Origin of the sequence: Sphingomonas paeninsulae (assembly GCF_003660165.1) — a bacterium.
GTDB classification, from domain to species: Bacteria; Pseudomonadota; Alphaproteobacteria; order Sphingomonadales; family Sphingomonadaceae; genus Sphingomonas_O; species Sphingomonas_O paeninsulae.
Genome location: NZ_CP032829.1, coordinates 1,798,015 through 1,854,019 on the forward strand (window position 1 = coordinate 1,798,015; position 56,005 = coordinate 1,854,019).

At 58.3% G+C, this 56,005-nt stretch carries 58 protein-coding genes, 1 tRNA gene and 2 pseudogenes (2 of these 61 running past the window's edge); 42 read left to right on the forward strand and 19 right to left on the reverse strand.

The window, feature by feature from the left end; all coding sequences use genetic code 11:
- The 14 genes from D3Y57_RS14225 to D3Y57_RS14290 form a co-directional block, all read left to right on the forward strand.
- Positions 1-739: the 3' end of a marine proteobacterial sortase target protein gene (locus D3Y57_RS14225; protein ID WP_121155971.1), read on the forward strand. It extends 1,406 nt beyond the left edge of the window; the window shows 739 of its 2,145 coding nt (coding positions 1,407-2,145); its start codon lies beyond the left edge, outside the window; the stop codon is at positions 737-739.
- Positions 736-1,344: a class GN sortase gene (locus D3Y57_RS14230; protein ID WP_121153619.1), complete on the forward strand. Its 609-nt coding sequence runs from the start codon at positions 736-738 to the stop codon at positions 1,342-1,344. The genes D3Y57_RS14225 and D3Y57_RS14230 overlap by 4 nt, the downstream gene beginning before the upstream one ends.
- Positions 1,345-1,515: 171 nt before the next feature.
- Positions 1,516-2,718 (forward strand): tyrosine-type recombinase/integrase, encoded by a 1,203-nt coding sequence (locus D3Y57_RS14235; RefSeq protein ID WP_121153621.1) that lies wholly within the window; start codon positions 1,516-1,518, stop codon positions 2,716-2,718.
- Between the two features lie 22 nt (positions 2,719-2,740).
- The gene (locus D3Y57_RS14240) at positions 2,741-3,013 is read left to right on the forward strand and encodes a hypothetical protein (protein WP_162987132.1); all 273 of its coding nucleotides are present in this window, start codon (positions 2,741-2,743) and stop codon (positions 3,011-3,013) included.
- A 32-nt stretch (positions 3,014-3,045) separates the two neighbouring features.
- On the forward strand, positions 3,046-3,336 hold the full coding sequence (locus D3Y57_RS14245; RefSeq protein WP_121153625.1) for a hypothetical protein: 291 nt from the start codon (positions 3,046-3,048) through the stop codon (positions 3,334-3,336).
- A 100-nt stretch (positions 3,337-3,436) separates the two neighbouring features.
- Entirely contained in the window at positions 3,437-3,625 is a 189-nt protein-coding gene (locus tag D3Y57_RS14250) for a helix-turn-helix domain-containing protein (RefSeq protein WP_121153627.1), read from the forward strand.
- 208 nt (positions 3,626-3,833) lie between these two features.
- Positions 3,834-4,031 (forward strand): hypothetical protein, encoded by a 198-nt coding sequence (locus D3Y57_RS14255; protein ID WP_121153629.1) that lies wholly within the window; start codon positions 3,834-3,836, stop codon positions 4,029-4,031.
- Entirely contained in the window at positions 4,028-4,330 is a 303-nt protein-coding gene (locus tag D3Y57_RS14260) for a hypothetical protein (protein ID WP_239025861.1), read from the forward strand. The genes D3Y57_RS14255 and D3Y57_RS14260 overlap by 4 nt, the downstream gene beginning before the upstream one ends.
- On the forward strand, positions 4,327-4,614 hold the full coding sequence (locus D3Y57_RS14265; RefSeq protein ID WP_121153631.1) for a hypothetical protein: 288 nt from the start codon (positions 4,327-4,329) through the stop codon (positions 4,612-4,614). The genes D3Y57_RS14260 and D3Y57_RS14265 overlap by 4 nt, the downstream gene beginning before the upstream one ends.
- Complete coding sequence (locus D3Y57_RS14270; RefSeq protein WP_121153633.1) at positions 4,614-5,528, forward strand: DUF7146 domain-containing protein; 915 nt, start codon at positions 4,614-4,616, stop codon at positions 5,526-5,528. The genes D3Y57_RS14265 and D3Y57_RS14270 overlap by 1 nt, the downstream gene beginning before the upstream one ends.
- The gene (locus D3Y57_RS14275) at positions 5,525-6,841 is read left to right on the forward strand and encodes an AAA family ATPase (protein WP_121153635.1); all 1,317 of its coding nucleotides are present in this window, start codon (positions 5,525-5,527) and stop codon (positions 6,839-6,841) included. The genes D3Y57_RS14270 and D3Y57_RS14275 overlap by 4 nt, the downstream gene beginning before the upstream one ends.
- Positions 6,842-6,983: 142 nt before the next feature.
- Positions 6,984-7,889, forward strand: a complete 906-nt coding sequence (locus D3Y57_RS20235; protein WP_162987133.1) for a hypothetical protein — start codon at positions 6,984-6,986, stop codon at positions 7,887-7,889.
- Positions 7,890-8,233: 344 nt separating this feature from the next.
- Positions 8,234-8,704 carry a Panacea domain-containing protein gene (locus D3Y57_RS14285; RefSeq protein WP_121153637.1) on the forward strand — a complete coding sequence of 157 codons (471 nt, stop codon included), beginning with the start codon at positions 8,234-8,236 and terminating at the stop codon, positions 8,702-8,704.
- Positions 8,682-9,182, forward strand: a complete 501-nt coding sequence (locus tag D3Y57_RS14290) for a hypothetical protein (RefSeq protein WP_121153639.1) — start codon at positions 8,682-8,684, stop codon at positions 9,180-9,182. The genes D3Y57_RS14285 and D3Y57_RS14290 overlap by 23 nt, the downstream gene beginning before the upstream one ends.
- Before the next feature lie 77 nt (positions 9,183-9,259).
- Here D3Y57_RS14290 and D3Y57_RS14295 read toward each other — a convergent pair whose 3' ends face one another.
- The 6 genes from D3Y57_RS14295 to D3Y57_RS14325 form a co-directional block, all read right to left on the reverse strand.
- Positions 9,260-9,649, reverse strand: a complete 390-nt coding sequence (locus D3Y57_RS14295) for a hypothetical protein (protein WP_239025862.1) — start codon at positions 9,647-9,649, stop codon at positions 9,260-9,262.
- A 184-nt stretch (positions 9,650-9,833) separates the two neighbouring features.
- A complete protein-coding gene (locus tag D3Y57_RS20240) occupies positions 9,834-10,202 on the reverse strand; it encodes a hypothetical protein (protein ID WP_162987134.1) in 369 nt (122 codons plus the stop codon).
- 1 nt (position 10,203) lies between these two features.
- Positions 10,204-10,467 (reverse strand): hypothetical protein, encoded by a 264-nt coding sequence (locus tag D3Y57_RS14305; protein ID WP_121153644.1) that lies wholly within the window; start codon positions 10,465-10,467, stop codon positions 10,204-10,206.
- Positions 10,468-10,470: 3 nt separating this feature from the next.
- Entirely contained in the window at positions 10,471-11,754 is a 1,284-nt protein-coding gene (locus D3Y57_RS14310; RefSeq protein ID WP_162987135.1) for a hypothetical protein, read from the reverse strand.
- 395 nt (positions 11,755-12,149) lie between these two features.
- Positions 12,150-12,566 carry a hypothetical protein gene (locus D3Y57_RS14320; protein WP_121153648.1) on the reverse strand — a complete coding sequence of 139 codons (417 nt, stop codon included), beginning with the start codon at positions 12,564-12,566 and terminating at the stop codon, positions 12,150-12,152.
- A 69-nt stretch (positions 12,567-12,635) separates the two neighbouring features.
- The gene (locus tag D3Y57_RS14325) at positions 12,636-13,625 is read right to left on the reverse strand and encodes a PGN_0703 family putative restriction endonuclease (RefSeq protein ID WP_162987136.1); all 990 of its coding nucleotides are present in this window, start codon (positions 13,623-13,625) and stop codon (positions 12,636-12,638) included.
- Positions 13,626-13,792: 167 nt separating this feature from the next.
- Here D3Y57_RS14325 and D3Y57_RS14330 point away from each other — a divergent pair, with 167 nt between their 5' ends.
- Complete coding sequence (locus D3Y57_RS14330; protein WP_162987137.1) at positions 13,793-15,883, forward strand: DNA polymerase III subunit; 2,091 nt, start codon at positions 13,793-13,795, stop codon at positions 15,881-15,883.
- A 230-nt stretch (positions 15,884-16,113) separates the two neighbouring features.
- On the opposite strand, the gene D3Y57_RS14335 is transcribed toward D3Y57_RS14330, so the two are convergent.
- Together D3Y57_RS14335 and D3Y57_RS14340 are read right to left on the reverse strand one after the other, a co-directional pair.
- Entirely contained in the window at positions 16,114-16,392 is a 279-nt protein-coding gene (locus D3Y57_RS14335; RefSeq protein WP_121153654.1) for a hypothetical protein, read from the reverse strand.
- Positions 16,389-16,595 carry a hypothetical protein gene (locus D3Y57_RS14340; protein WP_205590064.1) on the reverse strand — a complete coding sequence of 69 codons (207 nt, stop codon included), beginning with the start codon at positions 16,593-16,595 and terminating at the stop codon, positions 16,389-16,391. The genes D3Y57_RS14335 and D3Y57_RS14340 overlap by 4 nt, the downstream gene beginning before the upstream one ends.
- Positions 16,596-16,912: 317 nt before the next feature.
- Here D3Y57_RS14340 and D3Y57_RS14345 point away from each other — a divergent pair, with 317 nt between their 5' ends.
- The 5 genes from D3Y57_RS14345 (at position 16,913) to D3Y57_RS14365 (ending at position 22,450) form a co-directional block, all read left to right on the forward strand.
- Complete coding sequence (locus tag D3Y57_RS14345) at positions 16,913-17,062, forward strand: ribbon-helix-helix protein, CopG family (RefSeq protein WP_121153656.1); 150 nt, start codon at positions 16,913-16,915, stop codon at positions 17,060-17,062.
- Positions 17,063-17,177: 115 nt separating this feature from the next.
- Positions 17,178-17,333, forward strand: coding sequence for a hypothetical protein (locus tag D3Y57_RS14350; RefSeq protein WP_162987138.1), 156 nt, complete (start codon positions 17,178-17,180; stop codon positions 17,331-17,333).
- 10 nt (positions 17,334-17,343) lie between these two features.
- Positions 17,344-18,330, forward strand: a complete 987-nt coding sequence (locus tag D3Y57_RS14355) for a hypothetical protein (protein ID WP_121153660.1) — start codon at positions 17,344-17,346, stop codon at positions 18,328-18,330.
- Between the two features lie 179 nt (positions 18,331-18,509).
- Entirely contained in the window at positions 18,510-19,379 is an 870-nt protein-coding gene (locus D3Y57_RS14360; RefSeq protein WP_121153663.1) for a hypothetical protein, read from the forward strand.
- Positions 19,376-22,450 (forward strand): hypothetical protein, encoded by a 3,075-nt coding sequence (locus D3Y57_RS14365; RefSeq protein WP_121153665.1) that lies wholly within the window; start codon positions 19,376-19,378, stop codon positions 22,448-22,450. Before D3Y57_RS14360 ends, D3Y57_RS14365 begins: the two co-directional genes overlap by 4 nt.
- Before the next feature lie 50 nt (positions 22,451-22,500).
- On the opposite strand, the gene D3Y57_RS14370 is transcribed toward D3Y57_RS14365, so the two are convergent.
- A complete protein-coding gene (locus D3Y57_RS14370) occupies positions 22,501-22,968 on the reverse strand; it encodes a hypothetical protein (protein ID WP_121153667.1) in 468 nt (155 codons plus the stop codon).
- 70 nt (positions 22,969-23,038) lie between these two features.
- Between D3Y57_RS14370 and D3Y57_RS14375 the strand changes: the two genes are divergently transcribed.
- Positions 23,039-23,728 (forward strand): SOS response-associated peptidase, encoded by a 690-nt coding sequence (locus D3Y57_RS14375; protein ID WP_205590065.1) that lies wholly within the window; start codon positions 23,039-23,041, stop codon positions 23,726-23,728.
- A gap of 411 nt (positions 23,729-24,139) precedes the next feature.
- Here D3Y57_RS14375 and D3Y57_RS20245 read toward each other — a convergent pair whose 3' ends face one another.
- Together D3Y57_RS20245 and D3Y57_RS14380 are read right to left on the reverse strand one after the other, a co-directional pair.
- A complete protein-coding gene (locus D3Y57_RS20245; protein WP_162987139.1) occupies positions 24,140-24,457 on the reverse strand; it encodes a hypothetical protein in 318 nt (105 codons plus the stop codon).
- A gap of 92 nt (positions 24,458-24,549) precedes the next feature.
- Complete coding sequence (locus tag D3Y57_RS14380) at positions 24,550-24,735, reverse strand: hypothetical protein (RefSeq protein WP_121153671.1); 186 nt, start codon at positions 24,733-24,735, stop codon at positions 24,550-24,552.
- A gap of 176 nt (positions 24,736-24,911) precedes the next feature.
- On the opposite strand from D3Y57_RS14380, the gene D3Y57_RS14385 reads away from it, so the two are divergent.
- From D3Y57_RS14385 to D3Y57_RS14395, 3 genes are all read left to right on the forward strand, one after another.
- Positions 24,912-25,124, forward strand: a complete 213-nt coding sequence (locus D3Y57_RS14385; protein ID WP_121153673.1) for a DUF6961 family protein — start codon at positions 24,912-24,914, stop codon at positions 25,122-25,124.
- 273 nt (positions 25,125-25,397) lie between these two features.
- On the forward strand, positions 25,398-25,883 hold the full coding sequence (locus tag D3Y57_RS14390; RefSeq protein WP_121153675.1) for a hypothetical protein: 486 nt from the start codon (positions 25,398-25,400) through the stop codon (positions 25,881-25,883).
- Positions 25,880-26,533 carry a hypothetical protein gene (locus D3Y57_RS14395; protein ID WP_121153678.1) on the forward strand — a complete coding sequence of 218 codons (654 nt, stop codon included), beginning with the start codon at positions 25,880-25,882 and terminating at the stop codon, positions 26,531-26,533. The genes D3Y57_RS14390 and D3Y57_RS14395 overlap by 4 nt, the downstream gene beginning before the upstream one ends.
- Positions 26,534-26,935: 402 nt before the next feature.
- Here D3Y57_RS14395 and D3Y57_RS14400 read toward each other — a convergent pair.
- Positions 26,936-27,011: transfer RNA gene (locus D3Y57_RS14400), tRNA-Ala, on the reverse strand.
- A 227-nt stretch (positions 27,012-27,238) separates the two neighbouring features.
- Between D3Y57_RS14400 and D3Y57_RS14405 the strand changes: the two genes are divergently transcribed.
- Both D3Y57_RS14405 and D3Y57_RS14410 read left to right on the forward strand, forming a co-directional pair.
- A complete protein-coding gene (locus D3Y57_RS14405) occupies positions 27,239-28,087 on the forward strand; it encodes a DUF2171 domain-containing protein (protein WP_239025863.1) in 849 nt (282 codons plus the stop codon).
- A gap of 112 nt (positions 28,088-28,199) precedes the next feature.
- Entirely contained in the window at positions 28,200-29,186 is a 987-nt protein-coding gene (locus D3Y57_RS14410; protein ID WP_121153683.1) for an NADP-dependent oxidoreductase, read from the forward strand.
- 18 nt (positions 29,187-29,204) lie between these two features.
- Here D3Y57_RS14410 and ypfJ read toward each other — a convergent pair whose 3' ends face one another.
- Positions 29,205-30,092 carry a KPN_02809 family neutral zinc metallopeptidase gene (gene ypfJ, locus D3Y57_RS14415; protein ID WP_121153685.1) on the reverse strand — a complete coding sequence of 296 codons (888 nt, stop codon included), beginning with the start codon at positions 30,090-30,092 and terminating at the stop codon, positions 29,205-29,207.
- An 85-nt stretch (positions 30,093-30,177) separates the two neighbouring features.
- Here ypfJ and D3Y57_RS14420 point away from each other — a divergent pair.
- From D3Y57_RS14420 to D3Y57_RS14435, 4 genes and pseudogenes are all read left to right on the forward strand, one after another.
- Positions 30,178-31,325, forward strand: a pseudogene (locus tag D3Y57_RS14420) (patatin-like phospholipase family protein).
- A 53-nt stretch (positions 31,326-31,378) separates the two neighbouring features.
- The gene (locus tag D3Y57_RS14425; RefSeq protein ID WP_121153687.1) at positions 31,379-33,979 is read left to right on the forward strand and encodes a M1 family metallopeptidase; all 2,601 of its coding nucleotides are present in this window, start codon (positions 31,379-31,381) and stop codon (positions 33,977-33,979) included.
- A gap of 81 nt (positions 33,980-34,060) precedes the next feature.
- A complete protein-coding gene (locus D3Y57_RS14430) occupies positions 34,061-34,846 on the forward strand; it encodes a 3-hydroxybutyrate dehydrogenase (RefSeq protein WP_121153689.1) in 786 nt (261 codons plus the stop codon).
- Between the two features lie 72 nt (positions 34,847-34,918).
- On the forward strand, positions 34,919-35,542 hold the full coding sequence (locus D3Y57_RS14435) for a DUF4893 domain-containing protein (RefSeq protein ID WP_121155983.1): 624 nt from the start codon (positions 34,919-34,921) through the stop codon (positions 35,540-35,542).
- On the opposite strand, the gene D3Y57_RS14440 is transcribed toward D3Y57_RS14435, so the two are convergent.
- A complete protein-coding gene (locus D3Y57_RS14440) occupies positions 35,488-35,904 on the reverse strand; it encodes a response regulator (RefSeq protein WP_205590066.1) in 417 nt (138 codons plus the stop codon). The two genes, D3Y57_RS14435 and D3Y57_RS14440, sit on opposite strands and share 55 nt — an antisense overlap.
- 370 nt (positions 35,905-36,274) lie before the next feature.
- Here D3Y57_RS14440 and D3Y57_RS14445 point away from each other — a divergent pair, with 370 nt between their 5' ends.
- Positions 36,275-37,657 (forward strand): helix-turn-helix domain-containing protein, encoded by a 1,383-nt coding sequence (locus tag D3Y57_RS14445; protein WP_121153693.1) that lies wholly within the window; start codon positions 36,275-36,277, stop codon positions 37,655-37,657.
- A 15-nt stretch (positions 37,658-37,672) separates the two neighbouring features.
- On the opposite strand, the gene D3Y57_RS14450 is transcribed toward D3Y57_RS14445, so the two are convergent.
- The gene (locus D3Y57_RS14450) at positions 37,673-38,728 is read right to left on the reverse strand and encodes a mannose-1-phosphate guanylyltransferase/mannose-6-phosphate isomerase (protein ID WP_121153695.1); all 1,056 of its coding nucleotides are present in this window, start codon (positions 38,726-38,728) and stop codon (positions 37,673-37,675) included.
- A gap of 122 nt (positions 38,729-38,850) precedes the next feature.
- Between D3Y57_RS14450 and D3Y57_RS14455 the strand changes: the two genes are divergently transcribed.
- From D3Y57_RS14455 to D3Y57_RS14470, 4 genes are all read left to right on the forward strand, one after another.
- Positions 38,851-40,239 carry a TIGR03013 family XrtA/PEP-CTERM system glycosyltransferase gene (locus tag D3Y57_RS14455; RefSeq protein WP_121153697.1) on the forward strand — a complete coding sequence of 463 codons (1,389 nt, stop codon included), beginning with the start codon at positions 38,851-38,853 and terminating at the stop codon, positions 40,237-40,239.
- Positions 40,239-41,663: an XrtA/PEP-CTERM system histidine kinase PrsK gene (gene prsK, locus D3Y57_RS14460; RefSeq protein WP_121153699.1), complete on the forward strand. Its 1,425-nt coding sequence runs from the start codon at positions 40,239-40,241 to the stop codon at positions 41,661-41,663. Before D3Y57_RS14455 ends, prsK begins: the two co-directional genes overlap by 1 nt.
- Entirely contained in the window at positions 41,660-43,012 is a 1,353-nt protein-coding gene (gene prsR, locus D3Y57_RS14465) for a PEP-CTERM-box response regulator transcription factor (RefSeq protein ID WP_121155985.1), read from the forward strand. The genes prsK and prsR overlap by 4 nt, the downstream gene beginning before the upstream one ends.
- A gap of 88 nt (positions 43,013-43,100) precedes the next feature.
- Positions 43,101-43,937 carry a DUF815 domain-containing protein gene (locus D3Y57_RS14470; protein WP_121153701.1) on the forward strand — a complete coding sequence of 279 codons (837 nt, stop codon included), beginning with the start codon at positions 43,101-43,103 and terminating at the stop codon, positions 43,935-43,937.
- Positions 43,938-44,015: 78 nt separating this feature from the next.
- On the opposite strand, the gene D3Y57_RS14475 is transcribed toward D3Y57_RS14470, so the two are convergent.
- Positions 44,016-45,800, reverse strand: a complete 1,785-nt coding sequence (locus D3Y57_RS14475; protein ID WP_121155987.1) for an ABC-F family ATP-binding cassette domain-containing protein — start codon at positions 45,798-45,800, stop codon at positions 44,016-44,018.
- Positions 45,801-45,963: 163 nt separating this feature from the next.
- Here D3Y57_RS14475 and D3Y57_RS14480 point away from each other — a divergent pair, with 163 nt between their 5' ends.
- From D3Y57_RS14480 to D3Y57_RS14495, 4 genes are all read left to right on the forward strand, one after another.
- Positions 45,964-46,269, forward strand: a complete 306-nt coding sequence (locus D3Y57_RS14480; RefSeq protein WP_121155989.1) for a hypothetical protein — start codon at positions 45,964-45,966, stop codon at positions 46,267-46,269.
- A gap of 16 nt (positions 46,270-46,285) precedes the next feature.
- Entirely contained in the window at positions 46,286-46,951 is a 666-nt protein-coding gene (locus D3Y57_RS14485; protein ID WP_121153703.1) for a response regulator transcription factor, read from the forward strand.
- 151 nt (positions 46,952-47,102) lie between these two features.
- Positions 47,103-48,413: a sensor histidine kinase gene (locus D3Y57_RS14490; RefSeq protein ID WP_121153705.1), complete on the forward strand. Its 1,311-nt coding sequence runs from the start codon at positions 47,103-47,105 to the stop codon at positions 48,411-48,413.
- 64 nt (positions 48,414-48,477) lie between these two features.
- Positions 48,478-50,550, forward strand: a complete 2,073-nt coding sequence (locus D3Y57_RS14495; protein ID WP_121153707.1) for a M13 family metallopeptidase — start codon at positions 48,478-48,480, stop codon at positions 50,548-50,550.
- Positions 50,551-50,585: 35 nt separating this feature from the next.
- On the opposite strand, the gene D3Y57_RS14500 is transcribed toward D3Y57_RS14495, so the two are convergent.
- Both D3Y57_RS14500 and D3Y57_RS14505 read right to left on the reverse strand, forming a co-directional pair.
- A complete protein-coding gene (locus tag D3Y57_RS14500) occupies positions 50,586-51,767 on the reverse strand; it encodes a hypothetical protein (RefSeq protein ID WP_162987140.1) in 1,182 nt (393 codons plus the stop codon).
- A gap of 125 nt (positions 51,768-51,892) precedes the next feature.
- Positions 51,893-52,171, reverse strand: a complete 279-nt coding sequence (locus D3Y57_RS14505; protein WP_121153711.1) for a chorismate mutase — start codon at positions 52,169-52,171, stop codon at positions 51,893-51,895.
- A 63-nt stretch (positions 52,172-52,234) separates the two neighbouring features.
- Here D3Y57_RS14505 and D3Y57_RS14510 point away from each other — a divergent pair, with 63 nt between their 5' ends.
- The 3 genes and pseudogenes from D3Y57_RS14510 (at position 52,235) to D3Y57_RS14520 (ending at position 55,958) form a co-directional block, all read left to right on the forward strand.
- The gene (locus D3Y57_RS14510) at positions 52,235-53,254 is read left to right on the forward strand and encodes a polyprenyl synthetase family protein (RefSeq protein WP_121153713.1); all 1,020 of its coding nucleotides are present in this window, start codon (positions 52,235-52,237) and stop codon (positions 53,252-53,254) included.
- Positions 53,250-55,656, forward strand: a pseudogene (hrpB, locus tag D3Y57_RS14515) (ATP-dependent helicase HrpB). The gene D3Y57_RS14510 and the pseudogene hrpB overlap by 5 nt, the downstream one beginning before the upstream one ends.
- Before the next feature lie 20 nt (positions 55,657-55,676).
- The gene (locus D3Y57_RS14520; protein ID WP_121155991.1) at positions 55,677-55,958 is read left to right on the forward strand and encodes an ETC complex I subunit; all 282 of its coding nucleotides are present in this window, start codon (positions 55,677-55,679) and stop codon (positions 55,956-55,958) included.
- Positions 55,959-55,983: 25 nt separating this feature from the next.
- Here the strand turns inward: D3Y57_RS14520 and D3Y57_RS14525 are convergent, their stop codons facing one another.
- A protein-coding gene (locus tag D3Y57_RS14525; RefSeq protein WP_239025864.1) for an NUDIX hydrolase crosses the window boundary here: on the reverse strand, positions 55,984-56,005 show its 3' portion. Its footprint extends 494 nt past the window's final position; only the last 22 of its 516 coding nucleotides appear in the window; its start codon lies beyond the right edge, outside the window — the gene reads right to left on this strand; the stop codon is at positions 55,984-55,986.

Consider the following 56,005-nt stretch of genomic DNA (forward strand, 5'->3'; position numbering starts at 1 on the left):
GATGGCAACAATTGGTCGCGGCGCCTTCACTCATGTCGGCAGCCCAGAGGAAGTTGCGGCAAAGATCACGCCGCTGCTCGACATGCTGCGCCACCCGGCAATGCAGAATATAACGGTTAAGGTTTCGGGCGGAACGCTCGACCTGACGCCACGCGATTTGCCCGACCTGTATTTTGGGCAGCCACTCGTTCTCGTCGGGAAAACCGATCACTGGTCGGGGACGCTGACGGTCAGTGGAACCATCGCGGGCAAGGCGTGGCAGCGCAGTGTTGTGCTGTCCGACGCCAAAACCAGTCCATCGGTTGCCAAGCTCTGGGCGCGTCGTCGCATCGACGATATCGAAGCTGACAGGACGCTCGGTAAGCTCGATACGGACAAGGCGAACGATCAGATTGCCGAGATCGGTCTCGCCAATTCTCTGGTCACCAGCCAAACGAGCCTCGTCGCAATCGACCGCACGCCGGTGCGTCCCGCCGGTGAAGGACTGGTTCGCGAGGATTTGCCCCTAAACTTGCCCGCAGGATGGGATTTCGACACGCTTTTCGGTGGAGAAAGCGGCAAGGCGGCGATGCGTAACGTCGATACGCTGGCCGCGCGCGCAGCGGAACAGGCAACCGCACTGGCGCTACCGAAAACCGCGACGGGCTTTGTCGGCGCAATCGTTAATGGGCTGGTGCTGCTCCTGTTGGGAATCGGCGGCCTGTTCTTCCTCCGTCGTCACCGGGGAGCAGCCCAATGAACTATGTCCTGACATCGAACGGCACGGTATCGTGGAGGGGCCCCGCGCGTGTCCTCTCGATTGCACTTTGCCTCGCGGGCTTCGTGCAATTTGCGACCGGCGCGATCGTGCCAGCCAAGGCAATGGTCGCGCAACTTTTGCTTGAGCGGGCCTTCGATCGCAGCGTCGCCACGCATCGTTCGCAAAAGCCCTGGCCATGGGCCGACATGGCACCAATCGCCCGGATCAGTGTGCCACGGCTCGGGGTGGATAGCATCGTGCTCGACACCGGATCAGGTCAGGCGATGGCTTTCGGGCCGACGTTGCTTCCGGGCGGCGCGCGCCTTGGCGCACCCGGCACCGCAGTCATCGCTGCGCACCGCGATACTCACTTCCGGTTCCTAGAGCACGTTCGAACTGGCGATCTAATTGCCGTTAAAAGTCTGGACGGAACGACACAAAGATATCGCGTGAATGGTGCCGAGATCGTTAGATGGGACAAGTTCGCTGTCGATACTGAAGGGGCGGCTGCCCAACTTGCCTTGTCCACCTGCTATCCATTCGGTGCGTTGGATCACGGGCCGCTGCGGTATGTTGTCCATGCGAGTCAGATTGAAAAGCGTTGAATTTCTGGTGGAGCTGAGCTCCGCATAACTGGCGTCCAGCAGCATCCGTGACCATCTGAAAACCGGCCGTTGTCGGAGACGTCGCCCGTATCAATGTCCGTGACTATCCGGGGTTATCCTGTTACAGTCCCCACACAATGTGGGGTACGGTGTGGGGTTTGACGGACGCGCGTGGGTAAACTGACAACCTTGAGCTTTAAGGCGGCAATAGCGCCGGGAACCTATCAGGATGGCGAAGGGCTGATGCTCGTCGTCAAATCTGCCAAATCCCGATCATGGCAGGTCAGAGTGCAGGTTGATGGCAAGCGCCGCGACTTTGGGCTTGGGTCCGCTGGCAAGGTGTCGCTATCGGCAGCACGGGCTAAAGCTCAGGAGCTACGGACACTCTATCAGTCTGGTGTCGATCCGGTCGCGAAGAAGCGCGCCGATAAACTAGCAAGGTTGAGCATCCCTACATTTCGCGAAGCTGCCAAGCTCGTGCACGACGAGCAAAAGGCAGGCTGGCGCAATGTGAAGCATCGTGCCGACTGGCTTTCCAGTCTCGAACGACTTGCCTTCGATCACATAGGCGATGAGCGGATTGATCTTGTTGACGTTCCAATGGTTCGTGACCTTTTGCTTCCGATCTGGCTGGAGAAGCCTGAGACCGCTCGTCGCGTTCGTCAGCGCGTGAAGGCGGTCCTCGACTGGGCTGCGGCGAAGGGCTTTCGCACATCGCTCGATTTAAGCGGATTGAACAAGGGACTACCCCGCCAACCCAAGGGCGATAATCACTTTGCAGCGATGGACTATGTGAAGGTCCCCTCGTTCATCGCCGCGGTTAAGGCTGCTCCCGAAACCACGGGTCGGCTGGCGCTCCTGTTCACGATTTACACTGCCGCGCGATCTGGTGAAGTCCGAGGTGCGACGTGGGGCGAAATCGATCTCGACGCCAAACTTTGGACTATCGCCGGTATCCGCATGAAGGCGGGTAAGGAGCATATCGTCCCATTGCCCGCACCAGCCGTGAAGATACTTAAGCATCTGGCGGAGGCGCGCAAAGGCGGGAAGGGCGAAGTCATCTTCATCGGCACGAAGGAAAGGCCGATCAGCGATATGACTATGTCCAAGGTTCTACGCGACATGTCCGAGCCATTCACCGTCCACGGCTTTCGGTCATCGTTCAAAGACTGGGCCGTCGAATCCACCGGCTTCCCTGACGCCGTGTCCGAGGCGGCTCTGGCCCATCTCGATAAAGACAGGGTCCGGGCTGCTTATCGCCGCACGGATTTTCTTAAGATGCGCGGAGACCTCATGGCGGCATGGGCAAACTTCGTTGACGGCGGGGGCGGCGTCGTGCGCGATATTACCGAACCCGCACGTCTGGCAGGATGATTTTAGATATGGGACCAAATGCGTGACACGACCTACATCGAAGTGGCTGGAAGATTTGAACTTCGTCCTTGGCCATAATGCTGACCGTGTTCGTGACGCCGGGAACCACAAGGCCAAACTGAGTGCGTTGCTAACCTACATCGATGACCTGCGCGAGATGCTGGCGAAGCTGCCTGCGTCCGACCCGTTGGCGCTCGATCCACTTAAGTTGTTGGTCGGCGAAATTGACCGTCTTCTAGCTCACCGTAAATCTGAGGTGCTCAAGCCATCGGAGGGGACAAAAGTGCCGGTCTGACGATTGCAGATCATGCCTTGCGCGCTCGGGCGATGCAGTATGTCGAATGTTATCGGGCCATTGGGCAGACTGATGCTCAAGCCTTCGGTAAGGTCGCTGCGTTGTTCAAGGCATACCCGGGACACAAAGGCCAGTTCGGCACCGCTACCGTGAAGGAATGGTGGCACGAAACGCACAAGTTCGGGCGGCTTGCCAACCAGAGAGAAGCATTAGATCAAACATGGGACGGCTTAGGCGACATCCTCAAAGAGCGTAAAACAACGGCCGCGGAGCTAGACCGCGATCTCGCCATCCTCGAAGCGCGGCGAGCAAAAGCGAACTGAAATCAGCCTTTCCGATACCGGCCTATCGGTATCCCGACCCACGCTACGGCAACTGTCTTTCAGCGACCACGGACAGCCGTGGATGCAATGGAGACAGAAGATGACTGAACCTCTAGCCTTCACAATCCCGGAAGCAGTTGCCACCTCGCGTGTATCCCGCTCCGAAATCTATGCCGCCTTGCAGCGAGGCGATCTCGAAGCAAAGAAACGCGGACGCCGCACGCTGATACTTCGTGAGGAGCTTCAACGTTTCATGTCCAGCCTGCCAGCTTATCAGGCGGCTGCGTGAGTCATGCCAGCAACAGCACGGGCCGTCGCCCCTGAGACGAAGAAGGGCCGGACCGCCACAGTCCGACCCTCCACGAATTTGCTTAGCAACAGCGTCGCCATTGATACCACTGAAGCTTTGCTATCGCAATTGCCTTGGGCGTGGCCAAAGCCGCCGTGTCTTGGCTGCTTTCCGATCCTCGTCCGTCACTATTTCGGGGAGGCTCACCATGTCGGATGAACAGCAAGATCATCGCGTAGCGGCAATGGCGATCATTACGTCCGGCGCGGCACTCCGCCCGAAAGAGGGTCAGTTCCTCGGCGGCATCGCTTTCGACGCCAATCCCCTCACGGAAAAGCAGTCAAACTGGTTGTCTATCCTGCTGGCGCGTCACGGCTTCGATGAATTGAATGGAGGCACGGCATGAACATGCATTCAGCCATATATCCCGACGCCCCGGGCCACCGCGGCATCGACACTAGTATTGAAGCCGCTGACGCTATTGCTGCGGTGGCCGGCCCCCTGCGCAGGCTCGTCTATGCCGCTATCTATGGCGCTGGCAGCGTTGGGCTCACCACCGATGAGATTGCCGTCGCCCTCGATATGCATCGATACAGCGTCCAGCCGCGCACGTCCGAACTGAAGTGCGATCACCGCATCGAGGATAGCGGGCGGCGTCGGAAGAATGCGTCGGGCTGTAACGCCATCGTCTGGGTCGTGACATGAGTGGCCGTATCCTGCCGATGCGGACGCCACATCGAGATCGACACGGCACAATCCACGTCCAAGGCGATAGCGTCGATGGATTTACCGTTAGTCACGAGTCGTCGTCGGGCAGTTCATGGGGCGAGCTCCACGGGCCGTTTCCGCTCGGCCAATCGGCGATTGCCTTCGCTTATGGCCTAAACCGCGACGAGCATGAGGGTGTCTGCAATATCTCGATTTGCGATGGCGCTGTTCGACACGCAAGTCCCGATGTTGGGCTTGTAACATTGCCGGGAGAATTCTGATGCGAATTGATCTCGACACCATACGCGCCGCACATTCGCTTACCTCAGTCGCAGGAGCCGTCGTTAAACTGAAGCGCGCAGGCAACGAGATGGCGGGCTGTTGTCCGTTTCATGCTGACAAGTCACCCAGTTTCACGATCTACAGCGGGGGGCAGCGTGGTCACTGTTTCGGCTGCGGCTGGACAGGTGATGTGCTGGACTTCGTAATGAAGCTGCACGGCGTGTCTCTCCCGGAAGCAGCCGACATGCTCACTGGTGGGAACCTGCCGGTTGTCCAGGTCGCGCCCATCGTCAGAAATCGGCCACAAAAGGACGAACGTGACACCACAGCCGAGGCGCTGGCAATCTGGAATGAGGCGGTGCCAATTACCGGCACGCCGGCAGAGGTGTATCTACGTCGCCGCAGCATCACGGTTGCCTTGCCCCCATGCCTGCGGTTCGCTTGTATTCGATACGGCTGGGGCAGTATTCTGCATCCGGCGCTTATCGCGGCCATCACCTCACCAGCTGGGGATCTGATCGGCATCCAGCGCACTTACCTGACCGAAGATGGTGGCAAGGCTCCGTTCGATAAGGTGAAGCTCTCGCTGGGTCGGGTGCGCGGTGGCGCGATCCAGCTCGGTGCGGCAACCGCCAGCATGCTCGTCACTGAGGGGCTTGAGGACGGTCTGACGCTCTTTCAGGTGTTGGGACGGTCTGTATGGGTATCGGCCGGCACGTCGATGCTGCCAGCTATAGAGTTTCCGCCGATAGTGCGGGCTGTGGTAATCGGCGCTGACGGCGATGCTCCCGGCGAGGCAGCAGCGCAGAAAGCGGCGGAAGCATACTCACTGGCCGGATGCATCGTCAGGATCATGCGCCCTGCGGCACCGCATAAAGACTTCAATGCTGAAGCTATGGCGGTGAATCTATGACCGCTATCCCATTGCACCAACGCTTCGAACAAATCGAGCAAAACGAACCATTCAGCGCGCCGAATCTCCCGGCACCGCTGAAGATCACGGCAACGCCCTATCAGTGGTGCGACCCGTCGCAGATAAAGCTCAGAGAGTGGGTCTACGGTCGATCCATCCAACGCGGGCACCTTCGCGCCGTCGTGGCACAGGGTGGAGCCGGTAAGACCATTCTGAGCGTGGGCGAGGCATTGTGCATGGCGACAGGTCGCAATCTCCTTGGACAGACAGTGCCGGGTGGCCCTAAACGCGTGTGGCTGTGGAATCTTGAGGATGATGGCGACGAACTCGCCCGCATCGTCCAAGCTGCATGTCTGCATTGGGACATTGCGCCCGAGCACATCCGCGACCGGCTCTTTATAGACAGTGCGCTCGACGGGGCTCCCCTAAAGCTGGCCAGTTCGACCAATGCGGCTGGGCTCGTGATCAACCGTCCGCTCGTCGAGGCGCTGACTGACGAAATGAAGGGCAGGGAGATCGATTACCTCCACGTCGATCCGTTCGTATCGTCCCACTCGGCGAACGAGTCCGACAATATGGAGATCGACGCCATTGCCAAGGAATGGGCGATGGTCGCCAAGAAGTCCGAGGCTGGGGTCGGGCTTGCCCATCACATCAGCAAGGCCGGGGCGGGAGAAGCGACCGCAATGCATGCCCGCGGTGCCGTCGCTCTCATCAACGCCTGCCGTTCGGTGCTGGTTCTCAACCGCATGTCGGACGAGGAAGCCAAGCGTTACGGCATTGAAGACGAGCGCCGACGCCGGTTTTTCCGTGTCTATGACGACAAGAACAACCGCGCGCCGCCCAGCGACAAGTCCGACTGGTATCAGATGGCCTCGGTGAGCCTGGGCAACGGCATCAATGACGATGGCGATAACATGGGTGTGGTCGTGCCATGGTCACCGCCTGACGCATTCGACGGTGTCACTGCTGATCACCTATATCGCGTTCAGTGCCTAGTTTCCGAGGGAACATGGCGGGCCGACGTTCAGGCATCTGCATGGGTCGGGAAGCCCGTTGCGCAGATCATGGGCCTGAGCTCAGAGGCTGATGTAAAAGCCGACCGAGCCCGCATCAACATGCTGTTGCGCACATGGATTGGCACCGGCGCGCTTGTGAAGACTGAAGGAAAGGACAGCAAAAGCATGTCGCGGACCTTCGTGGAGGTCGGTGAATGGGCTGTTCAGGGCGTTCCCCCCACCTCTCAAGGTGTGGTGAGGAAGGGTGTGGAAGGTGAGGGGCCTGCAATTCCACACCACACCTCCCCCCTTTAGGGGGAGGGGGTGGGGAAGGTAGCCCGAGGGCAAGAATCGCAGGTGTGGAAAATCGAGGTGTGGAACGTTCGCCGACGAGCCGGGTGATATTTCCTGACACGGCAAATGCCGCCTTTGACGCGGAAGCATGGAGAGATTGAAAATGACTTCAGACAAATTGAACAAGATGACCGCGGTTGCTGATCAGCGTCGCGAGCCTACCCCGGGCGAGAAAGAGGCGGCAGTGGTGGCAACCGCCCGTCGCGAAAGCCGCCTTGATCGGGTTCAGGTCGCCATGACAAACAAGGGCAGCGATCAATATCAAATAAGTTCCCCCCATTCCGATGAGGCGGGGACGCATTTCCAACTTCTCGACGCGGTAGGGACCAGCTCACCGGCCTTTGCCGATTATGCTGTCACATCTCTCGCAAATATCGCTCGCAGCCGGGGGCAAGAGGCCGTGACCGAAACGCAGATGAACGCCGCGCTGGCCATGCTCGATGGGTATAAGCCTGAAAACGAAATGGAGGCGATGCTCGTCGCGCAGGTGTTCACGTGCTTTGACGTAGGCATGGACATGGCGAGACGCGCCAAACAATCCAGTTCTCGCGAGATGATGGACTCCTGCATGACGGCCTCGACGAAGATGATGAGAACGCTGAACGCGACCGTGGATACGTTGTCAAAATTGCGGCGCGGCGGCTCTCAGACTGTGCGGGTAGAGCATGTTCATGTTTATAATGGAGGACAGGCAATTGTCGGAAATGTCGGAACCGGGGGTGGGGCCATCAGAAAAAAGGGCGGACAATCCCATGCAGCCAAAACCGTCCCGCAAGCCGCAACCGCCACGGTTTCCCTGTCAGGCTCGAACGCGGCTGGGCCATTTGTGCAAATCCCCGTCGATGCCGAATGGTCGATGCCGGATGCACGGCGGGACAAACCCCGGCGCGCCCAAAGGCAATCGAAACGCGTGGAAGCACGGCGGTCGGTCGCGGGAGACGATCGAGATGCGGCGGAAGATCGCCCGTCTGAATTGCGAGATGCGGGATCGGTTAGACTGAGAGGGTGATTGCCTCGCACCAGCAAGCCCAACCGGGGTATGCCAATTGTTGACGATGCTGAGATCGAGTGACTCAGATATTGACGGGTCCGTCAGCAGATCGCCGAGAAACGTTGCATCAGAACTGCGTTGACATAGCTCAGAACGCAAAAACATTATTTTTGGCCTTCGAGCCTAAGCTAAACGGTGTGCATCTCTAGAGGCCCATTTAGCCGCCTGAGCGGCATATCCGACATATCTCTGTCAAGCGGCTATTTGACAATCGGAGGCCGGATAACGAAATAGGTAGTTGAAGCTGGCAGGCGATTACGCGTGCCGGTTTTCCTGATTCAACTGCCAAGGAGGGCAACGCGATGACGTCATTCCCACCACTTGCAGTCGCTAACGCTGTACTCGACGAAGCTCGATCACAAGGTAAGTCGCTGACGATAATGCAGTTGCTTAAGCTGGTTTATATCGCTCATGGATGGTCGCTCGCGTTGTTGAGTGCTCCGCTGGTAAACGAGGAACCTGAGGCGTGGCAGCACGGCCCTGTGTTTCCTTCCATTTATCGTGAGTTCCGAAGGTTTGGTTCGCAGCCCATCCAGGGCAACTCAGCAGGACCATTTGGACTTCTGTCTGACTCGCAGCGCTCGATTATTCATTCGGTTGTGCAAAATTACGGGGACATGCACGCGTTCGCTCTTTCCCGCATCACCCATGAGGTGGACACACCTTGGTTCAAAACTTATCGCGGAGGAGTGGGGAGTTCGAGCGACATCCCTAACGCAGTAATTGCTGACCATTACAAAAAGCTTGCACATGACCGACGAGCCACTTCCTAACGATACGATTGGAAGCATCATTGGTGATGCAGCAGCCGGGGAGGCTTCCTCGGCTGCTTTGGCCCCTGATGATTTCAAAGCGCTCGCCGACCACGTAGAACTTCTCACAGCAGACTTCGGGCGCTGGGAATCCTATAAAGCAGCCTCGGTTGAATATATTGCGGTGTTTGCAAACGAAGTTGTTTGGCACAAGCGCATACGCTTAGCTGTGTCGATAGCTTGCGGTGTTCTTGTCGTCTTTCTCGCTGGCGTTCTTGTCGTCTCCCTTTGCCATGCTGACAGTTTCGGGGCAGACCAAGCCCACGCGCTAACAGCGATAATCGCTGCAACTGTCACGGGATGCGTGGTTGTCACAATCGCCGTAACCAGGGGAGCGTTTTCGACGCTGACTGATCGCAACGCTGGCTTACCCATGCCAGAACATATGAAAGAAATTGTCGAAGCCGCGAAAAGTATCATCGGAGGCGGACACATCTAGCCGAGATCGGGCATGGTGATCCTTTTTGTTGGCTGACATAAATAATCTCGGCAAGATAGCGGTTCCGCTTGAGCCATTCAGTTCAGCACCATCGCCTGAACGATCGCCTGCATCAGCGCCTCCGTGGGCACGGGTACGCTCACGCTGACATATCCGGGGTTATAGGCAGACCGTCGCCCATAGGTTTCGATCCACCGCCTGCCGTGATGTCGCCATGCCCGTTGCAGGGCTGGCACAGGAAGCAGAAAGCACCGCCCGCTCGGCGCATAGGCATAGGCGATGAAGTCGCAGGCCAGCGGCTTCTGTATCCAGCCAGGTATGCGGCGGCGCTCGTCGCTCCATTGCTCAAGCAGGATGTCGGGCCAGTCTTCGGCCCTGATCTTCTCGTCGATCGTATATGTGCGGCCACACGATAGGGTAAGCAGCCGATCGATGCCGCCGCGCTGCGCCCAGCCGTCCTGTTTCACAGCAACCGCCGAGGCCAATCTCGGGAAGGCTTTTCGATATAGCGGCAGCCACCAATCTGCATCTCGGTACTCGTCCGACATCGCAAGGCTATCGGCAAACCTATGCAAACGCGGCTTACCCGCTAGCCGAGGATCGCGGCTAGCGGGTGGTTTGACGGATGGGCGGCGCGCTGGCTGCGCTGCGTTAGTCGTGGGCGTTCTCTGCCCCTTTAGCGAGTTCCGAGCCTTCGCCATCCTCGGCGTCGTCTTCATCACCCGGATAGCCATCGCCGCGACCAAATAGCGCGGGGCAGTTGCCCACGTCGTCGTCTCCGGCCCAGCAACCGTCAACGTCGCCGTCCTCAGATTCTGCGTCTCCGTCCATCTCATCTAGCCGGTCGATCATGTGAGCGGTCAGTCGGGATAGGGCGGCTCGGGGAAATGAGGGCATGTTGGCCAACATCTGGCTTGTCCAACTGGGATCGTCAGCTCGCGACCAGCGCCGCGTTCGGCACCGTGACCATGACGTCTGCGGATCATTCGACGCTCGGATTGTGACATGTGCGCTGCGCATGTCAGGCCTCCATCAGAGAGAGTGAGCGAATTTCATGCTCGATGGCATCCCGCTCGACGCGAGACAGTGCGCTTATCATCGCGCGGGCTGCTGTCTGCTGTTCATCAGTAAATCCCCAGCCGGAATAGCCGAGCAGGACCCGACCGTCCGCCATGCAGCCATACCAGCCGCCTTTATCGATAAACGAAGGCATCCAATCTGTCGGGACTGGCTTTGGTTTGAATTGTTCCGCAGATTGCGGGACAATTGTTTGTGCGGAAGTCATCTTTCAAGCCTCCATGCCAGCGAGACGACGGGCATCGCTAATGATGTTGTCCCAGTCTTCAGAGTGGACTTCTCTCTGGCCCCGGCTGGTCTCTTCCATCTTAATGACGAGGGCCGCTAAGGTCGGAGCAGGGGTTTCAATCAGTGTTTCAAGTGCGGGCAAGGCAATGGCAGAGACGGCGTCCGCAGCCTCGTTGGCGTAATCGCCAACAAGAATGCTCCAAAGAGCCCATGCCTTGCGGTACTGACCCAGCGCGGCATCCCAAGCTTGTTTTTCGGAGGGTGTAGGACGAACCAAGGGCGCTTGTTCCGCCATCTGTTCTAGGTCTTCAACCGCGCTCCAGAGCATCTGATGATAGAGATCGCTGACCAGAAGCCCTTGGGCAAATCGCTCGGTCCTCGTGTCGAGCACGGCATCATCCGACCAATCCAAACCCACGATGGCACCGAATGAGCGCTTTATTTTCATAGCCACCCCCTTCGCCGTCGTCGCTTTTGCAGTCTTCAGGATTTGGTCGGCTGGGTCCGCGATCTTGAAAAAGCTCTCGTCTTCCACGTTGGGATCGGTGCTGCCGAGTTCGGCAAACGCGGCGCGATAGGCGTGAAATGCCTCGACTAGAGCCGGGTTCTCTGCGGGTGAACTTAACGCGCCCGCCTCACGCGCCGCGCTTATGAGGATTGAGGCTGCGTTGTCCGTGGAAAATGCGGCAATATCCACGGCCAGCCGTCCATCGCGCTGAGAGGGCTCGCATTCAAATAGGCCGAGAAGAACTTTGGCGGCAATGTCGCTTGTCGATCGAGCGGTAATGTTGGCGACGTTTTTGGCGGCGTTAGACAACATTAGCCCAGCGTCGTCTGTTTGATCAAAATGAGCGGTCCGCATCGCATCAGCCGCCTGTGCGAGTTCGGCCGATATTCCGGGGAATGCGTCCGGTAAGACGTAATCGTTGCCGATCTGCTGGCCCCATGTCGGGTCGCACACAGCCCCTGACCCAGCCAGCCGCTGTAAGTCAGTAAGTACCGGCGCCATCATATGCTGGTATCCGTCCTTTTGAATGACCTGCATTTTAGTCGTGATCGCGGCCAAGTCTGGCGCAGGAAATTTCAGAAGCGCCTCGATCTTCTCACCGTGGAATTCTGCTGCGGCGTCAAAGCCGTCTAAATCCTTCTCGCTGTCGATTGAATTCACGAGCTTTGTGGCAGCGCCGTAAGCAGCGAACCTCTCCGCCCATGTTTCAGCATCGTGGGTTGCGAGCGTGTTATTTGCATCTAGGATAAGGTCAGCCATTGTCGTCTCCATATGACGGGTTCGGTTAGGCCGGATGGGAAGGTCCAATCTCCCATTCCGGCCGCTAAGCTCATGCTCAACTGATACTAATGGTATCACTGGTTTTACTGGTATACAAGCGCAAACTGATGCTAAAGGTATCAGTATGCAGATGACAATCGAACAGTGCCGAGCGGCACGCGCATTACTTGGGTGGTCCACAATCGAACTGGCCACCGCGGCAAAGCTCGGGATTGCAACGGTGAAGCGGTTCGAAACCGGGCAACAGGTCCAATCTCTTTCCGTCGCTACGATGCGAGCCTCACTTGATAGCGCGGGAATTCAATTTATCGATCCCGGCGAGGTTTCACGGAAAGCTGGTGCGGGTGTCCGGCTGCGGTGATGCTGCGCGCACCTCAATAGACATCTCGCGGCAGTCGGACCGGCAGAGTATTGGCGTAATGCTGATCGCCCTTAACGCTGAAGCGGCCAGCCGGGATGTCGAACCACAGCAGGATGACGTCGATGAATTCCTGCCCGTGAAGGCGGCGATCGGCATAGATGATGAAGTGCTGGCGGCTGGGATCGTAGACCACCCGGCCTCGTGGGTACGCCTCATACTCCGATCTAGCGATGATGGTCGGCTCGCCACGGCCACGGAGCTTATTCGACCCCAGAGAGGCCAAGCTTGACCAATATTCGTAATGTCCCCGGTCGTGGGTCTTGAGCCCGGCGTATCCCGACGCCTCTGCAATCGGCGTCAAATCGTAGATCATCGTGGAGGTAAGCGGGACGTTCGAGGGGACGAACCAGAAGATGCCGACGTTGCTCATGTGGATTCTCCAATGGGAGGCTGTGTGGCGTCGCGCCCTTCGCAGGCCTTTCGGCGGACGCCACCAGCGTTATCGGGCCGAACGCATCGCGAAGTTGGCCTCGATCTCGTCGTCGATCAGAGACCAGTCGCAGTACCGCCGGTAAAGCGAGGCCGCGTAGGCTTCGTCGCCCTGTTCACCGAGCGCGGCGATGAAGGATTCCAGCGTTATCACCGCGAACCCTGCTTTGCCTTCGCTCGGCGGGGCCAGATTGGCCGCATAGCGAGCGCAGGCATCCTGAACCGGCTGGTTGAGGGCAGGAGCCACAACGATGAACCGGCCCTCGCTGTGATCGCCTCGCATGATCGTCGCCTGCGCCAGCACATGCTCGCGCATTAGCTGCTGCAAGGGTGGCCCACGCAGTTCGACGGCGGCTGGATCGATGAACAGACCCGTCGCGGGGATCAGCTCGTCATACCGGGACCGAAGCTCCTTTTGGCGTTCGCCACACGTCTCCGTGTATTTGAACTCCAGGGCGACGAACCCAGTCTCGCCAGTCTCACGCACATAGGTGATCACTGCATCCCACGCCGTTCGATCCTGCGTCAGGCTTTCAACACGACGGCCTGGCGAATGCTCGAACAGCACCGCGTCAACGGTAGCATCGGTCAGATCCGGGCAGATCGCGCCCAGCACTTTCGTCGCCAGCTTCGTGTCCAGCCGCAGCGGCCCCATGACGTTCAGGGTGAGAGGCTGTGAGGACAGGGCATTGGTCCAAAGGCGGTGCTCGTCGATCATCGAGCCGGGCTCACGATATGCGAATTCCCGCCATGCCAGCCGCGCAACGTCGGTGGACATGAAGTTGCGGCCTGCCTGACCGGCGGTGTCGCTGATCCGTGAACCAAGCTTACGGCTGGTGCCGTCATGCGCGGTGTGTGTGCCGATCGGGATTTCCGTTTCAGCCCGCCATAGGGCTTGCAAGAGCCGTGCACAGGCGCGGAAGCGATTATCGAAGCTCTCGTGGACCTTGTGGCGTCGCAGGACGGCTTCAGGAATGAGAGGAAGGTGTGTTCTGTTCAACAGGTTTCTCCGTTCAACCTGCGCTATTTGCAGGCAACGAAGATTCATTGAGTGTCCCAAAATGATGCTGCCCGAAAACTCTGTTCCGGCAGCCAAGTGTTAGAAATCGTCTTTTTTCTTTATATGTACATCCGGCAATGGTGCCGGGTCGTAGAAAGAGACCTGAGATGGCCACTCGCCAACCGTTCACCGAGAAATACCGCCCCACCCGCTTCGAAGATCTGCATGGCCAAGATAAGGTGGTTGCTATGCTTCGGCGACATGTTGAAACCAACAACCTGTCGGCACTTCTCGCTGCCGGTCCTCCTGGAACCGGTAAGACCACTGCAATGCGAGTATTCTCACAGGCATTGCAGTGCCATGCTCCCACGCCGTCGCCCTGTGGTAAATGCGCCTCATGCGTGTCGTTCAACGAGAACAAGCATCAGTATGTCCATTATGAATTCAGCGCTGCCAATCACGGAGAATTATCCACTGCAGCTATGATTGCGAGTTTCAGCGGCTTTCACATGAACCGGCGGCTCGGAATATTCGCTGACGAAGTGCAGGGATTCGGACCTAGTGCCTCAGACGCCCTTTTACAGGTTACCGAACGTCCGACGGGGGACACCTACTATTTGTTCGCAACGTCGGAGCCGGAAAAGGTGCGTCCGGCATTGCGGTCTCGCCTGCTGACGCTGGAATTCAATCTCCTCACGCCAGCCGCTTCAATGAAGGTGCTCAAGGACATTTGTCTGCGCGAAGACATAACCTACGATCTCGACGCTCTCGAAATGCTTGTATCAGCTGGAAAAGGCTCAGCGCGCGAAATCGTGAAGCTCCTGGATAACATCTCGCAGCAAGGTCACGTCAACACGTCCTTAGTTTCCGATACCCTTCTGTTCGGATGGGCGTCGGCGATTGTTGAATACTGCTACGCCCTGCTCGAAGGGGACGTAGAAGCTCAGGAATTCGCTCTAAGCAGATGGCTGGTACCCCCTCAGCAAAAGGCAACAGGTATTCGCGACTTTCTTCTGTATTTGTTTAATTTCGAAATCGCCCGTCCGGCACGCAGCGCGATCGTGAATGCAGCTTTTCACACTGTATCGGCGGAGCAGCGACGACGGATTATAGCGGGGTTCCGCCCACGCGCGTCGAGGGCGAAGATGTCTCTCGAAACATACTGGCGGTTAATGATGAAGCATTGGAATTTCGATCATGCGAGGGTGATCGACGATGCTAACCTCAGTGTACGGCTGATAATCTTTGATAACCTGATCAACGGCGATTTCGACGAACTGCCCCAGCCAAATGAAGCCAAAGTGATTGTGCCTTCGGACCGGCGCTATCGTATCCGCAGCCAGAATTTGCCGGTTACTCGGGTTGCCATTTCAAGCCACGACCCGTCTGGCGCGATGACATTTAGTCAGGCAGGGACAATCTACGACGCGGCGTCTTTTTTGCCGCAACAGTATGGAGTCCTGTTCAACGCCCGATTCCGCATAAGGCACCCCGGGCATGGTCCCGCAGCGCTGGACAGCGCCAAGAAGAGTGTTTCACAGTTCGTTCACGAGCTGGGCATCTTTTCGAGCCGCCGCGATCCAACGAATAAAGCGCACTGGATTTATGCGCATGAGCAGCCCGGCGGGATCGTCTATACCGAGGTAGTCGCGCACCTTCCGCTCGCCGCTGTTGATCTGATTGACGATTGGCTGACAGAAAGGCGGAAAGCGTGGTTTGGCGAGGATTCGCTTTACGATCGGTCTTGGGAAATCGAGGTCGCTAAGCCGGGAACCGCAAAAGCCCATGTCGCAAAGCACTGGCGGATGGTGCGCAATCTTTGGCGAACGCTTGATCAAATGAGAGGCTGGAAACTGCCGAATGGCAGGCTCGTCTCGGTGATTGCGTTGCTGGCCGTCCCAAAGGGCATATGGGCGACGTCCGACAATATGGATGGCACACGCCGCCTGGGGACATCGGGTTCCATTGGTGCGGATGTTCGCCGGGCTGCTGGGTCGCTTACGATGCCTCTATTGTCGGCGCTGGCTGATGGCGCGTGGGATTACATCGACAGCGGCTGGGAACTTCACGAGTTTCAAGATCGGAGGAACGAGATCGCTAGCCGAAAGCGCGATGAAGACATGATCTTAGCGAAATGGCCCGCATCCGATGATGCTCTACAGGACCGTCCGCGACGCGAGGCTATAACACGACTTCATGCCAGTTGGCCGCGTGATCCAAAAGACCGTCGTCGTGATTGGGAAGGTTGGTGGGGGTAAATTCGGCCATCACCAGAACCTTTGAATATAATGGATTTTTTCGGAACGCTTTGAATAACAAAACACGTTGTATTGAAGTTCAAAGCTATTCCGAAATTCACATGCTTTCTTTTGCAGTCGGTCTCATCAGAAATGTATAAACCTTCATACGGTATCGTTATCGAATGCGTATCGAAAGGGCATGTCGTGAAGTAACACAACGTCAACCCGTTTGATACGCGATCAAGCAATCACCCCCGGAGCGTTCCCGAGAAAGGCGCTTTATCTTTTTTGTCCCAGTCGAGCACAGCTGCGAGAAATTCGTTGAAGTGTTTTTTCTTCTTGGTGTCCATGTCGCTGTTCCAACTGTCAGAGTCTGGATACCGATTAAACGGCCCAACTTTGATCTGATAAGCCGACTTCCGCAGCACTATCAGTTTGTTGGACACAAGGAGGGCAATCTCACGGTCCATTTTCACACTGTCGTTCGGCTGATGCAAATCCATCGGCGGCTTCTTTTTAGTGGTCATGCGATTGCTCCAGACTGAGCGTAGCGAGGTTGAGCGGCAAGCCAGGCATTTGCTGCGTCGGCGGTGATAAGCGTTCGGCGACCAACCTTGATCGCGCACAGCGTGCCTCGGCTCAATTCGTCGTATATCTTGGTGCGGCTTGTCCGTGACCATTCGCGAAACTCGTTGATGGTCATTGCGGCAGGTGTGATCGTACTCGACATTATTTCGCCCTCGTAGTTGCGAATGCATATAGAGTTGAGGGAGTCCGTCCCGCAGGCGGAAGCGGCGCGATCGAGCGCCAAATACCCCACCGAAGATACTGGCGAGAAGCGTGCCACCAACCCCGTGTTCAATCTGGCTTCTTAGGTCGTTCGATCTGAGGGATTTGGGTTAACGAAGCCTGCGGTCAGCAAGGAGTGACCTTGGCTCTATGTATTGTCTCGCGCTTACGGATATGCTACCTTTCGAGGCATCGATGGCTGCCACTGCGTTTCGCAAGCACCTCCATCACTGACTTAACCAGTGAACCGGAGGACCTATGCGTCGCATTATCCACACCACGCCTGTAAACTTTCGCGCTGATCCCAATCTGATCGCCGCAGCGGAAGCCAAAGCCCGGCGCGAGGGCATGTCGATGTCCGAACTAATGCGGGCGGCCTTGCGCCGGGAAGTTCGGGAGGCCGCATGATGTTGCCCGCCACTCAATTTCGTCAGCTCGTAGAGGCGTCCCCGAATTACTCAGCCAGGCGGGTGTGCGACTGACGGCTGATAAACTCGTACGTGGTGTCTCCGAGTGCCACGGCTTGCCGTACACCGAAGTCGAGGCTGCGCTTTACAACCTGCCCATCAACCTCGTCGGCTTGTTTGACAGCCCACAGGGCGTCTCAACCCTTGGCGGCTTTCTCGCCGGACTTCTCGGAAGGGCCAACGACGTGCCCTACCAGATAACCACCCATTGAGGACAATCTAATGGCTCAAGCAACGAACCCGATCGGTGTACGCAGCGTCGGCTTTATCAACCCCACCGATCCGACTGGCTCTGCGATCGATGCTCAGCAGATTGAGCGTCAACAGGAATTGGCGGACGCTTTCCAGCAGCGCGCACTTACGCCAATTCAGGTACAGAGCGGCAACATCTCTTGGACGCAGGGCTTGGCGCAACTTGCTGACGCGATTGCGGGAAACCATCTCCGCCGTCAGGCTAACGCCTCGCAATGGGACGCTGGAGCCCGGGCACAGAATGCGCGGAGCCAACTCCATTATGGCGCTGGAGCGCCCCAGATTGATTCATCGACCAATCCCTATTCATCGTCGGAGCAGGGCCGTAATCTTGGGCAGAGACTCAAGGATTTTGTGTCCGGGGGCCCTCCAGTTGCATCGCATGCAGCGCTGGCGCAGGCACTGATCGCTCAACGCCAAACACCGTCCGCTGCTCCAGCCGCGGCACCGCAGAATCCAGCTTCAGACGTATCCAACTTGGCAGCGGCTCTTACCGCAAAGCCACCTCTGCCAGCGAACGTGTCGCCCGTTCAGGCAAGTGTCGCGCCTATAGCGCCGGCGCAGGTTGGTCCTCCACCAATTCCGACGAACGGCCCCGGGGGCGCTAACGATCCCACCAAACCCGTTATGGGCATCTCCATTCCCGCGCGGGCTAGTTCCCTTAAGGCGCCTGCCGACCCCTCGCAGTCTGGGGGAGCCACCGGGCAACAGATCCCAGTGTCGCCGATGAACGCGGGTGCGGGCGCAGACACTTTGCCGACGCCAGCGCAGCGACCTCGCGACCAGCTTATGCCAACCATGAGCGCAGATCAGGGAATGTACGCCGAAGCGAACGATCCTCAGGAATTTTGGAAGGGCGTGATAGCGTCGGCCCAGCCTACCGATGTCGTTAAAAACCTTGTTGCTCAAGGGCTGACGCCGGGCGCGCCAGAATTTGCCAAGGCTTTGGGGACATAAATCGGAAGGCCGGATTCATCGACCCGACGAACGTCCGTGAGGGAAGCACGATCCTGTTAAATGATGGATCGGGGGGAAGTTATTATTCTCCTCCCCATGTCCCTGCCGGTTATCAGCCCATCCACGACGCGCAGGGTAAGCTTATCGGAATTGCGCCGATCGCTGGCGGCGCTGAGGCTGTGGAGGGCAGCGAGCACTCAAAAGCAGTTGGCGCGGCTGGCGGTGATCTGACCCAGATTTACAATCCGCAAACGCGGCAAATGGAATGGGCACCCAAATCTTCGGTGTTGAGCTCCAATAACGTCCGTCCCGCGCCTACGCCGACACGTGGGCAAGTCGGGCCCGGCTCGATAACCACAGCACTCTCAGGTGGCGCGCCAGCAGGAGGCTCGGGCAAGAGTTTCGCTGCCGCGCCACCGCTAGGTGATCCTGCTGCTGCAAATACCTATGCCACCAGTCAGGCACAGGCGGCGGCGGCGATACAGGACAATGCCCGGGAAGCCCCGCAGCGGATAAACGCGCTGCGTGATATGCAGCACATCATCAACTCTGGTTTGGTCACGGGTCCTGCACAAAAGGTTATGCAGGACTTCGGTGAGAAGCACGGAATAAACTTTCTCACATCTGGACAGGGCTTTGTCTTCAATAAGGATGCGGCGCGCTACACAGCTCAGCTTGCCGGGGCCGTGGGTTTGAACGGGTCGGATGCACGGCTTGGTCTGGTTGGTAAAGCCACGCCCGGCATGCAGATGCCGAAGGCCGCGCTCGACGAAGTTCTGCCAACATACATTGGCCTAGAGATGGCAGGCATCGCTCGCGCGCAAGCGCAGCAACAATGGACCGCACAGAACGGCCCCGGCAAGACCGATGCATTCGAGAGCGAGTGGCGCAGGAATTACGATCCTCGTGTCTTTACCCAGATCGCGAAGGGTCCGCAGATGTTTCAGCAGAACGTCCAGCATCTCAATCCTCAGTCGCGTCAGTATTATCTCAGCAAGCTACAGGCGCTTCGCCGCATGGGTGTCGACATCAATGCGGTGACGCAATGAGCGGCATCGTTGACGATACCACGTTGCAGGCGGCAGCAGACCGGCATGGTATCCCCATGGCTTTGCTGCGCGCCGTTGGTACGACCGAAAGCGGACTTAACCCCGACATCGGCAATGCCCGGATCAAGCCTGCGATGGGCAACGACACGCATCGCGGCGCGTTCCAGATTTCCGGAGCGCTCGCAAAGCAGTACGGCATCAATCCCGACGACGGCGCGCAGGCTGCCGATGCTGCCGCGCGGTATCTGAAGGAAGGTCTCGATAAGTTCGGCAACCCTGATGACGCGGTTCGCTATTTCCACGGCGGTCCCAACCAGAGCAACTGGGGACCCCGAACTGCCGATCATCACGATATTACGGCGCGAAACCTTCAAACGGTGCTGGCATCTGGCGGGCCTACGCAGGCCCAGTCGGGCGCAGCCGATAATCCATACGAAGCGGCGCTGTCAGGCTCATCGGGCAGCCCGGGCGCGCCACCTGTCCCAGCCGCCGCAGATAATCCGTATGAAGCAGCGCTCGGTGCGCCTACAACGCCTACAAATGGTAACGTGGCTCTTCCACCTGCTTCAGCAGGCGGCTATCCTGATCGTAGTTCAGGTGGTGCTCGTGTGCCTGATCAACTTCATCCATCTGATGGCTCACGGCCCGGACAGTCCTGGGGACAATGGGCCGCCGGACTGACACCCGCTACGGACGCCATTTTCAACGGTCGCAATTTTATCGATTCGACCCGCGACGCTGACGCCGGTATTCTGTCTGGCATCGCCACCGTACCCGAAACCGTCCTGCATGCCGCAGGCGGCGCGATCAACAATATCGCAGATCCTGTTCAGAACTGGTTTGCCGATCATGGCCTCGGTCATCGCGCTCCGACGTCCTTATCCAGCCTCATTACGGGCCAGCCGTCGAACCCTCTGGCGGCTGCTCTGCACAGTTATGCTTCAAGGCTTGAGGGCGGCACTCAGAGTTTAGCCGCTGATCCCAACTCCTCGACATTTGGCGCTGGCAAACTTGCAGGCATGATCGGGGCCACTGCACCGGTGAGCGAGATCAATCTCCTTCGTTCTGGCGAAGGTGCAGGCGGGCTGGCGGCAGCTCTGACTAAATACGGCAACATGGCGATACAGGGCGGCACCGCCGGGGCACTTGCATCAGGGGGTCATGACGTGCTCGAAAATACCGCTGGGGGCGCTCTGCTGGCTCCATTGGTTGGCGCTGGCGCTGAACACCTTTTGCCCGGCCCAGCCAATGCAATCAGTAAGCTGGCGGCGGCACTCAAAGGCAAGAACGCGGACACCGTTCCATCCATCGCAACACCAGCCTATAACAAGGCCGCTGCTGAAACGATCGTAGATATGGTGGCCAAGGGTGAACCAGACGCTGCGATCCGCGCCTATGGTGAGGCTAATGGAGGCACCGGCAATCTAGACGAGGTGCTGGATTACCGCGCCAAGAACGGACCTTATAGGCCAGCGATCGGGGTAAAGGATGCTCCACGAGCCATCACTCCCACCGACGTGTCGGATGCGCTCGGTTCGCGCGGTTCGGCGTCCGGGCTTGAAGCTACGAGCGATCTTCCACCGAGCGTCGCTACCCATGTTCAGAAACTGCAGGCCGAGGGCGTACCGCTCGACCACGCGCTGCGTGAAGCTGAGATAACCTATGTCGGCGCAAAACCCACCATTGCGGCTGTGACGCGCGATCCTGCGCAGCAACAGGCCGCTAACGAAGGAGCAAAGCTTGTGACAACGCCGGAGGGCCGTGCGCTAAATGCTCAACTGGCATCGAACAACCATGCCGTTAACAATGCGATGCAGGATCTTGTCGCCCGGTACGGTGGCGTACCGTCGAGCGGGGAGGCCGCAGAAACCGCAGCTGCCGCATTGGCCAAGTCCGCCGACGCCAGCAAAGCGAATGTCACCGATCTGTATGCAAAAGCGCGCCAGGCTGACGGAGATCAGACTGTCTCAATTGACCCCGTACGTGAACTGCTTGCCACGCCCGAGTTCAAATCTCCGATGCAGGCTTCCAGCCGTGAGTTTGTTTCGGGCTTCAAGACGCTGGCGGACGAGATCAGCTCAACCAACCGGAACCGCTTTTCTCCCAGCGATGTCGAGAAACTCCGGCAGGCTGCAAACGAGAGTTACGACCCAATGGGCGGACAGGTGAACAGCTTCGTCGGTAAGGCGAAGAGCGCGCTCGATCAGAGCATGGACCAGTTCGATAACGCAGGACCGGCTCATAAACTGGCTCGTCAGGCACACCGCGTTCATGCCGAAGCCTATGACGATCCAGCAGGTGTTGATGGGCTGATCCGGCGCGACGTCAAAGGCAACTTCTCGAACGCGGATAACTGGCGACAGGCTGAGAACAGTCTGATCGGCACCAGTTCAGATCGTGCCTTTGCTCAAGTGACGCGCCAGTTGAAGGCCGACAAGGCAGGTAATGCTCTTGACCGGATGAAGGCATCGATCCTTCAGCGGGCCTACGATGCCGCGTCTAAGGGGGCGACAGACTCGAACGGCAATGCGGTTGTCAGCGGCAGAGCGTGGTTTCAGGAATTGAACAAGATTGGATCAACAAAGCTGAGATCGTTGTTCAGCAAGGATGAGATAGCGGAGATTGCTTCGATAGGCCGCGCTGCTCAGCACATGCACGAGCCAGTGCCAGGCACGTCCAACTTCTCCAACACGAACAGTGCCTATCTTAACAGCCTGCCGGACGCCCTTGATCGTGCGAACAGTCCGGGAAAGCCTACCGTTGTTGGCAAGGTTGCTAAGGTAGCCGGTCATCTTGCGGCCGGGCATTTCATGCCCGGCGTCGGCAACGTGGCGTTGGAAGGCGGCGCTCACCTCGTCGGGCATATGAAAACCGCGTCTGACACGAGGGCATTGGCGAAAGCACTGATGCAGTCGATGAACCCGGCTTCGGCCCGAGCAGCGGCTTCGGCTGAAAGTCAGCGGCTGGCCGAGGCCCTACGCCGTGCTGGTAACGCGCGTCGGTTCAGCGATCGAGCAGGTGCCCTTGTGCCAGCCGGACAGGAGAAGCGGCCTACAACGCCAGCGCGATAAGTCGGCCATGTTCGGTCGAAGGTGAGCGCGGATGGCAGTCTCGCTCTCTGTTAGGCTCCGGCCTTCAACGCGTCTAAACATGTTTGCTTCGCGTCCTGCGATTGCTGATGGTAGTTGTTGGCTTCGAATGCAGGCAACGCGCAATCTTGAGCGGGGCGCAGCTGCAAGGAGGAGCAGTAGGTATCTGCGAAACCTTGCCCCCGACAATTTTGCTTGGCCTTTGCATCGGCTTCATGCTGACGGGAACAACTAGCGTTGAACTGCGAAAAATAGTCCGTATCGCTTCTCGAAATGCATATTTGATACGTTAGTTTGGCGGTGGCTGCTGCGGCGGTCGATTTGTCGCTTGCAGCACGGTCACGTTCCATCTTCGCCTGTTCCGTTACACTCGCCGCTTGCGCCGCTAAAGTTGCCTGAGCGGGCAGAAAAAATGCGTAATAATATCCAATGCCGCACCCAAGCGCCAACGCAGCGATGGCAAGCGCGAGTTTCAGTAAAGCATCCGCACGATCTAACATGATTGGCCCCCGGCAAATTTGCCTGTATAACCATTTTCGTTTCCGTTCCTAATGGACGCGGCACGCTCAAATGTTACGGACAGTCGACAATACTAGATTTGATCGGCATCTTTCCGACATGTGCGGACGCTTTCGAGACACGCGCCCTTGGGCAGAGCTTCACGCGGCGCTGCGTGAGTTTGTCGGCCTGCTCGATCAACTCGCCCTGAACTTAGAGTCGCGAGAGCAGGTGCGACCGACGCAGGCCGCGACGATTGTTCGGGCGAACGAGGGAGCGCCTTCAGTGTCGATGGCCCGCTGGTGGCTCATCCCATGGTTCCACAAAGGCACGGTAAAGGAATGGAAGGCAACCACCTTCAACGCCCGCGCGGAAACGGTCAGGACGTCCCGCGCCTATCGCGACAGCTTCGCGCGGCGGCGGTGCCTTGTCGCTGCTGACGGCTGGTATGAGTGGATGGGGCCGCGCCACGACGACGACAAGAAGAAGCAGCCTTGGTTATTTGAGCCACGCGACGGCCAGCCAATCATGCTGGCGGGGATCTGGGACTGCTGCGAAACCGCCGATCAGGGATTGGTCGAGAGCTTCACCGTAGTGACGCAACCAGCCGGGGCACCGCTAAATGGCTATCACGATCGCGCGCCGGTTGTGCTTTTTGGGCAGGACTGGTCGCGGTGGCTGGACGTGTCGGCGGATGTCGCCGATTTGCTGGGTCCGGAAAGCGTGGATCGGTTCACAGTGACCAAGTGCGGGATACGATGAGAGTGAAATGGATCGGGCGACCGAGACGGCACTCCCGCCCCGGCCTTCCAAACCAAGTCTGTTCTAGCGACTCTGTGTCAGCATTTGTGACAGCCATAGTGCCGGCTACCAGTCGGACTGGTGTAGTGGCCGCCACGATGACTCGATCCACTGCTTCCCATGGAATAATGACCGCCATGGGAGGAGGTGTGGCTTCCCCCACCGTAGTGCGCGCCGCCGCGAGCTTCGGCCATAGATGGTACCATCAGCACCATTGAAACTGCCAATATTCTAAGCATTTTTCTCTCCCCTGTCGTTGGGGCGTAGCTATTGCCCGCGCCTAAATTTAATCATCTGCTGCAACAGGGATATGGTCAACAGGGGGCATCTGCGGTGGAGACGCGTTGCCTAGATTATTGGTGATCATGTGCTTCACAAACCCGCTCTTAAATCTGGGTTGATCGAGAGCACTGCGCGCTTAACCGCCTCGCCTCGCTCATTCAGGAAAAAGCCTGAGCCAGCGTAGCGATTACCATGGCGAGCTGGCTTTATTGCGCCGAGAGAACGCGCTTGCATATCGCACCCCATTACATCGGCGCGATCGTACGTTACATCCAGTTTCTTTGACAACGTCTCGTAACCAAGCGTGAGCGTAGACGAGCAATTGATGATGAAGCTGCGCTCAATATCGGTGAAGTTACGAGCATAGTCTTCTGCGCCTTTTGGCGTTAGCGCCGGTGGCCAAGTCATTTTGACTTCAGCACTGGCTTATGCTTCACCAGCTTCGTCAGCCTCTCCTTGCACCGGGCGGGGTCATATAGGTCCATGGGTCAGTTAGCCGATCAGATTGCCTTTGCGCCCGCAGTACCGCATTTTGCAAACCTGCCCTTGGCGTCTTTGCAGCGAACAGCCTTTGCAGCCGCTTTAGGCGGACATTTCACAAACTTGCCATGATCACGACATGGGGCAGCGAACGACGGCGTGGACAACATGGCGACGGCGACGGCAGCGGCAAAAGCGATACGCATGGTTTCTCTCCCTCGAATCAACCGGTACAGACGATGCCGACGCCAGCCAATCAGCGCAAGTGCATCAACCCGGTCAGTATGCCGTGGACGAATGCTCCGCCGACCAGAAACAATAGCATAGCGAATTCAACGTCGATGAGCTTAGGTCTGCGCATGAACTCAATTAGGCACGATCGATGACTGTAGGACAGCCGACTTTATTGAGTGACTGGGAATTGTGGGCCTGCGCCGTGGCCATGGAACGCCAGCATGGGGCCAAAGCTGACGAAGCCGTCGCCCAGCGCGTCACCGAGTTAGCCTTGGCTGGAGATTACGATGGCGTGACCAATTGGAAGATCATCGCATCGCGGCTTGATCAGTTGAAGTACCCAGCAGCGCGACGTTGCTGACGGGTTCGACCTGGAGGTCGTCGCCAGCTTAAATGCCGCGCTGAGGGCTCAAGACGGCATTCCGGCACTCGTCTTTCCAAACACATATACCAGGCCGTCAGAGCGAATTTTAACAGATAATCCCAACACATCAGTTCCAACAGAGTGATCCTTTTGATGCTGCGGTCAGCCTGAAGCTCGTGATGATGCTCTCGCAAAGTTATAGCTTTGCAGGTGTTTTAAAGAGATAACTCGGCCCGAGTTACTCAGGACAGGTAGCAGCGGGGAAGTAAAATGATGATCGAGCCATCTGCCATTGTGTATGGATCGTTGAAAATAGCCGAGCGGCTATCCCTGATAATCCCAGTCGGGTCTGCCGAGGGCACTTTCATCGTCGGAGAAAAAGACGGGGCACTGGCCGCTTGCTTTCTTGATGCCAACGATTTCGGTGTTATCCCGACAGAGAAAGGCGAAAACTGGTCTGGCCTTCATATTCGCGGTGTCAGCATTGAGGTCGATACGGCGAGCGCAATAGACGAGATGTACCACACACCTCCTAGGGGCGCTGTCATCCGCGCCGCTGACAAACTGTTTCTGAGGGGTGTGATCCAAACACCAAACAGCTTCAAAGAGCCATACACTATGGTTTTGCTGGACGGGCTCCCTGTCTCAGGAGAGGGGACCAAACTCGGTTTTGCCAAGTGGTCAATTGTAAGGTGGGTTGGCAACGAAAAGGAGATTCTCTTTGAAGTCGATGTGACGCCAGCTTTGTCGTCATGAATGATGCGCTCACACTGCCTTGGCAAATACAGTTATCTCTGGCGGCGGGTTACGCCACTTACATGCTCGCGTACCGCGGGATACGATCCCATCACAAACCCATTGATGTAGCTTTTTTAGCCATAGCTTTCGGGCTGATCGCTACCGGCGCGCTTTATTTGTTACCGAGCGACCATCCGGTGTTCTCGGCAGTCGCGGCTTTCGGCGTGTCTATGTTGGCAGGTTTGCTATGGCGCGCGGTTGGAGCCTTGTGGCTTGGCAAGGCGCTGCGTTATTTCGACGTTTCATGGGCTAATGACGATCCCTCAGCTTGGACGTCGGTTACGACCCAGAACTCAAAGATCTATCTGTCGCAAATTTGTGTACTTACCGACAGGGGCGAATGGCTAAATTGTACAGACACGTCTCGCTTCGCTGATGAACCATTCGGCCCCTGTGTGCTTGGTCCTACTGGTGACGTGTCAATTTACGTCACAGACGAGGAAAGCGCTGACGGCACCACCTCTGAAAACGCTCACGTAACAAATCCAGAATACGGGGCGCGAATGACCTACATACCTGCGGGCAAGGTTCAGCGGGTCGCGTTTCGATTCAAAAAGCGAGAATTACCCGCGCGACGGTGGTGGGGGTTGCGACGGATTCGGGGCTGACGGCGGCGGGGGTGGCTTCGGCTGCACACTGTCGGGGATGTAGACGGGGGGTCTCGACATAGTGCTACCCCTTGTTCCCCGGAGGTGGCTTGCCTGATGTGGTCGGCGCAGGCTTCGGTTGAGTAGATGCACCCCCACCATCGTGTTTAGGAGGGGGTGCCTTTGGAGAAGCGCTCTTCTTGAACGTTACCGGTGTTTTTTGATTTGCCACTATCGATCCTGCTTCTTGCCCAGACTTTCGTGGATCAGGCTTCGCACGGGACGGATCGTAAGGAAAGCGCCTGTTTGCCACTGGCCGCCACTGTCCGGCACAAGCCGGCATGTGTTGTGGGGTAAAACGTGGGGAAGGTATCAGCGATCTGCAATCTTATTGAACCTTATCAACACGTTACCAACTTAAACTGGTGGAGCTGAGCGGGATCGAACCGCTGACCTCGTCATTGCGAACGACGCGCTCTCCCAACTGAGCTACAGCCCCTCACCAGTTCCGTACTGCTGTGCGCGGTACGAATTGGGTGCCTTAACGATGCACTTCGCTTGATGCAATCTTCAGTAATTCCAAAGACTCGGCTCGGATCGTTCCGCCGGCGACCAACGGTTTGCCGATTGGAAGTGGAAGTTTTGGAACAGCCCAGCGCGTGCTCAGTTCTACCTGTTCGTCGGGCAAGCGCGGAACTGCTCTGCCCCGTTCGAGAGGAAACGAAAATGGCTTATCAGGACGACGACTATTATAATCGCGGTCGCAACGACGGCCGTGGTCCCGACCGTGGCGCAGACCGCGATCGTGGTGGATATGGCTCATATGGTGCGCGCGGTGCTGGGCAGGATCGTGATTATCGCGATCGGCAGATAACCGGCGATCGCGACCGGTATCGCAGCGAGCATGACGACGACCGCAGCTTTTTGGATCGTGCGGGCGACGAGGTGCGCTCGTGGTTCGGTGACGATGAGGCTGAGCGCCGTCGCGAACGTGATGCTCGCGAAGATGGTGGCCCCGATTACAACAACCAGAATTATGGCCGCGGTAACACTCCCGGTGGCGCATTGGGCAGCAATTCCAGTCGGCGCGGCACAGGTCGCAATGACCATGACCCACATTATAGCAGCTGGCGCCAGCAGCAGATCGATGCCCTTGACCGCGACTATCACGAATATCGGCAGCATAATCAGTCGAAGTTTGAAAACGACTTTGGCAATTGGCGTAACGAGCGGCAGGGTCAACGTTCGTTGCTCGATCAGGTCGAAAAGCACCATGAAGTTGTCGGTTCGGATGGCGAACATGTCGGCACCGTCGATAAAGTGCGGGGTGACCGGATTATCCTGACCAGAAACGATCAGGATGCGGGCGGACACCATCATTCAATCCCGTCGATATGGCTGAAATCTGCGGATGGTGGGCAGATCACCATTTCGAAGACCGCAGTCGAAGCAAAGCAGGCATGGCGCGATGAAGACCGCAATATGATCTTTGGCAGCGACCGGGGGAACGAATCCGGTGGTTCGGACAATAACGGTCCTCACGTTCTGAATCGAAGCTTTTCCGGCACTTACTAATACCGGCTGGCAAACGAACGGGGGCTGCGTGAAAGCGCGGCCCCCTTTTGCTTGCTAGCCAGTTTCAGTTTAGGACTGGTCGCAAATTAAAACCGTCGATGAGGATTGTAAAATGGCCAAGGCATGGAGTTTGAAATCGCGCCCGTCGGGCATGCCCGCTTCGGTGAACTTCGAACTGATCGACCAGCCTTACCAGCCCCTTAAGGACGGCGAGATTCGCGTTACGAATTCATGGCTTTCGGTTGACCCGTACATGCGTGGCCGGATGAACGACGTGAAAAGCTATGCTGAACCATTTCAGCTTGGTGAACCAATGCAGGGTGGCGCAGTCGGTGTCGTTACCGAAAGCCGTGCGGACAATTTCGCTATCGGTGACAAGGTTTTGCATATGCTGGGCTGGCGGGACGAGGCCGTTGTTCCCGTGGCTGGTGCGCAGAAGATCCCCGAAAACGGCCTTCCGATCCAAACCTTCCTGCACAGTCTGGGGCTGACGGGCGCGACCGCATATTTCGGGCTGCTGCACACCGCATCTGCCAAAGCGGGTGATATTGTTTTCGTGTCGGCGGCCGCGGGTGCTGTTGGGTCGGCGGTCGTGCAGATTGCCAAGGCGAAGGGCATGACAGTCATCGGTTCGGCTGGCGGTTTGGAAAAGTGCGCTTGGGTTAAGGAACTCGGCGCGGATGCCTGTGTGGATTACAAGGCCGGACCGGTGCTACCGCAGCTGATGGCAGCGGCACCCAAAGGCATCGACGTTTATTTCGACAATGTGGGCGGTGAACACCTCGATGCTGCCTATGCAACGGCGCGGTTACACGCCCGCTTTGCGATCTGTGGGATGATCGACGCGTATAACCACGGCGAGCCTATGTCGTTCAAATATTTCATACGGACGATCCCTGCGCGCATTCGTTCGACGGGATTCCTGTTCACCGACTTCCTGCCACAGATGGGTGAGTTCATGGCCGATGCAGGCGCACTCGTGGCGACGGGTAAATTAAAGGCACGTGAGACTGTATTTCAGGGACTTGAAAGTGCACCTGACGCGTTCCTTGGGCTATTTACCGGGGCGAACACCGGCAAGATGCTCGTGAAGATTTAGCGTCCCAGATAATGTCGTTTAACTATTGAATGTGTTGCACTCGGTTGGATCGCCAGTGTCGAGTCCATGTTTCAACCATTGCTGACGCTGGGCAGCCGAACCGTGGGTAAAGCTTTCGGGAACGACAACGCCTTGTGACGCGCGTTGCAGCGTATCGTCACCAATTGCCTGCGCTGCGCGCATTCCTTCCTCAACGTCGCCCGCTTCGAGCAAATTCTTGTCGTTTGCCGCCCAAACACCGGCATAACAATCGGCCTGCAATTCCATTGCGACCTGCAATGCGTTGCCCTGAGCCTTGCTTGCCCGCGCCTGTTGCGAGCGCACTTTCTGTTCGATGCCGGTCAGATCTTGAATGTGGTGCCCAACCTCATGGGCAATGACGTAGCCGATGGGAAAGTCCCCCGGCGCATTGAAGCGGGTCTTCAGTTCGTTGAAAAACTCAGTGTCGAGGTAGATTTTTTGGTCGCTGGGACAGTAAAATGGACCCATTGCGGACTGGGCAGCTCCGCAACCTGACGTGCCATTGCGCGTGTAGAACACCAGCGTTGTCGGCGTATATTTTTGACCCGATTTCGCGAAAATGTCGGTCCAGCGTCGTTCGGTCGATCCCAGAACGCGCAGCGATATGCGCTGAATGTCAGTTAGCTGACCCGGTGCGGTCGATTGCTGCGGCGAGGTCTGGCTGACTGGAGCGAGCAGGCCACCACCTCCGCCGCCTCCGATGCCGCCGAACACCAGTGCAACGATGCCCAGCACTACAATGCCCCCGATACCAAATCGACTGAAGACGAACGGGATGATCATGCCGAGCATTCCAAGACCGCCGCCACCACCGAACCCGGCGCGCTGCTGACCTTCGCTCTGAATCTCGAAATTCGTGCTTTCAGATTCGTCGTCGAGGCGCATCGATCTCTCCCGTAACGTGCCAGCGATTAATGCACGGCGGGAACATTCGTTGCAATGCACAGGTTACCGTACCAGATTGTGGAAGATGGCTGATATCGAAACGTTCCAACCCCGCCGCACGCGCAAGGCGTCGCGGCTTCCGCTTCCCGACAAGGTTGCTCTGGTTCTGCAGGGCGGCGGTGCGCTGGGGTCATATCAGGCGGGCGTTTACGAGGCCCTCGATGGGGCAGGGATTGAAGTCGATGAGGTTGCAGGCATTTCGATCGGAGCGGTTAATGCTGCGCTGATCGCGGGCAATCATCCCGAAACCGTGTCGCGGCGCTTCGGAAGTTCTGGGATCGCGCCACGGCTGCGCTGCCAAGTTTTCCGATCTGGCACAACGATACGACCCGTGAACTTCTCCACGAGATGTCGGCGGCATTCGTCGCGATGTTCGGCGTGCCAGGCTTTTTCTCACCCAGAATGATGCCTGTCTTCGCCGCTATGCCGGGCAGTCCCGAGGCGCTTAGCTTTTATGATTCATCGAAACTCGCCGCGACACTCGATGAACTGGTCGACTGGGACTTGCTGAATTCCGGGCCGGTGAGGATCTCGGTGGGTGCGGTCGAAATCGAAAGCGGCAATTTCAATTATTTCGATAGCGCGAACGAACGGCTGGATGCGCGGCACATCATGGCATCGGGTGCTCTCCCTCCCGGACTGCCGCCGGTGGAGATTGATGGCAAGCTCTGGTGGGATGGCGGGCTGGTGTCGAACACGCCGTTGCAGCACGTCCTCGAAACGCAGGATGCAGAAATGATTGTGTTTCAGGTCGATTTGTTTCCGGCTGCGGCGGCTCGGCCAAAGACGATTATGGACGTTATGGCACGCGAAAAGGAAATCCGCTTTTCGAGCCGAACGCGACAGGTCAGCGATCAGATGCTGAAACTGCGGCGTGAGCGCGAAGCAATCCGCAAAGTGTTGAAGAAACTGCCGCCTGAACTGCTGGACGATGCTGATGTAAAGCGACTGGCGGAAATGGCACGTGAGTTTCCGGTCAGCGTTGTCCAGCTTATTTATCGCGCAAATGCTTGGGAGGGCGGATCGCGCGACTATGAATTTTCGGCGCGCACGATGAACGAACATTGGGAGGCGGGTCGCGATGCTGTCAGCGCCACTGTCGAAAATTCCGCTCTCATCGCCCAAAATATCGGCACTGGTCACACGGCGGTTTTCGATTTAACTCCGCGGTAGATTACTACCTGGGGGCGCAATAAATCATAGAGATTATTTGAAGGGACTTCCATTTGCGTATTATATTTGCCGGCATTTCGCTTGCCGCCACCCTGTTGGCCACCACCGCCTATGCGGCACCGGGACGTTTGCCTGAGGGTGTTCGGCCACTGTCATATGACATCACGGTCGAACCTGATGCGGCGAAGTTAACCTTTACCGGCCGCGAGACGATTGCCATTCAGGTCGATAAGCCGACGCGGACGATTACGCTTAATTCGGCGGATATTGCGATCTCCAGTGTAAAACTGGATGGCAACGCGGTTGCGAAAGTCTCGTTCGATGAAGCCGGGCAGCGCGCGACCTTCACGTTTCCGACTATGGTGACGGCGGGACAGCATAATCTGGCGATCACCTATTCGGGTATCATCCACACTTCTGCGACCGGTCTGTTCGCCATCGATTATGATGGAGAGAAGGGTGCGAAGGAGCGCATGCTGGTCACTCAGTTCGAGGCTCCCGATGCGCGGCGTTTTGCGCCGATGTGGGATGAGCCCGGTTATAAAACGACTTTCAAGCTGAGTGCCGTAACGCCAACCGGGCAGACGGCATTTTCGAATATGCCGGTCACCGGCAAGGTCGCTGGAGCCAGTGGCAAGACCGTCTGGACTTTCGCGCCCACGCCCAAAATGTCGAGTTATTTGCTGTTTCTCGGGATGGGCAACGTCGATCGCAAAACGGTGATGGAGGGCAATGTCGAGATAGGGGTCATCACGCGCAAGGGCGTTGTCGATCAGGGTGATTACGCACTCGCCAGCGCCAAAAAGGTACTCGCGGCCTATAATGATTATTTCGGTACGCCTTATCCGTTACCGAAAATGGACATGATCGCCGGGCCGGGGTCGTCGCAATTCTTTGGTGCGATGGAGAATTGGGGAGCGATCTTTTATTTCGAACGCATCCTGCTGGTCGATCCGAAGTATCAGACGGAAAACCAGAAACAGGACATCTTTAACGTCGTCGCTCATGAAATGGCGCATCAGTGGTTTGGCGATCTCGTCACCATGAATTGGTGGGACGACCTCTGGCTGAACGAAGGATTCGCGTCGTGGATGGCGTCGAAGGTGTCGGGCGATCTGAACCCGATGTCGGGCGCGACCTCGCAGACACTGGCATTCGACCGCCAGTCTGCAATCACCCGCGATGCCCGTGTGACCACGCATCCGATTATCCAGCATGTCGAGACGGTCGATGAAATCTCGACGGCATTCGATGATATCACTTATCGCAAGGGTGAGGCCGTGATCCGGATGCTGGAAGGCGCGGTGGGACCGGACGTGTTCCGTCAGGGCGTCCGCAGCTACATGGCGAAGTATAAATACGGCAACACCGAAACCGATCAGCTCTGGACCGAAATTGCGGCGGCATCGGGCAAGCCCATCGCGCCGATGATGCACAGCTTTACCCTGCAGGGCGGAGTTCCCCTGATCCGGGTTGGGGTGCCGGTTTGTAACGGGGGCACGACGACGCTGCCGTTGTCGCAGGATCGCTTCGGTCTCGACACGCCTTCAAAGGCCAAGACGACATGGATTGTTCCTGTCCGCGTCGGTGCGGCAACCGGCCATACCAGTTCGCTTATCTCGGTTTCGGGGGCAGGCAACACCACCGCCACGGTTCCGGGCTGTGGGCTGACGCTGGTGAACAAAGGGCAAAGTGCATATTTCCGTACCCTCTATACGCCCGCGCATCAGGAGGCGTTGCGCGCCGGATTCTCGACGCTGGCGGTCGATGACCAGATCGGCTTCGCGGCGGATACTCTGGCTCTCGCTAATGGAGGGTATCAGCCGATCGAACGTTATCTTGCGCTGGTCGATGGGGTGGCACCGAATGCGGATCCGATCCTGTGGTCGATGATCGCGGGACAATTGTCGACGATCGACCACGTTTTGAATGGGGCTCCCGAACAGCCCGCGTTTCGCGCTCGGGCAAAAACGCTGCTTCATCCAGTGTTCGCGCGGTTAGGTTGGGAGGCAAAGGCCCAGGAAGCACCGGCCGATGCTCAGCTTCGCGAAACGTTGATTCCTTTGCTCGGAGACTTTGGCGATCAGGCCGTCGTTGCCGAAGCTGCTCGCTATGCTGCCAAAAGCTTTAGCGACCCGTCTGCCGTTCCCGGTCCGATCCGCCAGCCCGCGCAAAGGGTTTACGCCAGCACGGCAGACGCGGCGCGTTGGGACGATCTTCACGCCAAGGCAAAGGCAGAGCAGAGTCCCGTTGCCAAGCTGACACAATATAGCAACCTTGGCTCGGTCCGCGACGTGGTACTGGCGCAAAAAGCGCTCGATCTGACCCTAACGGACGAGATTCCGGTGCCGATGCGAGGGAATGTGATTCAGGCGGTTGCCAGCGAGCATCCAGCGCTGGCTTTCGATTGGGCCGTTGCTCATGAAGCACAGGTATACGCGGTGCTTGAGGCCAGTACCCAGTCGAAATTTATCGTCGGACTGGCCGCGGGGTCGGGTGATCTGGCGGTAGCAAAACGGGTAACGGCATATGCGGCCCCGATGCCCGCAGCATCGCGTAAGCCGGCCGATCAGGCGGTTTCTTCGATAACTTATCGTGCGGGGCTCCGATCGACACAGGCCGCGGCGATCGGAAAGTGGGCGAACAAGAAATAATCGACCGCGCACGAACGCAAAAGTCCACGCAGCCGTGGTAATCTTGCTAAAGCTGCGTGGCGCATCGCTCAGGAGAATAATATGTTCCTTACCGGCAAGACTGCCCTTATCACTGGATCGACCTCTGGTATTGGTCTCGCCTATGCAAAGGCACTTGCCGCTGAAGGCGCGAATATTGTCATCAACGGTTTCGGTGACAGCGCGGCAATCGAGAGTGAGCGCCGAAACCTCGAGAAAATCTCTGGTGCCAAGGCAATCTATGATGGGGCCGATCTGACTAAGGTTGATGCGATCGAAGGGATGATGAAGGGCGCGGCCAATACATTCGGTGGCGTCGATATCCTGATAAACAATGCCGGGATGCAACACGTCAGCCCGACCGAAGACTTTCCGGTAGATAAATGGGACTTGATAATCGCCCTGAACCTGACTGCGGCGTTTCATACCGTGCGGCTGGCGATCCCCTATATGAAGTCGAAGAAATGGGGGCGCATTATCGCAACAGCCTCGGCCCATTCACTCGTCGCGTCGCCCTATAAGTCGGCCTATGTCACTGCAAAACACGGACTGGCGGGATTTCACAAGACCGTCGCGCTCGAACTGGCGACTTTCGGAGTTACCGCAAACTGCATCTCACCGGGCTATGTCTGGACACCGCTGGTCGAGGGGCAAATTCCCGATACCATGAAGGCGCGGAATATGACGCGTGAGCAGGTGATTAACGACGTACTTCTGGCGGGCCAGCCGACGAAGCAGTTTGTGACAGCCGAACAGGTTGCGGCGGTGGCGATAAACCTTTGCCGCGACGACGCATCTCAGGTCACCGGTTCGAACATATCGATAGATGGTGGATGGACCGCAGGCTGACGCTTGATATCGATGGTTCTTTTTCAACGACGAAGCGTTATCGATTGGGCAAAAGAGACCAAGGGACGCGAGATGAAGCTTTTAGGCGCGGTCGTAGCGACGCTGTTGTTCACCGGGTGTGGCTGGAAATTGGTTGATACTGCCTGGGCTAAGCCCACCGCAGCCGACTGGAAGCGTGTCGTCACAGCAGAAGATATGGATCGACTGCGAAATTGGCGCGTCGCATTTGTAAAGGCGCTCGATGAAGCAAAGGCCGATGGACAGAGTGACAGTATTGCTCGCGAAGGTGCGCTTTTGTTACCCGACGCCGGCATCGAAAATGTTGGCCTGACCAGCGGGCGTTACCGTTGTCGCGTCATCAAGCTTGGCTCGGTCGTTCCGGGCGTAGCCGCGTTTACGCCCTATCCAGCGTTCGATTGCCTGGTGAACGACGAGGGCGAAGTTTCGAGCTTCGCCAAAATAGGCGGCTCCCAGCGTCCGGTCGGTCTGATGTTTGACGATGGCAGTTATCGAAAGATTTTCCTCGGTACCATGATGTTCGCGGACGAAACCCGGCCCCTTGAATATGGCCTCGACGCCACACGCGACATGGTGGGGGCAGTACAGAGGATTGGTGATAAACGTTGGCGGTTGATCCTGCCTTACCCGCGATTTGAATCTGTTATGGACGTCGTGGAACTCACCCCGGCCGCCTGATTCTTCTGTGCACAGGTGATAAGCGCGGCTTCCAGATCGGCGATCGAATAGGGCTTTGTCAGAACGGGCATATCGAGATGCTCGGCGTCGATACCGTTAGCTCCATATCCTGTCGTAAAAGCAAATGGAGTACCGCGTTGCTTCAACGCCGTTGCCAGCCCCATGCTGGTGGTTCCATTGAGATTTACATCAAGTACGGCGACATCGAATTTGACATTGACCAGCGCAGTTTGTGCGTCGCCAACCGTTGATGCCAGTCCGGCAACGGTGCAACCCAGACTGTCGATCATGTCCTCCGCCATCATGGCAATCAGGGCTTCGTCTTCCACGATCAGAACGCGCAGGCCGTTCAACTCACTCACCAAAAAACCTCGCTCAACATCATTTACCATCGACCCCCGAAAACGGCTGTAACGCAAACTTCAATGGTTCGGAACTGCGGGCATCGGTGCCATTCCGGGGTAAGCATTGCTGCGTCCTGCTTCTATGGTTTGGTGTGTAAACCCGCGACGTGCAATGATTTAATCGAAAACGCCTGCCGGATTTCTCCGACAGGCGTAATTTCCTCCCCAGGAACTCGGTGACCGGCAGTATGTTGCGGTCGTGCCCGACATGATGAGTGGCCACAAACAGTTCGTTGGATTTATGTTGTGTGCAACGTGCAGGTTTTGTTGCCGGGCGTGTCGAACTGTCATTCATTGACAGTTTATGCGAAGAATATCATGCAGCCGTATGGCCGATGCTAAACTGTTTGCCGGTCATGCCGTGCGCCGTCTCCGGCGAGGTGCTGGTCTCAATCAGTTGGTGATGGCTGAGACGCTTGCGATTTCATCGAGCTACCTTAACCTTATCGAGCGCAACCAGCGGCCCCTAACCGCCGCGTTGCTGCTCCGGCTGGCCGAAACTTTCGACTTCGATCCCCGCACGCTTGCCGCAAGCGAGCCTGGCGGCGGTGCCGAGGCTATTCGACGACGACTTGCCGATCCGCGTTTCGCCGACCTTGCAATCGATCGCGCTCAGGTTTCCGATTGGCTGAGTGCCGCCCCCGACAGTGCGGAGGCATTTGCCCGAGCGTTCGATGGGATGGGGGCAGGTGGGAGTGCCCCCGGTCCTGATCCGATCGATGCGGTACGCCGAGAAATTGAGCGGTGGCGCGGGCATTTCTCGGATTTGGACAGCCTTGCCGAAACGCGCTCCGACGATTTGCGTGCGGGTTCGGGCGATTTATATGGGGCAGTTGCTGAGCGGCTGCGAGTGACGCATCAGCTTTCGATTCGCATTCTGCCGGTCGATGTGATGCCCGACACGCTTCGCCGGCTCGATCTCCATGCACGGCAGCTACAATTGTCAGAACTGCTCGACCCCGCGAGCCGAACATTCGCTACGCTGTTTCAGCTTGGGCAGATCGAGGCGAAAGCCGAGATCGACGCGCTTGTCAAAGGTGCAGGGTTCGCCGACCGCGTTTCCGAACGGCTGTTTCGTCGCCATCTCACAAATTATTTCGCTGCTGCCGTGATGATGCCCTATGCTCGCTTCCTGCGCGCGTGCGAAGCGACGGGGTACGACGTCGAGCTACTCCAACGCCGCTTCGGTGCAGGTTTTGAACAGATTGCGCATCGGCTGACCACGTTACAGCGGGTGGGTGCGCGTGGGCTGCCGTTTTTCATGATCCGTATCGACCGGGCGGGTCAGGCGTCCAAGAGGTTTTCCGGTGCCAGTGCGTCGCCACTGACTGAGGCGGAGGGCCGCTGTCCGCTTTGGCAATTGCACAATGCCTTCGAACGTCCCGGCTATCTTGTACGCCATCTGGTTGCATTGGATGGTGAGGGGCGCTGGTTTACCATGGCGCGCACCGTTCATCGACAAGGTGTAAGGGTCGGGGGAGTGAGCGGCGAGTTTGTGGTCGGCATCGGTCTGAACGCGGCCCTTGCGACGCCATTGGCCGCTGCGAGCGGAATCGACCTGAAACAGGGAGAGGCAACCGCCATCGGCCTTGGGTGTCGGGCATGTACGCGTCCAAACTGCCCTCAACGGAGTGCCGCCCCCCAAAGTCGTGCACTGATCTTTAACGATCGGGAGCGCGGCGTCAGTCCGTTCGTGTTTGCCGGAGACTAAATGCTCGCGGGCATCTTAATTATTTTCCTGATCCTTGATGGCCTGTACAATCCGTTTGACGTGCTGGCTCTGCCCCCGTGGCAGGATCAGGACACTATCTCCGCTCGCCACGATGATCAGATCGGATACGCCCACGGCTGCGACCCGAATGCCGTCGCTGCGGATCAGGCAATTGCTGGTGTCGAGCGCGATTACGTCGCCATGATGCGCATGGCCGTCGTCATCTGCCCCAAGTGTGTGAAGAGCATCCCAGGATCCGACGTCGGACCAGCCCATCGTGACCGGAATCACGGCCACGCGCTCGGCCTTTTCCATGACGGCATAATCGATGGAGTCAGACGGTGAGGCTGCAAATGCGTCGCTGTCAGGCAAAATCCGTGAGCCCGTCCGAGCCGCGTTCTCCATCGAAGTCTGTGCGGCCGCGAGCATCGCTGGAGCATAGGTCGCCAATGCACGGAGATACGCGTCGGCGCGAAACATGAAGATGCCGCCGTTCCAGACGTGATCGCCCGCCACCAGCATTGCCTGGGCAGTGGCGGTGTCAGGCTTTTCGACGAAACGGGCGACACGATAGGCACCCGGGCCAACCTCTTCGCCGATCCGAATGTAGCCATAGCCCGTTTCCGGTGCGTCGGGTGTGATACCAAAGGTTGCAAGCCATCCGCGCTCGACCAGTGGCAGTGCGGCATCGATCGCAGCATTGAAGGCATCGATATCGGCAATAACATGATCGCTCGGCATGATCAGTAATGGGGCATCGCCACCGCCAGCCGCAATGGCCGCCAGCGCGATTGCAGGCGCCGTGTTTCGGGCGAGCGGTTCCAGGACCAGCAGGGCATCACGGCCCGCCAATTGCGTATCTATGAGATCAGCATGACGTGCATTTGCAACAACGATAGCGCCACCGAACCGTTCGGGATCGCTCGCCCGATCCAGCGTCAGCTGAAACATGGTCAGTTCGGCGGTTAGCGATAAAAACTGTTTAGGTCGGTCTTCGCGGGACATCGGCCAAAGGCGTGTCCCCGACCCGCCTGAAAGAACAACGGGAATGATACGCGGTCGTTCAGTCATATTATCTCTTTACTCAGCAAAATGGTCATCCCTTCAGGAAATTTTCGTCAATTTGTCCGACAGGTGTAATCGGGTGTCGGATTCTTGACGCTTCAGTGCTGGAAAACGGGCAAGATCGGTAAATGTTCAGGCTGTTCAAACATTATGTTCCCTATCCGGTGCTGCTGCTTGCGCTGTTCGATTTCATCGTTTTGTTCGCCTCTGCCGAAGTCGCCTGGGTTCTCCGTGCGCACCAGATCGGGATGGGCATAAATTCACTTTTCGATCGACTGCCCCCATTAATCAGTTTCGCCTTCGCGCTACAACTCGCGATGATTGCAGTTGGCGTTTACGGTGTCGATGCCTTTCAATCGCTGCGTTTCGCATCGGCTCGACTGTTGGTTGCCATATGTCTCGGTGTCATTTTCCTGTCGGTCACGTACTTCCTCATTCCTGGGAAAACATTGTGGCGCTCGAATTCGCTTTACGCGATGGTCATTGCCTACGCGTCGCTCGTCATGGTGCGCGCGTTGCTTGGTCGGTTGCTGGGCAGCGAGGCATTTAAGCGACGCGTGCTTGTTCTCGGTGCAGGGCAACGGGCAAATCGACTTACGAAGCTTGGCGCGGAGAAGGGCGCTGCCTTTACGGTGGTTGGCAACATCGACATGGGCGACGTCGTCAGCGTCATCCCGACAGCGATCCCGCGCGCGCTTATCGACAATTTGGTCGATCATGTCGCACGGCTCGGTGCCAATGAAGTGGTGCTGGCATTGGAGGAGCGGCGCAACGCTATCCCGATGGAAGACTTGCTGCGCGTCAGGACCATCGGTGTCCACGTCAATGAGATTTCGACGTTTCTGGAGCGCGAGACTGGCCGTGTAGACTTGCGGAGCACAAACCCGTCATGGCTGATTTTCTCGGACGGTTTTTCGAGCGGGCGACGGCTCTCATCGTTTGCCAAGCGTGTGTTCGACATCGTGGCGAGCGGTGTGCTGCTGCTGATCTGCTTGCCTCTGATCCTGGTTACAGCGATCCTTATCAAGTTGGAATCGCGCGGCCCCGCTTTCTATCGCCAGAACCGCGTCGGCCTTTATGGTCAGGAGTTCACGGTCGTGAAACTCCGGTCGATGCGCGCCAATGCAGAGGTAGCTGGGCAGGCTGTGTGGGCTGAAAAGAACGATCCGCGCGTGACCCGCATCGGTCGCGTGATACGCCGGATCAGGATTGACGAATTACCCCAACTCTGGACCGTCCTGCTTGGCGGGATGAGCTTTGTCGGCCCGCGTCCCGAACGCCCATCGTTCGTCGCCGAACTGACCCAGCAGATGCCTTATTACGCTGAACGCCATATGGTGAAACCCGGGATAACCGGCTGGGCACAGATCAATTATCCTTATGGTGCGAATCTCGACGATGCGCGTCACAAACTGGAATATGACCTGTATTATGCAAAGAATTACACGCCGTTCCTCGATGTCGTAATCTTGCTCCAAACCTTTCGCGTTGTCCTTTTTCCCGATGGTGCTCGCTGATGAATATGCCTCGCGGAAAAATTCGCCCATCGCGCACTGTTGCCCTTGCGCTGATTGGCGTGCTGGCCGGTGTGACCTATTTCCTCGTTATCGTCGGTTTGATGGCCCTCCTGCATGCTCAGAAGGGAACGGCGCTCGCGTTGTCGCTGATAATCGTGCCTTTCGTCAGCGCAATCGTGGCGGCAGTCGTTCTTCCGGCGGAACGCACGTGGGCATGGTTCCGCGTTATGACGGCGAAACATTTGTTCGCCCACCGTTATGACTATCGGGCCGAATGGTTGCGTTTCACCGACACGCTTGGGCGACCGGGTGAGGAGCCCGCGCCGCTGGAAGTGCGCGTGGTCAAGGCGATTGCCGACATTGTTGATTCGCCGGGCGGATTATTGTTGTTGCCTGATGGTGGTGAGATGCTGGCGAAGGCAGGCTGGAACTGGGAGGTCGCGCCTTTAGGTTCAACCGCGCGCCTCGCAAACTTTCTCGCGAAGGGGCGTATCGTCGAACTGGACGCGCTGCGCAATGATGACGTCGACCCCGAAGAAGCCGGTGCGATCCCTGAATGGATACTCGGCGTGCCGAACACTTGGGCGATTGTCCCCCTGATCCATATCGACCGGCTTGCTGGCGCAGTGCTACTCGAACGGCCGCTGATTGGGCGGACACTTGACTGGGAAGATTTTGACCTGTTGCGTGTCGCCGGGCGTCAGGTCGCAAGCTATTTGGCAGAGGCGCAGGGTCAGGAGGCGCTGTCCGAGGCGCAGCGGTTTGACGAATTCAACCGGCGCTTCGCTTTTATCATGCACGACATCAAAAATCTTGTGAGTCAGTTGAGCTTGCTCGCTCGCAATGCAGAGCGTCACGCTGACAATCCTGCGTTTCGGGTGGACATGATCGCAACGCTGAACAGTTCGACCGCGCGGATGAATGATCTGCTCGCGCGCCTGTCGCAACATAACAAGGCGCGACCGGATGAGCCGCGCGCATTCCGTATCGCGGCCATCGTCGCCAGCGTCGCGGCTTCCAAACGGGCAGTACATCCCGTCGTAGTTGCGGGGGATACGGGATCGTTTGCGATCGCCGACCCCGCGCGACTAGAGGCGGCGCTGGCGCACATCGTCCAGAATGCGATCGAGGCCAGCCCGGCAACCGAACCCGTCACCCTCACCATCATGCCGGAAATTCATGAAACGAAAATCGAAATCGCCGACCGGGGCTGCGGCATGACCGCAGATTTTCTCCACGGCCAGCTGTTTCGCCCCTTCTCCTCTACAAAAGATGCGGGGTTCGGGATCGGGGCTTATGAAGCGCGCGCGCTGATCGTTGCCATGGGAGGACGGCTGACCGTCAGGAGCGAGCCGGGACACGGCAGCATTTTCACGATCGTCCTGCGCAGCGCAACCGAATGGTCGGCGGAGTGCGCGGCATGAGCGATGTGAGACGCAAATTGCTGATCGTCGAGGACGACGAGGGGCTGCAACGCCAGCTGCGCTGGGCTTATGACGATTATGAAGTGATCGTGGCAGGAGACAGGGCGTCTGCGATTGCCGCCCTGCGCGCAGAAGAGCCCGATGTCGTGACGCTTGATCTGGGCCTGCCGCCTGAACCTGATGGCACGGCGGAAGGGTTTGCGACGCTTGACGCCATTCTGGCGCTGAAACCCGATACTAAGGTCATTGTTGCATCGGGGCATGGTGCTCGCGAAAGCGCGCTTTGCGCGATTGCTGCCGGGGCTTATGATTTTTATCAGAAACCCGTCGATATCGATGAGCTTGGCATGATCGTCGCCCGGGCATTCCACCTCCACGCGATCGAAGCGGAGAATGCGCGGCTGGCCGAAGTTACCGGCGGCGGCGTATTAGGTGGCCTGATTACTGGCGCACCCGAAATGCTGAAGGTTGCACGCACCATCGAACGCGTTGCCAATGCCGATGTTTCGGTCATGCTGCTGGGTGCGAGCGGCACCGGCAAGGAATTGCTGGCGCGGGGTGTTCATGATTCCAGCGGACGGAATAAAGGCGCATTCGTCGCGATTAACTGCGCCGCTATCCCGGAAACATTACTCGAATCCGAGCTGTTCGGCCATGAGAAAGGCGCATTTACCGGGGCGGTTAAAACTACTGAGGGCAAGATTGAACAGGCCGAGGGCGGCACGTTGTTCCTCGATGAAATCGGCGACGTGCCATTGCCGCTGCAGGTAAAGCTGCTTCGGTTCTTGCAGGAGCGGGTGATTGAGCGGATCGGCGGGCGCAAGGCCATTCCGGTTGATACGCGGATCGTTTGTGCAACGCACCAGAACCTTGAGACGATGATTGCCGAAGGGCGCTTTCGCGAAGACCTTTATTACCGGCTTGCGGAAATTGTCGTTAAGATTCCATCGCTTACCGAACGATCGGGCGATGCCGTATTGCTCGCCCGCCATTTCGTCACGCGATACGGACATATGAATCCACAGGTGAAGGGCATTGCGCCTGATGCGCTGGCTGCGGTCGACCAGTGGGGCTGGCCCGGCAACGTCCGCGAACTCGAAAATCGTATGAAGCGCGCGGTCATTATGGCTGACGGCAAGATGGTGACTGCCGCTGATCTCGATCTGGGAGTGGGGGATGGTGAGGAAGATGTCATCAATCTGAAGGCTGTTCGCGATGCCGCCGATGACCAAGCGATCCGAAGAGCGCTCGGTCGGGCCGATGGCAATATTTCGAACGCGGCAAAGCTCCTCGGTATTTCACGACCTACGCTTTATGATCTGCTGAAGTCGCATGGCATTTCGGCTTAGGGCACTCAGGGCGTATCTCGAAAAGCTGACGTAGGCCCGGATACAGCGACGCTAGCGAACATCGCTGCGCTCGCTTATCGGGGGTTGCATGGAAAACACGCTCCGCCGAATTGCCGACGCGCTCGAACGCCTCGCCCCCGTACCCCCGGTTGCTCCGCCTGTCGATCAGGCAGCGTATGTATGGCAGCACGGTGGCCTGACCGTCGCCCATTTTGCGCCGATCGCTATCGACCTGCTGACGGGTATCGACGATCAGAAAACCACACTCGTTGGCAATACGCGTCGCCACGCCGCCGGCCATGCCGCACATGACGCGCTGTTGTGGGGATCGCGTGGTGCCGGCAAATCGGCCTTGGTCAAATCGAGTATCGGCACCGTGCGCGCCGAAGGAACGGACATTGCACTGGTCGAAATCGCGGCGGGTGATATCGCAACCATGCCTGATTTATTCACGATCCTCGGTCAATGGTCGCGGCCCGTTATCGTGTTTCTCGACGACCTTGGCTTTGATGCCAGCGAAGGTGGCGGCGGCGTTGCGGCGGCCCGCGCGTTGCGTTCGGTGCTTGACGGGGGCAGCGCGGCCCGGCCCACCAATGTCCGCCTGTATGTCACGTCCAACCGCCGTCACATCGTCGCGCGCGACATGGCTGAACAGGATTCCGCGATCAATGTCCGCGACGTCGTTGACGACCGCATGGCGCTTGCCGACCGTTTTGGCCTCAGCGTCGGGTTTCACGTCTGCGATCAGGCGACGTGGCTGGCGATGGTCGATGGCTATGCCCGCAAACTCGGACTGACGTTCGACCCGCAGGACGCTGTTTCTTTCGCGACCCAGCGCGGCGCGCGTTCGGGCCGGATCGCATGGCATTATGTCACCGAACTGGCCGGGCGAGCGGGGCGGTCGTTAAGTAACGATAAGGATTAATTCTCCCGCTTCCCTGAGCCTGTCGAAGGGTTGCCCTTCGACAGGCTCAGGGAAGCGGTTGAGTATAACGCTCGATCTCTAACTCAATCCCTCAGCTTTTTCCGCGAGCATCAGCCAGCGTTCTTCCGCCTTGTCGCGTTCAACCCGCGCGGCATCGATCGCCTTATTCAACGCCGCGAACTTCGCCGGGTTTCCGGTGTAGAGGTCAGGGTCGGCCAACAACTCCTCGTCGCGCACTATCGCGGCCTCGATCTTTTCGATCTTTTTGGGCAGGCCATCGTAATCGCGCTGGTCGATATATGTCAGTTTGGTCTTGGGCTTTGGAGCTTCGACCGCTACGGGCTTTGAAGCGTTCTTTTTTTTCGATCCGCCACCGGCATTTTCGGCGCGCCTGGCTTCCCAATCGGCATAGCCGCCCGCGACGATATCGACCTTGCCGCTGCCATCCAGACCCAGGGTGATCGTCACCGTCCGATCGAGGAAGTCACGGTCATGGCTGACGATCAGGACGGTGCCGTCATAATCGGCAACGACTTCCTGCAACAGATCGAGTGTTTCCAGATCGAGATCGTTGGTAGGCTCATCGAGCACAAGCAGGTTCGATGGCCGCGCAAATTCGCGCGCAAGCAACAAACGCGAACGCTCTCCGCCCGAAAGAGTCTTGATCGCCGCATCGACGATGTTCGGTTCGAACATAAACTCTTTCAAATAACCCTGAATATGTTTTCGGACCCCGCGCACATCGACCCAGTCGCCACCGTCAGCCACGACTTCGCGGACGCTTTTTTCAGGCGACATCAAGCTGCGTTGCTGATCGATCACCACGGCGTTCAAGGTTTTCGCGAGGATGATCTTGCCGCTGTCGGGCTGAAGTTCGCCAGTCAGGAGTTTCAGCAAAGTGGTCTTTCCAACGCCGTTGCTGCCGACCACGCCGATGCGGTCGCCGCGTTGAATTTTCAACGAGAAGTCCTTGATGATCTCTCTGCCACCGAACGACTTTGAAACCTGCTCCGCCCGGATCACCGATTTGGTGCGAACATCGTCACTGACCAGCCCCAGCTTGGCGGTTCCCGGCGGCCCGAGCATCGCGGCCCGTTCGGCGCGCATTTCGCCCAGTTTCGCCAGTCGCCCCTGATTGCGTTTGCGCCGCGCGGTGACGCCGCGTTCCAGCCAGTGCAGTTCCAGTTTCAATTTGGCATCAAGGCGTTCGGCATTGCGCTGTTCTTCGGCAAAAACCTGCTCGGTCCACGCGTCGAACCCGCCGAAGCCGATGTCCTTGCGCCGGATGCCGCCACGGTCGAGCCACAAGGTCGCGCGGGTCAGGCGCGTCAGGAATGTGCGGTCATGGCTGATCGCGATGAACGCGCCATTGAATCGTTTCAGCCAATCCTCAAGCCAGTCGATTGCCGCCAGATCGAGATGGTTGGTCGGCTCATCCATCAACAACACGTCGGGGTTCATCGCCAGCGCGCGCGCGATACCCGCACGGCGACGTTCACCACCCGAGGCCGAACTCGCCTCACGCGTCATGTCGATGCCAATCTGATGAGCGATCGATTCGACTTCATAAACGTCGGGCGCATCAGGCCCAGCCATTGCGTAATCCATCAATGTCGCATGGCCGACCATCGACGGTTCCTGGTCGAGCAGCACAACCTTTGTGCCCGGAACGACCGTCCGCCGCCCCTCGTCCGATTCGACGATACCCGCCAGCAGCTTGAACAAGGTCGTCTTGCCCGCGCCATTCCGCCCGATCAGCGCCAGCCGATCACGCGGCGCGATATGGATGTCGAGATGGCGGAAAAGCCAGCCCGACCCCTGAATGATGCCAAGATTTTCGAATGCGAGGATTGCTGCGGCCATATACTTTTTCTTCTCGCCCATCGCAGACGCGAAAGGGGCGGGGGAGGGGGGACGGATTTGTTCTGGAATGCTTGCGCGCCGCCATGCCCGCCCGCGCGCCGTCCCGCAAGTTATTCACAGCCTGTTCAATACCGCATGCCTATGCCACAAGCCAATGACACCGATGAAGCTCCTTTTTGCCAGTCTTGCCCTGTCCACCCTGTCTGGGGTTCCGCAAGCCTATGCACAGCGTCATCAGGCCGATCAGGATGAGGCTTTTCGTGGTCGTAAGGCCGGGGATCTCCGCCCGCTCCGCGATATCGAAGGTGCCATCGTGCCTCAGATGAAGCGGCGCGGCGCGGATTATATTGGTGCCGAATACGATGGCGGCATGGGCCGTTACCGATTAAAATTCATGCGCAACGGCTCTGTTATATGGGTCGATGTCGATGGTCGCACGGGTGCGATCGTCGGTCGCGCTGGCGATTAGAAACAGGGAGAAGACTATGCGGTTGCTGATCGTCGAGGACGAGCCGACGCTGGGCACGCAGCTCAAGACGTCGCTGGAAGGTGCGGGTTACGCGGTCGATCTGGCGACGGATGGCGAGGACGGCCATTATCTCGGCTCGACCGAGAGTTATGATGCAATCATCCTCGATCTGGGTTTGCCGGAGATCGATGGGCTGACCGTGCTGGATCGCTGGCGCAAGGAAGGCCGGACGTTTCCCGTACTGGTGCTGACTGCGCGCGACAGCTGGTCGGATAAGGTTGCGGGTCTCGATGCCGGAGCCGATGATTATCTCGCCAAGCCGTTTCAGACCGAGGAGTTAATCGCCCGGCTGCGTGCGCTGATCCGGCGTGCTTCTGGCAATGCGTCGTCGGAGATGACGGCGGGCGATGTTCGGCTGGACACGCGTTCGGGCCGGGTCACTCTGGCGGGTGAGCCAGTTAAACTGACCGCACAGGAATATAAGTTGCTCAGTTACCTGCTCCATAACAAGGGCAAGGTCGTGAGCCGCACCGAGTTGATCGAGCATATCTACGATCAGGATTTCGACCGTGATTCGAATACAATCGAAGTGTTCGTGACGCGTATCCGCAAAAAGCTGGGCCCCGATGTAATCACGACGATTCGCGGGCTTGGTTACAGCCTCGATGAACCTGTTGGCTGACACTGACCAAAAGCCCCTGACCTTTGTTGGGGCAGGGGCAGGGGTGGGGAACGCGCCCGCGCCGACTGGCGCTGTTCCCAAAGGAGATACGATCCCCGCCCCAACCCTTCCCCGGAAGCGTAGGGGGTCTACGGGCTCGCTTTCCCGGCGGATGATCGGCATTGCGGCGGCGTGGATTTTCATCCTGCTGCTCGGCGGTGGTGTTGCGCTCGACCGCATCCTTGCCAACGCGATTACGCAGAACTTCGATGATCAGCTCGACTATGTCCTGACCGCGATGATCGCCAGTGCGGAGACCGGCCCCGATGGCGAAGTGCGCCTGAACCGGCCCCTCGGCGATCAGCGATTTCTGGAGCCGAATTCCGGGCTGTACTGGCAGATTACCGGCAAGAATCAGGAACCGTTTCGTTCGCGGTCGCTGTGGGATCATGCACTTTTGCCCGGCGGCAATCATGATGACATGTCGCCGCACTTTTATGACAGCACGCAGTTAGGCGGCGAGAAGTTGCGTATCGTAGAACGCGATATCCGTCTGCCGTTGTCGGCGACGAATTGGCGGTTTCAGGTGGCACAGAGCCGCGATGGCATCGATTCGCAGATACTGATGCTTCGCAAGACATTGGTCCGCAGTTTTGCGCTGTTGGCACTCGGGCTGTTGCTGATGGCGACGCTCCAGACGTTTTACGGATTATGGCCGCTCAGGAAACTGCGACAGGCGATCATTGCGATGCGTTCGGGGCAGGCTCAGCGCATCGAACAGAATCGGTTGCCGCAGGAAGTCGCGCCGCTTGTCGACGAGTTGAACGGCCTGCTCGAACATAATGAAAAGCAGGCGGAAGAGGCGCGTCGGCACGCCGGCAACCTTGCCCATGCGCTGAAAACACCGCTGACCGTGGTAATGAATGCCGCGACAGCGCGCAGTCCGGATCTGGCCGATACCGTGATCCGTGAGGCATCGACTATGCGTCGACAGGTCGATCACCACCTTGCCCGAGCGCGTGCTGTTGGGCGGCGTGGACATGCGCACAGCCGGGCCGAAGCTTGGCTGTCTTTGCAGGCCGTCGAACGCGCGGTGGGGCGGCTTTATGGCCATGTTCGTATCGACATGGCGGGTGAGAAACATGCATCGGTTCATGTCGAACGGCAGGATTTGGATGAAATGCTCGGTAATCTGGTCGAGAATGCGGCCAAGTACGGCGGCGGCAGCGTTTTTGTTACCGTCGTGCGTGATGACAAGTTTGTGGAGTTTCAGGTCGAGGACGACGGCAACGGTATCCCCGAGGCCGAGCGCACGCGGATATTCGACCGCGGCGTGCGGCTGGATAGTGGCAAGCCCGGCACCGGCCTCGGCCTCGCAATCGTGCGCGATGTTGCTGAAATCTATGGCGGTTCGGTGACCGCCGACGAAAGTGAAGACCTTGGCGGTCTGCTCGTGCGTTTACGGCTGCCTGTGGTCGCCTGACCTTGCCTGACACTGAATCGAGGAGCAGAAACTGGCCATCCTCTGAATTCGGAGTCGCAATTTGATGAAATATGTTCTGTTCACGACCGCCTCACTGGCGGCCATCGTTTCTATCGCTACGCCTGGTCTCACCGCCCCTCCTGCTCCGGCCCCCGCGACCACTCCTGTTACAACTAACCAGCCACAATTTGTGCCATTCGGCGTCGATCTTGCCGCGATGGACAAGACGGTCCTGCCGGGCGACGATTTCTACAGCTACGTAAACGGAACCTGGAACCGGACGACCGAAATTCCCGTTGACCGGTCGAGCTGGGGTGGGTTCAATATCCTGCGCGACCTGTCCGATCAACGCACCCGCGCGGTGATCGAGGATTCGGCCAAAACGCAAAATGCGCCGGGTAGCTCGGGCGAGAAAATCGGACTGGCTTACGCAGCTTTCATGGACGAGGCCGCGATTGAAGCGAAAGGCATTACGCCGGTAAAGCCGCAGCTTGATGCCATCGCCGCTATTGCCACACCCAGCGATCTGGCGCGGATGTTCGGCAAAGACGACCGGATTGGTGTCACCGGCCCGCTCGGCTTTGATATTGAGCAGGATCTGAAGGACAATACGATTTACGCGGCGTGGCTGGGTCAAAGTGGCCTTGGTCTGCCGGACCGCGATTATTATCTGAAAACGGACGCCAAATCGGCGGAGATCCAGACCAAATATGTCGCACACATCGCGGCGCTGCTGCGCCTTGCCGGGCAAACCGATCCAGACGGCGCCGCCAAGCGGATTTATGCGCTCGAGCACAGTCTGGCGCAGGTTCACTGGAGTCGAGCAGAGGAGCGGCAGGTCGAGAAGCTTTATAATCCCGTCGCAACAGCCGATCTGGTCAAGACCATGCCCGGCGTGGATTGGGCTGCATGGCTTTCTGCGGTTGGTTTGGGTGGCGAAAAGCGGGTCATCGTCCAGCAGCCGTCTTCAGTCACCGCGACTGCAAAGATCATTGGCGAAACGCCGATCACAACGTGGAAAGAATATCTCACCTACCACACGCTCGCCAGCGCAGCGCCACTGTTGACCAAGGCTTTTGTCGCGGAAGATTTTGCGTTTAACGGCACTGTCCTGTCGGGCACGCCGCAGTTGAAGGATCGTTGGAAGCGTGGTGTGGATCAGGTCAATGGCGATCTGGGTGAAGCGGTCGGCGAACTGTATGTCGCGCGCTATTTCCCGCCTGAAGCCAAGGCGAAGGCCGACGAACTCGTCCGTAATATCACTACGGCAATGGATGCCCGGTTGCAGCGTCTTACATGGATGGCACCCGAAACAAAGGTAAAGGCGCGCATCAAACTGGCCGCTTTCACGCCAAAGATCGGCTATCCGACCAAATGGCGCGATTATTCGACGCTGAATATCGTGGCGGGGGATGCATATGGGAATTCGATCCGCGCGAACGAATTCGAATTTCAGCGCAATCTGAACAAGATCGGCAAGCCCGTGGACCGCACCGAATGGGGCATGACGCCGCAGACGGTGAACGCTTATGCTAATCCGCCGATGAACGAAATCGTGTTCCCGGCGGCCATCCTGCAGCCGCCGTTCTTCGATCCCAACGCTGATCCCGCAGTTAACTATGGCGCGATCGGGGCGGTGATTGGGCATGAGATCAGCCATCACTTTGACGATCAGGGCCGCAAGTTCGATCCCAAAGGCAATCTGAACGACTGGTGGACCGCCGCTGACATTGCCCGGTTCAAGGTGCTGACCGACAGCGTCGTCAAGCAATATGGCGAGTATGAACCCGTTGCGGGCGCTCATGTGAATGGCGAGCTTACGCTTGGCGAAAACATGGCCGATCTGGCGGGCCTGAACGTCGCCTATAACGCGTATCACCTGTCGCTCCACGGCAAGCCCGCGCCGATCATTAACGGCTATACCGGTGATCAGCGATTCTTCCTCGGCTTTGGGCAAGTATGGCGGACCAAGATGCGCGAAGCTTCGATCCGCAAGCAGATCACCACCGATCCGCATACGCCAGGCAATTATCGCCCCTATGTCGCGCGCAACCTCGACGCGTGGTACACGGCGTTCAACGTGAAGCCCGGCCAGAAATATTATCTGGCCCCGAAAGACCGTGTCAAAATCTGGTAAGTTTAAGATGTGCGAGGCGTCCGCGCCTCGTACATTTACCCAAGCAGTCGGAAAATGAACGGCGACATAAGGAGAAAACCGGCGACGAATTTTCGAAGACTCTCGCGTTCGATGCCTCTGAAACAGGCGACGCCCGCGAGCGGCACAATCTCTATCAATGGCAAATAATATCGCGGGAATGCGTCCATCAGCCAGCCGGTCGCGAGATGGCGCTGATAACTGAAGCCGATGTGGATGATCATAGTTGCTGTAATCGCAAGTGCACCGGCACATACGATAGCCGGATAGTTTATGGTGCTATCCCCAGGCCCACGGCCCCCCAGTCCACGGAAAAGCGATTGAGCCGAATAACCTGTCCCTGCCACAGCGAGGCCAATTGCCGTCAGCGGTATGATCAGCAGCGCGCTGTGCCAAGACGATCGAGCATCCAGCATGGGCATCCATCCGGCCACGAATGACTGTAGAAATTCAAAAACATAAGCGATCGCGCCCAGCCGTGGCTCGTCGGCCCAGCCGGTAATCCTTGCCCCGTCCAGCAAAGACGCTGCTTGCGCGGGGGTATTGGGTGCAGGGCTGCCATAGCCAATCCATAAGCCGATGGCAGGTATGGCGGCGATCAACAGGGAGAATATGGCGATCGCAATCTGCCTGCGGTTTACCAGTCGATGAGCCCAGGCGATTGCCATTACCGCGACCAGAAAGCCGCCCGCGAGCATCAATCCCGTCAGTTTGGCGGCTGCGGCGATGACGACGCCAAAACCTGCGATGAGTAGATCGGCAGTACGAAATCTGTTTAAAAATCGCTGGACGCCAAAAATCAGAAGTGCGCCACCAAGAAATGCGAGATTGTCGTTGTTGATCGACCCGGCCATCTGCGGCAGCACAGGTATGCACGCCAGACCGAAAGCAAAGATGAGGCGTTCTTCCACGGTCCTGGCGAGTGAGATCATTGCAGACAACATCAAGGCCAAACCGAGAGTGACGACCACGACGTTGATCGCTCTGTGCCAAATCAGAGCTTCTGGATGTCCCTCTATCCGTGGCCCGATCACCGCCAGCATCCGATAATAGGGATCGGCATGATTGAGGTAGCTGGGTTTCGATGTGAACGTGAAGGTCTTTGGATCGAGCATTCGCAATTGTTCGAGACGCACCGGTCCGTGATGAGCCTGTAAATCCGCGACGTAGGATGCATGGGCCAGTTCGTCGAAGCCCACCCTGATGTCTTTTCTAATAGCGCTTGTGAATGCCGAAATAACAAAAGCGATAAAGAGCACGAATATCACCAGCCGCGTTCGTACGGCCTCGTTGCCGATGAGTGCTGGTGATCGCACGTTCACGATTACGCTTGCATCCCCGTATGGTGTCGGATCACTTCGTCGATGATGAATCGCAGGAATTTCTCTGTGAAGTCGGGATCGAGTTTTGCGTCCTCTGCAAGACGCCTGAGTCGCGCGACCTGTGAGGCTTCACGGCCGGGGTCGGCGGGTGCCATCCCCGTCGTTGCCTTATACGCGCCCACCGCCTGCGTGACCTTGAAACGTTCCGCGAGCATGAAAACCAGCGCGGCGTCGATATTGTCGATACTTTCGCGATATTTCTGCAACTTGTCGTCGGTCATCGGCACTCTCCACCCTTAACGCGCTCTTGCCTTACCCGAAGCCGCGCGCCACAGGAATTGTCAATGACCGCGACCCTTCACAGCATTTCAGGTGATGCTACCGCCGCCCCCTCGATGGACGCGCTTGTCGCACTTGTCGCGGGCGATCTTCGTCATGTTAATCAGGTCATTCTCGACCGAATGCAGTCGGAAATACCGCTGATTCCAGAACTTGCCGGGCATTTGATCGCCGGCGGTGGCAAGCGGATGCGTCCGATGCTGACGCTGGCCTGCGCGCAGTTGCTGGAATATGGCGGCGCGCGTCATCACAAACTCGCCGCCTGTGTGGAATTTATCCACACCGCGACGCTGTTGCACGATGATGTGGTCGACGGTTCGGGCCTGCGTCGGGGTAGGCGTACCGCGAATATCATATGGGGCAACGCCGCGAGCGTGCTGGTCGGCGACTTCCTGTTCAGCCGGTCGTTCGAATTGATGGTCGAGGATGGCAGCTTGAAAGTGCTGCGCATCCTGTCGAATGCCAGCGCCGTTATTGCAGAGGGAGAGGTCAATCAATTGACTGCCCAGCGTCAGGTCGGATTGGGCGAAGAGCGTTATCTGGCGATCATCAGCGCAAAGACCGCCGCGTTGTTTGCAGCTGCCTGTCGGATCGCAGCCGTCGTTGCAGAGCGTGATGATGGCGTCGAACTCGCGCTCGATGCCTATGGCCGCAACCTTGGCATCGCATTCCAGCTTGTCGATGACGCGCTCGATTATGCCTCTGATGCGGAGACGATGGGTAAAGGTGTCGGTGATGATTTCCGTGAAGGCAAGATGACGCTTCCCGTCATTCTGGCCTATGCGCGTGGGACGGACGAGGATCGCAAATTCTGGAAGGATGCGGTCGAGGGACGTCGTGTTTCCGACGAAGACCTCGCTATCGCAATCCGACTCGTTCGCGAAACCGGCGCAATCGACGATACCATCGCCCGTGCACGGCATTACGGGCAGCGTGCCATCGACGCGCTGGGGCCGTTTACGCGTGGAACGGCCAAGTCTGCGCTGACCGAAGCTGTCGAATTCGCGATCTCACGAGCATATTAAGGCTAAGGTGACGCTCCCGATCCACGCGGTACTTCCCGAACTTCTCGAAGTTCTGCGCGGATCGTCCAATGCCGTTCTTGTCGCGCCGCCGGGCGCGGGCAAAACCACCGCCGTCGCGCCTGCCCTGCTGGATGAGGCGTGGTGCAAGGGCGAAATTCTGTTACTTTCGCCACGCCGGATCGCGGCCCGTGCCGCCGCCGAACGCATGGCCGAACTTCGCGGTGAACGGGTTGGTGAAACGATCGGCTATGCGACACGGATGGATTCGAAGCGGTCCGCACGGACGCGCATCCTCGTCCTGACCGAAGGCATATTTCGCAATCGGATACAGGCCGATCCCGAACTTGCGGGTGTGTCGGCGGTCTTGTTCGATGAAGTCCATGAACGCAGCCTCGATTCTGATGTGGCGCTTGCCTTTGCGCTCGATGCGCAGAGCGGCCTGCGTCCTGACCTGCGTTTGGTGGCAATGTCGGCGACCCTCGACGGCACGCGCTTTGCGACGTTGATGGATGCGCCCGTTATCGAAAGCGAAGGCCGCGCATGGCCTTTGGAAATCAGATATTCAGGCCGCGCATCCGACCGGATCGAGGACGCGATGGCCGGAGCAATCCGCAGCGCCATTGCGTCCGATCAGGGTTCGCTGCTGGCATTCCTGCCCGGCGTTGCCGAGATTGAACGCACCGCCGAACGTCTCGACCGATTGCCGTCGGATGTGGCGGTCCACAAGCTTTACGGCAATCTCGATCCCGCAGCGCAGCGCGCCGCCATCGCGCCGTCACCAGGACGTAAAGTCGTTCTGGCGACTAGTATCGCCGAGACCAGTCTAACCATCGATGGCGTGCGGATCGTGGTCGATTCGGGGCTGGCCCGGCGTCCGCGCTATGATCGATACGCCGGTCTGACTCGGCTGGTCACCGAACGCGCGTCGCAAGCGGCGGTCACGCAACGGGCAGGGCGAGCGGCGCGACAGGGACCGGGACTGGCCGTGCGTTTGTGGGAAGAGGCGGCGACGGGTGGCCTGCCGCGTTTCGACCCGCCTGAGATTATGGAAGCCGATTTGTCGGCACTCACGCTCGATTGTGCGATCTGGGGTGTGACCGATCCGCGTACGTTGCGCTGGATCGATCCGCCACCGGATGCCGCCGTTACAGAGGCGCGCGGGCGATTGCTGACGCTTGGTGCGATCAATGAGGATGGCCGCCCGACTGCGCATGGAGAAGCCATTGCGGCAATCCCGCTGCCGCCCCGCCTCGCGCACATGCTGATCGCGGCGGAGGACAGGGCGTTGGCCGCAGAGGTGGCGATGCTGTTGAGCGAGCGGGGATTGGGTGGCCCGGATACCGATATCGATGCCCGTTTGTCGCGATGGCGGGGGGGCCGGGGCAAACGCGCCGAAGCCGCCCGATCAATTGCGCATCGCTGGGCCGATGGTGCCCGACGCGGCGACGGTGGGGCGGGGCAGTGCATTGCGCTGGCATTCCCGGACCGTGTGGCAAAGCGGCGTTCGGGGGATGGCGTGGACTGGATTAGTGTCGGGGGCGGGGCTTTCGGCTCGATCCTGCATCTTCACTGGCTCGTGCCGAATGGCTGGCCGTGGCGGAAACTCAAGGGGGGCGGCGGGGGCGCGGATCGTGTCGGCTGCGATGCTGAGCGGTGGAGAAGTGGAAGCCCTGTTTGCCGATAGGATCGCCGTCAAAGAATTGCTGAAGTTCGATGCTGCGACGGGGGGCGTGACGGCGCGGCGGGAGCGGCGGTTTGGGGCCATTATGCTGAGTTCGGCTCCTTTCGATGCGTCACGTGAAGCTGTTGCCGAAGCGTTGGTCGAGGGTGTGCGTGTTCATGGCTTGTCGGTTTTGTCATTGTCGGAAGCGGCGCTGGCGCTTCAGGCGCGGGCCGGGTTTGCGGGCGTTCCGGGCATTGATGACGCGACCCTGATCGAGCATCTGGACGACTGGCTGCCGGGCCTTGTTGTTGGGAAGCGGCGGCTGTCAGAGATTGACGCTGGTACGCTGATTCAGAGCTGGCTGAACCTGCTCGACTGGAGCGACCAGCAGGCCATCAACGCACGCGCGCCTCGCGAATTCGTGTCGCTGGCGGGGACGCATCACGCCATCGACTATGGGGCACCTGCCGGGCCAACCGTGGAATTGCGGGTGCAGGCTTTGTTCGGGCTGGCGACGCATCCGACAATTGGGAACGGTGTTCCGCTCGTTCTCAGCCTGACGTCGCCGGGTGCGAAACCGATCCAGACGACGCGTGACTTGCCGGGTTTCTGGAAGGGAAGCTGGTCCGATGTCGCAAAGGAAATGCGCGGGCGTTATCCCCGGCACAACTGGCCCGACGATCCGGCCGGAGCGGCCGCATCGCTCAAGACCAAGAAGGCGCTTGCGAGGGACCGGTGATCTGCGGCATTGAGGCACGCATGAGCCACGCCCGCATCTTTCAAAAGCCCAAGAATGCCATGCAGTCCGGTCGCGCAGGCACCGACAACTGGATATTGGAGTTCGAACCCATAGAGGCGAAGAAGCCCGATCCGTTGACCGGATGGGCAGGTTCGGGCGATACGCGCGGGCAGATCGTGTTAACGTTCCCGACCGTCGAAGCGGCGAAAAGCTATGCTGATCGGCACGGGGTCACCGCGCACGTCATTCCGGCACCGGAGCGGTTGTTGAAGCTGCAAACTTATGCGGACAATTTTAAGTAAGGCGGTGCTGGAGTCTGGTGTCCGTCTAGAAAATCGACGGCCCCAGC

Bases quoted from the DNA above. Each gene is read 5' to 3' on its own strand.
- D3Y57_RS14245 (WP_121153625.1), top strand. From the start codon at position 3,046: ATGCAGTATGTCGAATGTTATCGGGCCATTGGGCAGACTGATGCTCAA.
- D3Y57_RS14520 (WP_121155991.1), top strand. From the start codon at position 55,677: ATGAGCCACGCCCGCATCTTTCAAAAGCCCAAGAATGCCATGCAGTCC.
- D3Y57_RS14510 (WP_121153713.1), top strand. From the start codon at position 52,235: ATGACCGCGACCCTTCACAGCATTTCAGGTGATGCTACCGCCGCCCCC.
- D3Y57_RS14265 (WP_121153631.1), top strand. From the start codon at position 4,327: ATGAGTGGCCGTATCCTGCCGATGCGGACGCCACATCGAGATCGACAC.
- prsR (WP_121155985.1), top strand. From the start codon at position 41,660: ATGAGCGATGTGAGACGCAAATTGCTGATCGTCGAGGACGACGAGGGG.
- D3Y57_RS14285 (WP_121153637.1), top strand. From the start codon at position 8,234: ATGACGTCATTCCCACCACTTGCAGTCGCTAACGCTGTACTCGACGAA.
- D3Y57_RS14375 (WP_205590065.1), top strand. From the start codon at position 23,039: ATGTTACGGACAGTCGACAATACTAGATTTGATCGGCATCTTTCCGAC.
- D3Y57_RS14495 (WP_121153707.1), top strand. From the start codon at position 48,478: ATGAAATATGTTCTGTTCACGACCGCCTCACTGGCGGCCATCGTTTCT.
- D3Y57_RS14345 (WP_121153656.1), top strand. From the start codon at position 16,913: ATGCGTCGCATTATCCACACCACGCCTGTAAACTTTCGCGCTGATCCC.
- D3Y57_RS14390 (WP_121153675.1), top strand. From the start codon at position 25,398: ATGATGATCGAGCCATCTGCCATTGTGTATGGATCGTTGAAAATAGCC.
- D3Y57_RS14370 (WP_121153667.1), bottom strand. From the start codon at position 22,968: ATGTTAGATCGTGCGGATGCTTTACTGAAACTCGCGCTTGCCATCGCT.
- D3Y57_RS14290 (WP_121153639.1), top strand. From the start codon at position 8,682: ATGACCGACGAGCCACTTCCTAACGATACGATTGGAAGCATCATTGGT.
- D3Y57_RS14450 (WP_121153695.1), bottom strand. From the start codon at position 38,728: ATGACTGAACGACCGCGTATCATTCCCGTTGTTCTTTCAGGCGGGTCG.
- D3Y57_RS14255 (WP_121153629.1), top strand. From the start codon at position 3,834: ATGTCGGATGAACAGCAAGATCATCGCGTAGCGGCAATGGCGATCATT.
- D3Y57_RS14260 (WP_239025861.1), top strand. From the start codon at position 4,028: ATGAACATGCATTCAGCCATATATCCCGACGCCCCGGGCCACCGCGGC.
- D3Y57_RS14385 (WP_121153673.1), top strand. From the start codon at position 24,912: ATGACTGTAGGACAGCCGACTTTATTGAGTGACTGGGAATTGTGGGCC.
- D3Y57_RS14445 (WP_121153693.1), top strand. From the start codon at position 36,275: ATGGCCGATGCTAAACTGTTTGCCGGTCATGCCGTGCGCCGTCTCCGG.
- D3Y57_RS14275 (WP_121153635.1), top strand. From the start codon at position 5,525: ATGACCGCTATCCCATTGCACCAACGCTTCGAACAAATCGAGCAAAAC.
- D3Y57_RS14250 (WP_121153627.1), top strand. From the start codon at position 3,437: ATGACTGAACCTCTAGCCTTCACAATCCCGGAAGCAGTTGCCACCTCG.
- D3Y57_RS14405 (WP_239025863.1), top strand. From the start codon at position 27,239: ATGGCTTATCAGGACGACGACTATTATAATCGCGGTCGCAACGACGGC.
- D3Y57_RS14455 (WP_121153697.1), top strand. From the start codon at position 38,851: ATGTTCAGGCTGTTCAAACATTATGTTCCCTATCCGGTGCTGCTGCTT.
- D3Y57_RS14485 (WP_121153703.1), top strand. From the start codon at position 46,286: ATGCGGTTGCTGATCGTCGAGGACGAGCCGACGCTGGGCACGCAGCTC.
- D3Y57_RS20245 (WP_162987139.1), bottom strand. From the start codon at position 24,457: ATGACTTGGCCACCGGCGCTAACGCCAAAAGGCGCAGAAGACTATGCT.
- D3Y57_RS14310 (WP_162987135.1), bottom strand. From the start codon at position 11,754: ATGGCTGACCTTATCCTAGATGCAAATAACACGCTCGCAACCCACGAT.
- D3Y57_RS14475 (WP_121155987.1), bottom strand. From the start codon at position 45,800: ATGGCCGCAGCAATCCTCGCATTCGAAAATCTTGGCATCATTCAGGGG.
- D3Y57_RS14505 (WP_121153711.1), bottom strand. From the start codon at position 52,171: ATGACCGACGACAAGTTGCAGAAATATCGCGAAAGTATCGACAATATC.
- D3Y57_RS20240 (WP_162987134.1), bottom strand. From the start codon at position 10,202: ATGCGCAGCGCACATGTCACAATCCGAGCGTCGAATGATCCGCAGACG.
- D3Y57_RS20235 (WP_162987133.1), top strand. From the start codon at position 6,984: ATGACTTCAGACAAATTGAACAAGATGACCGCGGTTGCTGATCAGCGT.
- D3Y57_RS14230 (WP_121153619.1), top strand. From the start codon at position 736: ATGAACTATGTCCTGACATCGAACGGCACGGTATCGTGGAGGGGCCCC.
- D3Y57_RS14435 (WP_121155983.1), top strand. From the start codon at position 34,919: ATGAAGCTTTTAGGCGCGGTCGTAGCGACGCTGTTGTTCACCGGGTGT.
- D3Y57_RS14365 (WP_121153665.1), top strand. From the start codon at position 19,376: ATGAGCGGCATCGTTGACGATACCACGTTGCAGGCGGCAGCAGACCGG.
- D3Y57_RS14380 (WP_121153671.1), bottom strand. From the start codon at position 24,735: ATGCGTATCGCTTTTGCCGCTGCCGTCGCCGTCGCCATGTTGTCCACG.
- D3Y57_RS14270 (WP_121153633.1), top strand. From the start codon at position 4,614: ATGCGAATTGATCTCGACACCATACGCGCCGCACATTCGCTTACCTCA.
- D3Y57_RS14410 (WP_121153683.1), top strand. From the start codon at position 28,200: ATGGCCAAGGCATGGAGTTTGAAATCGCGCCCGTCGGGCATGCCCGCT.
- D3Y57_RS14470 (WP_121153701.1), top strand. From the start codon at position 43,101: ATGGAAAACACGCTCCGCCGAATTGCCGACGCGCTCGAACGCCTCGCC.
- D3Y57_RS14395 (WP_121153678.1), top strand. From the start codon at position 25,880: ATGAATGATGCGCTCACACTGCCTTGGCAAATACAGTTATCTCTGGCG.
- D3Y57_RS14335 (WP_121153654.1), bottom strand. From the start codon at position 16,392: ATGACCACTAAAAAGAAGCCGCCGATGGATTTGCATCAGCCGAACGAC.
- D3Y57_RS14305 (WP_121153644.1), bottom strand. From the start codon at position 10,467: ATGACTTCCGCACAAACAATTGTCCCGCAATCTGCGGAACAATTCAAA.
- D3Y57_RS14355 (WP_121153660.1), top strand. From the start codon at position 17,344: ATGGCTCAAGCAACGAACCCGATCGGTGTACGCAGCGTCGGCTTTATC.
- D3Y57_RS14480 (WP_121155989.1), top strand. From the start codon at position 45,964: ATGAAGCTCCTTTTTGCCAGTCTTGCCCTGTCCACCCTGTCTGGGGTT.
- prsK (WP_121153699.1), top strand. From the start codon at position 40,239: ATGAATATGCCTCGCGGAAAAATTCGCCCATCGCGCACTGTTGCCCTT.
- D3Y57_RS14490 (WP_121153705.1), top strand. From the start codon at position 47,103: ATGATCGGCATTGCGGCGGCGTGGATTTTCATCCTGCTGCTCGGCGGT.
- D3Y57_RS14320 (WP_121153648.1), bottom strand. From the start codon at position 12,566: ATGAGCAACGTCGGCATCTTCTGGTTCGTCCCCTCGAACGTCCCGCTT.
- D3Y57_RS14340 (WP_205590064.1), bottom strand. From the start codon at position 16,595: ATGTCGAGTACGATCACACCTGCCGCAATGACCATCAACGAGTTTCGC.
- D3Y57_RS14330 (WP_162987137.1), top strand. From the start codon at position 13,793: ATGGCCACTCGCCAACCGTTCACCGAGAAATACCGCCCCACCCGCTTC.
- ypfJ (WP_121153685.1), bottom strand. From the start codon at position 30,092: ATGCGCCTCGACGACGAATCTGAAAGCACGAATTTCGAGATTCAGAGC.
- D3Y57_RS14430 (WP_121153689.1), top strand. From the start codon at position 34,061: ATGTTCCTTACCGGCAAGACTGCCCTTATCACTGGATCGACCTCTGGT.